This is a genomic window from Mesorhizobium japonicum MAFF 303099 (assembly GCF_000009625.1).
In the GTDB taxonomy this organism is placed as follows: domain Bacteria; phylum Pseudomonadota; class Alphaproteobacteria; order Rhizobiales; family Rhizobiaceae; genus Mesorhizobium; species Mesorhizobium japonicum.
Window position 1 is genome coordinate 5,818,264 of record NC_002678.2, and the last position, 57,671, is coordinate 5,875,934.

Here is a 57,671-nt window from a genome sequence, read left to right on the forward strand (position 1 = left end):
AAGCCGGGCCCAGTAACCGAGCAGACGGCCGAAACCTACGCGGCGACCTTCGACACCAACGTGCTGGGGACGCTGCTTAGTCTGAAACATGAGCTTCGGATCATGCTGACCCAGGGCGGCGGCAGCATTGTCAACATCTCCTCGACCTACGGCCATGAGGGCGCGAAGGGCGCTTCGATCTACGCGGCAAGCAAGCATGCCGTCGAAGGCTTAACCAAGTCCGCTGCCCTTGAAGCAGCGGCCTCGGGTGTTCGCGTGAACGCAGTCGCCCCCGGACCAACGAACACCGGCATGCTCGATCGCTTCACCGGTACTTCCGAAGTGAAGGCCTCCCTGGCCTTGACTGTGCCAATGGGACGCGTTGGCCAGCCAAGCGAACTTGCCCGCGCAATCGTCTTTCTGGCCTCTAAAGAGGCATCGTTCATCACTGGGCACGTTCTGACGGTGGACGGCGGAAAGACTGCGGGTTGATTGCGACTGCGAGCGTTCTCGCGGCGTTTCGCGAACCATTCCTACGAATCGACAGAGGAGATGCGATCATGAGCGAGCACTTAAGCAGCAAGGCCGTTGTAGACGCCTACTATCAGGCCGGCGTGCAGGGTCGCCTCACAGACTTCGGGCCTTATCTGCAACCCGATTTCACGACGACAGCGCCCAATTACCTCCCTTGGGGAGGAGTACATCGGGGAGTGACGTTCTTCCGCGACGAAGTGCTGCCGAACCTGCCCGATGTCCTCGACTTCGGACGGTTCAGCTACGACAGCTTTTTCGCCGAGGACGATCGCGTTGTGGCGCTGGTCAATTTCGGAGTCACTGGACGGGACGCGATGATCAAGATCTCCGAGCACTGGACCGTCAAGGATGGAAAGGCCGCGTCGATCTGGGTGGCTTATTTCGAGCCGCAGGCCCTGCTGGAAAAGCTTGGCATTGCGCATGGGCTTCGCAGCTAGAACCCGCTCGGCGGCGATACCGAACCTATCCGCTAATCATCGTCCCCAACGCCGGTAGGGCGAATTCGCCGCCACGCGCTACCCCATACAACAGCTTCCGATCAAGGAGATAAGACCATGACTAAGCTTTCAGGAAAGACCGCTCTCGTCACAGGTGCCTCGCGTGGGATGGGGCGGTCCGCCGCGTTGGCGCTGGCACGAATGGGCGCGCAGGTATTGATTCACTACAGCACCGGGTTGAAAGAGGCCGAAGCCGTCGTCGCCGAGATTCGCGAGGCCGGCGGACGTGCAGACTCGCTTGCCGCAGATCTGTCCGCGCCGGATGGGGCGCACAAGCTCGCGAAGCAGGTTCGATCTGTGATCGGCGACAGACTGGACATCCTTGTAGCCAACGCCGGAACCTCGAAGTCGGCGACCATTGAGCAAACTACGGTCGAGGATTTCGACAGGCTCTTCGCGGTCAACGTCCGCGCTCCGTTCTTCCTCGTCCAGCAGTTGCTGCCTATCATGGGCAAGGACAGCAGCATCGTGCTGATCTCTTCGCTGGCAGCCCATGCGGCGGTAGGAACGCTCCCAGCCTATGCGGCGACCAAAGGTGCGATCGACACATTGGTGAAGCACTTCGCTGCAGTGCTCGGCGAACGCGGCATTCGTGTCAATGCTGTGGCGCCGGGTGTCGTCGGGACCGACATGTCAAGCTTCACCAAGACGGACGCAGGGCGTGACTTCACACTCGGCATTCAGGCGCTGAAACGTCTTGCCCAGCCGGACGATATCGGCGGTGTCGTCGCCTTCCTCGCCACTGACGACGCGCGCTGGATTAGCGGCGACATCGTCCGGGTCGACGGCGGCTCGAAGCTCTGATGCCGGCATTGGGAGTAAACTTGGATCGGCGCAGAGATAAACCTGAAGGAGCACACCATGAAACTTTGCCATTCAACGTCCTCGCCCAATTCGCGCCGCGTCCGGATGTTCATTGCGGAGAAGGGCATCTCCACCCCGCTGCACCCGGTGAATTTGGGTGAAAAAGAACAATTCTCGGATTGGTTCAAGGCGGTCAACCCACGCCAGCAAGTGCCTGTGCTCGTGCTCGACGACGACACCAAGATTGCGGAAGTGCCGGCGATCTGGCGCTACCTCGAAGAGACCCACCCTGAGCGACCGTGGCTTGGGAGTGACGCCCGAAGCAAGGCGCTTGTCGCTATGTGGGAGCGTCGCGTCGAACTTGATGGCTTCGCGCCGACAATGGAGGGTGTTCGTAACGCAGTCGCGGGGCTCAAGGGCCGCGCGCTATCCGGCCCGCATGACTACGAACAGATCCCTGAGTTGGTCGAACGAAGCAAGCGACGCGTCGCAAACTTCTACACGGATTTCGACGCACGTCTCAAGGAAAGCCCCTTTGCATCTGGAGCTGAATTCTCGGCGGCTGATATTACCGCTCTTGTGACGGTCGATTTTGCGACCGCAGGGCTAAAGATGCCAATCCCCGACCAGGCCCACGCTTTGCAGCACTGGTACGAAAAGGTGGCAGATCGTCCCAGTGCTAAGGCGTAGATGCTGGGCCTGCCGATCTCCCGGCCCGCCGAGCACCGGGACGTGCCTCAGGACGAGGCGACCGATGCTGTGTCGAAAACTCCTGCGCTGCTTGCACAATTCGGCTTATTCTTGGCATGGGCCTATCGGTACAGCATCAATAGGTTCAAAAGAGGAACGGCAGCTTGCTGGCCAGTTTGTCCCAAAACCGAACCGTCTGCTCTCGGCCCCATTTCGGTCATTCAGCAGGAGGAAGTTCCCGGCGACCCGCTGCCACAGCGTCGATATATCGGAGCCCGCAATTGGTCGCGTTCATCGTACTTAGGTTCGCCAGACCATACGAGAGAATACGATGGAAATGGGTTGGCGAATCATCCGCTAACATATTGATTTCCTGTAGGAAACACCAACCCTCCGGACCCACCATTGTCGTTATTTATCAACGCTTTAGAGGTGCTTCCGACCCAGTGTTCCGATGTTCCGTCGGGCGACGCCGGAGTGGCTTATGCCGCCGCGTCCAGCGTATTGAAGGCGGCCCGGTGCGACGTGACGAAGTCCTGAACGGTCATCGGCGGCGCGCGCGTCACTTCGGCGATGATCTTGTCGGCGCCCGAGAAGATGCCGTTCTGGTAATCGAGGGCGATCGCACAGAAATGCTGGATCAAAAATTCCGGCAGGCCGAACTTTTCCAGGCGATCGCGATAGGCGGGGATGGTCAGCGGCTGATAGCCGATCTTGCGGCCGAGCACCTCGCTGAGGGCTGAGGCGATGCCCGGCTGATCAAGCTCGGTCGGCCCATGAAGCGTGTAGGTCTTGCCGACATGGGCGGCCGGATCGGCCAGCAGCGCTGCGATCAGGCGGGCCTGGTCCTCGGCAGCGATGGGAGCATGACGGCCAGCGCCATAGGGCAAGTCGATGACGCTCTGTTCGACGATCGTCTTGCGTGCAAACGGGTAGAGCAGCCATTGCGAGAAGAAGGTCAGCCGCAGATGGATGGTGGGAACGCCCAACCAGTCGAAGATCCGCTCGGCGATCCAGTGATCGCGCGCCGCATGACTCTTGGAGTCCTCGCGCGCAGAGATCTGCGACATGTTGGACGATCCGGGCCTACCGAGCGACAGGTCTTTTTCCGTAACGGTCGATGCGCCAACCATGCGGAACGATACGGGAAGATTTCTGATTTTGGTCCGCGAAAAACCCAATAAAATCAACAACCTTAATGCGTTCTCCGGATCTGCCATGACCATTGGTTTTGCAGCGAAAAAATGCCCTAGTTCGATCGATGACGGTACTTTTCGAGACGGCTGGGGCGCGCCGTCGAACGCTACAAGGTGCAAAAAAATCGCCGATTGGTCTCGATAGTTGGTGAAACCTCAAAATATTTCTTGCTACGACAGTACCGCCGGTCGCCCGGTGTCGCCGCGAATATGAAAATGACGTTGTCGGGCCGTTGGGCTCCCCCGGAGGCGACATCATCTGCGGACATTCGGGCTGTCCGGAAATTTTCAGGCCACGTCCCGCCGAGTTGGCTTGCGATCATCCGCCGCGAACACCGCGCTCGCCTCGCTGACGATAGAGACATGGTCCCTGGCGGCCTTGCCCGCAGCCACGCTGTCTCCGCGCATGATTGCGGTGACGATTAGGTCGTGTTCCTGCCAGGATTTGGCCAGCCGTCCGGGCAGCCTGAACTGGGCGCGGCGGAAGGGGGCCAGCCGGCTGCGCGTCGTCGCGGTCAGCTCCTGGATGTGCGTGCTGTGGGCGCCGCGATAGAGCCGGCTATGGAACTCGGTGTTGAAATACTCATAGTCCTCCTCGGCGCCCAGCTGCACCATTCGCCCCGAGGCTTGGTGCTCGATCTCGAGCCCACGACGCTCGCTGCTGGTCATCCGCTCGGCCGAGAAGCGCGCGCAGATCGATTCCAGTTCGGCCATGCTCTCGAACATCGAGGCGAGGTGTTCCTGCGTCACGACGGCAACGATAGCACCCCTGTTGGGCCGCCGCTCGACCAGGCCCATGGCGCTGAGCTGGCCGAGCGCCTCACGCACCGGCGTGCGTGAAACCTCGAAGCGGGCGGCAAGCGAGACCTCGTCGAGTTTTTCGCCCGGACGCAGCGCGCCGGTGACGATGCGGTCGCCGATCGCCCTCACCATCTGATCGACGGTCGTGCCCGACCGGATCAAGCTGCGCTTTCCCGACAAATCTGCTTCGCCTCCCGTGTCTCGGACCTCAGGTCTCAGTGGCCGACCGGGAACGATCCCGACTCAGGCCATACCCTCTATGCCTATATTTTAATCTGCCTGTCAAATTGGCTGCTTTCAAGGCAAAAAGTGTATGCAATTGCCTTTCGCTTGTGCATGGCGTGGTGAAACCATCATTGAATTTATTGGCTAAATTTATCAATTCGAACTGGCACAGCGATTGCATGCACTTTCTTGAGAAGGCGTTAACCGACCCGGAAAGGGCCTACAGGGGAGCATAAGAGATGACCGACCGATTCATGCTTAGCCGCCGCCAGTTGCTCAAGACCTCCGCCGCCGGGGCGGCATTCGGGCTTGCCTCCGCGGCCTTTCCCATCTCGCGGGCCTTTGCCGCCACCGCCACCGTCGGCTTCATCTATGTCGGCCCGAAGGACGACTACGGCTACAATCAGGCGCATGCAGAGGGGGCGGCGTCGCTGAAGGGCATCGAAGGCATCACCGTCGTCGAGGAGGAAAACGTTCCCGAGACGGTCGACGTCCAGAAGACCATGGAATCGATGATCAATCTCGACGGAGCCTCGCTTATCTTCCCGACCTCCTTCGGCTATTTCGATCCGCACATGCTGGCCATGTGCGCGAAATTCCCCGACGTGCAGTTCCGCCATTGCGGCGGCATGTGGGACAAGGCCAAGCATCCGATGAATGCCGGCTCCTATTTCGGCTATATCGGCATGGGCCAGTACCTAAACGGCGTCGTCGCCAGCCACACCTCGAAGAGCAAGAAGCTCGGTTTCGTCGCCGCCAAGCCCATTCCGCAGGTGCTGCTCAACATCAACTCCTTCCTGCTCGGCGCGCGTTCGGTCGATCCGGCCATCACCTGCCAGGTCATCTTCACCGGCGAATGGTCGCTGGCGGTGAAGGAAGCGGAAGCCACCAACGCGCTGGTCGACCAGGGCGCGGACGTCATCACCTGCCATGTCGACAGCCCGAAAGTGGTGGTCGAGACGGCTGCGGGCCGCGGCGCCTTCATCTGCGGCTACCACGCCAACCAGAGCCCGCTGGCGCCGGAAAAATACCTCACCGGGGCCGAGTGGAACTGGGCGAAGGTCTACAAGATGTTCGTCGATGACCTCGTCGCCGGCACGCCGCTGCCCAATTTCACCCGCGGCGGACTGGCTGACGGTTTCGTCAAGATGAGCCCGCTCGGTCCCGCCGTCGGCGAGGCAGCCCGCAAGCAATTCGACGCCACGCTGGCCGAAATGATGAAGGGCGGCTTCTCCGTCATCAAGGGCCCGCTAAAGAGCAACAAGGGCGCCGTCGTGGCGACGGAAGGCCAGGCCTTCGTTGAGACCGCCATTGAGCTCGAAAGCATGGACTATCTCGTCGAGGGCGTCGTCGGCTCGACCGCCTGATCTGAGGGGAGCGGGGCGATGACGGATACGGTGACAGGAGCCGGCGTGCCGGCACTATTCGGCGCCAAGGGCTATCCGGCGGCGCTGGAATGGATTGCGCGGCGAGCGGAGTCTTTCGTCATTCCTCTGGCGGCGCTGATCGTCGGCATGGCCTTGTTCAGCCTGTTCATTGCGCTGGTCGGCAAGTCGCCGATCCTGCTCTACGAGACGATGTGGCGAGGCGGTTTCGGCTCGTGGTTCTCCGTCCAGAACTCGCTGTCGCGGGGAGCCCCTTTACTGCTCGCGGCGCTCTGCGTGGCGCTGCCGGCGCGGCTTGGCCTCGTCGTCATCGGCGGCGAGGGCGCCATCGTTCTCGGCGGCGTCGCTGCCGCTGCCATCGGCGCGGCGCTGAGCGGCGCGCCTTCCCCAATCGTCATTCTTGCCATGGGCGTGGGGGGCCTGGCCGCCGGCGGTACCTGGATAGGTGCCGTCGGCGCGCTCCGCCACTACCGGGCCGTTAACGAAACCATCTCCAGTCTGCTGATGGCTTACATCGCCATCGCGCTGATGAACCAGCTGGTCGAAGGGCCGCTGCGCGACCCTGCCTCGCTCAACAAGCCATCGACCCAGCCGCTGGCCGATATCTACCGCATCGGCAACATTCCGGGCATGGAGGTGCATTGGGGGCTTGCCGTCGGCGTCGTCTCCTGTGTGCTCTCCTGGGTGCTGATCGAAAAGACCCGCTGGGGCTTTGCCGCCCGCATCGCCGGTGGCAATGTCAGGGCAGCGCAGGTGCAGGGGCTGGCTGTCGGACCGCTCATCGTCGGCTTCACGGCATTGGCCGGCGGCTTCGCCGGGCTTGCCGGCATGCTGGAAGTCGCCGCCGTGCAAGGCAGCGCCAATGCCTCGCTCGCCGCCGGTTATGGCTATACCGGCATCCTCGTCGCCTTCCTCGCCCGCCACAATCCGCTGGCCATCATCCCGGTCGCCATCCTGCTTGGCGGCATCGACGCCTCTGGCGGGCTGATCCAGCGCCGCCTGGACCTGCCCGACGCCACCGTGCTGGTGCTGCAAGGCATGCTGTTCATCGTCATCCTGTTCAGCGAAACCTTGTACGGCCGCTTCAAGGCCTTCAATCCCGATTTGTGGCAGAGGGCCTCGTGATGGATGCGACAGAGATCGGCCTCTGGGGCGTGCCACTCGCCATTCTCGGCGGTGCCATACGCGTGTCGACCCCCTTCATCTTCGTCTCGCTGGGCGAGGCCATCACCGAGCGCTCCGGCCGCATCAATCTGGGGCTCGAAGGCACGCTCGTCTTCGGCGCCATGACCGCATATGCGGTCGCGGTGATGACCAACTCGCCCTGGATCGGCCTGCTCGCCGCGGCCTTCGCCGGCCTTTGCTTCGGCTTGTTCCATGGCTGGATCTGCAAATTCCCGAAAGTCAACGACATCGCCATCGGCATCGCGCTGATGCTGTTCGGCTCGGGGCTCGCCTTCTTCTTCGGCAAGCCGTTCATCAAGCCGAAGGCGCCCAATCTGCCGGCCATTCCCTTCGGCGGCTGGTCCGACATTCCGCAGGTGCAGGCAGCACTCGACGTCAATGTGTTGTTCCTGATCGGGGCGGTGCTGTCGGTCATCCTGTGGTGGGCGTTCCGCAACACCCGCGCTGGGCTGATCGTGCGCGTGGTCGGCGACAGTTCGGACGCGGCCCGCGCCATGGGCCTCAACCCCGACACGGTGCGGCTGCTCGCCACCGGCGTCGGCGGCGCGCTGGCCGGCATCGGCGGCGCCTATCTGTCGCTCTACTATCCCGGCAGCTGGACTGAGCGCATCTCGTCGGGCCAGGGCCTGATGGCGGTGGCACTGGTCATCTTCGCGCGCTGGAATCCGCTCGGCTGCTTTGCCGCCGCCCTTCTGTTCGGCGGCGCCGGCGCGCTCGGACCGGCGCTGCAGTCGGTGGGTGTCACGCAAGGCTACTATTTGTTCTACGCCGCCCCCTACATTCTCACCCTCATCATCATGATCGCCACCTCGTCGCCGACCCGTTCGCTTGCCGGTGCGCCGGGCGAATTGTCGATCACCAAATAACTGGAGTTTTTGCCATGAACGCCAGAGCCGAAATCACCCAGCGCTATATCGACGCCGACCCGTATCCATGGCCCTACAATGGCGAGCTTCGCCCCGACAACACGGCGCTGATCATCATCGACATGCAGACCGATTTCTGCGGACCGGGCGGCTATGTCGACCATATGGGCTACGACCTGTCGCTGGTGCGCGCGCCGATCGAGCCAATCAAGTCGGTGCTCTCGGCCATGCGCGCGAAAGGCTACACCGTCATCCACACCCGCGAGGGCCACCGGCCCGACCTTGCCGACCTGCCCGCCAACAAGCGCTGGCGCTCGCGCCGCATCAATGCCGGCATTGGCGACCCAGGCCCCTGCGGGCGCATCCTGGTGCGCGGCGAGCCGGGCTGGGACATTATCCCCGATCTCTACCCGATCGAGGGTGAGCCGATCATCGACAAGCCCGGCAAGGGCTCGTTCTGCGCCACCGATCTGGAGCTGATCCTCAACCAGCGCGGCATCGAGAACATCGTGCTCACCGGCATCACCACGGATGTGTGCGTCCACACCACCATGCGCGAGGCCAACGACCGCGGCTATGAATGCATGATGCTGGAGGATTGCTGCGGGGCGACCGACTTCGGCAACCATCTCGCCGCGATCAAGATGATCAAGATGCAGGGCGGCGTCTTCGGCGCAGTGTCGAATTCGAAGGCGCTCGTCGCGCAACTGCCGTGAGGAGGCCGCGATGAGTGACAGGAAAGCGGTCGGCGTCGAAACCATCGGCATGACGATGCGCTTCGGCGGCTTCACGGCGCTGGACGCCGTGTCGGTGAAGGTGCCGGCAGGGTCGTTCCACGCGCTGCTCGGCGAGAACGGCGCCGGCAAGTCGACGCTGGTCAAATGCATGATGGGTTTTTATCGCCCGACATCAGGCAACATGCTGGTCGACGGCCGCGAGGTGGCGATCGCCAGCCCCAGGGACGCATCGGCGCTCGGCCTCGGTATGGTCTACCAACATTTCACGCTAGTGCCGTCGCTGACCGGTGCGGAGAACCTGGTCATCTCGCGCGAAAAAGTGCCCGGCGTGATCGACTGGCGCAAGGAGCGTGGCGAGCTTGCCGTGTTCATGGATCGCATGCCGTTCAAGCTGCCGCTCGACGTCAAGGTGGCGGAGCTCGCCGCTGGCGAGAAACAGAAGCTGGAGATCATCAAGCAGCTTTATCTCGGCCGCTCCTTCCTGGTGCTGGACGAGCCGACCTCCGTGCTCACTCCGGGCGAGGCACAGGAAGTGCTGGGGCTGGTGCGCGACATGACCAGAGCGGGCGACCTCACCGTGCTGATGATCTCGCACAAATTCCATGAGGTCACCGCCTTCGCCGACGATGTCAGCGTGCTGCGCAAGGGCAAGCTGACGGGGACCGGCCGCGTCGCCGATCTCGACCACAAGGCGATGGCGGCGATGATGATCGGCGACCAGCCGATTGCCGCACTCGACAGCCGTGCCGCGCCAAGGCCGGACGCCGAGATCGTGCTCAAGGTCAAATCGCTGAAGGCGCCGGACCGCACCGGGCTGAAGTCGATCAGCATCGCGGATCTCGGCGTGCGTTCGGGCGAGATCGTCGGCATTGCCGGCATTTCCGGCAACGGCCAGAAGGAATTTCTGGAGGTTCTGGCCGGCCAGCGCCCCCGCGATGTCGGCGAAGTCATCGTGCGCGGCACCGCCTATGCGGCAACGCGGGCCGAGGCGCGTGCGCTCAATGTTCGCCTCATTCCTGAGGAGCCGCTGAAAAACGCCTGCGCGCCGAAGATGACCGTGGCCGAGAACATTTCTTTCCGCACCTTCGACATCGACAGCAGCGGCAAACCGGTGAGCTGGATCAGTGCCAGCGCCATCAGGGCATTCAGCGCCAGGCTGGTCGAGCAGTTCAAGGTCAAGACCGCCTCGCTATCGTCACCCATCGCCTCGCTGTCGGGCGGCAATGTGCAGCGTGCCGTGCTTGCCCGCGAACTAACCGGCGAGGTCGACCTGCTGATCGTCTCCAACCCGTGCTTCGGCCTCGACTTCTCGGCCGTCGCGGAAATCCGCGCCCGCATCATGAAGGCGCGCAATGCGGGTGCCGCAGTGCTTCTGATGTCGGAGGATCTCGACGAACTGCTCGAGCTCTCGGATCGCATCTTCGTCATGTCTGACGGCGCGCTGGTCTACGAAACGCCGATCGCGCAGGCCAGCGTCCAGACTATCGGCGAGCACATGGCGGGACATCACTGATGGCGGAAATCGCAGCGCAGCCATTTCCGTTCGCGTTCAAGCCGCGGACCATGGCGCTGGTCGTCATCGACATGCAGCGCGACTTCGCCGAGCCGGGCGGTTTCGGCGCCAGCCTCGGCAATGATGTCAGCCGTGTCGCGGCGATCGTGCCGACGGTGAAGAGATTGATCGAGGGCTTTCGCGCTGCCGGCCTGCCGGTGATCCATACGATGGAGTGCCACAAACCCGATCTCTCCGACCTGCCGCCGGCCAAGCGCAATCGCGGCAATCCGTCGATCCGAATCGGCGACGCCGGGCCGATGGGCCGCGTGCTGATCGCCGGCGAACCGGGCACGGCGATCCTCGATGAACTCGTGCCGCTGCCCGGCGAGATCGTCATCGAGAAGCCCGGCAAGGGCGCCTTCTATGCCACCTCTTTCGGCGACGAGCTGAAAAGGCTTGGCGCCGAGCAGCTGGTCTTTGCCGGCGTCACCACCGAGGTCTGCGTGCAGACCACGATGCGCGAGGCCAACGATCGCGGCTATGAGTGCCTGCTCGCCGAGGACGCAACGGAAAGCTACTTTCCCGAGTTCAAGACGGCGGCGATCGCCATGATCAGGGCGCAGGGCGCCATCGTCGGCTGGACGGCGACGACCGACCAGGTGCTTGAGGGAATTGCCAATGCCTAATCTTGCCTTTGCCGGCCTGCTCGACGGCGGCTGGCGCGATCTGGCGTTCGAGCATTTCCGCGACGGCATCGGCGTGCACTGGTTGCTGAAGGGCGGGGCGGTCGAGCCGTCGGTCGCGGTCCTGAAATACCGGCCCGGCGCCAGCGTGCCGCGCCACCGCCATGTCGGGCTGGAGACCATCGTCGTGCTGGAAGGCACCCAGAGCGACGAGAACGGTGACTATCCTGCCGGCAGCGTGATCCTCAATCCGGTCGGGACCGAGCATTCGGTGTGGACGAAGGACGGCTGCGTCGTGCTGATCCAGTGGGACCTGCCGGTTATCATTCTGGGGGAGACGAAATGAGTGATGTCCACTTCGACATAGCGAGCCTGCACGCGGCCTATCGGGACGGCGTCGGCGTTGGCGATGTGATTGCGACGATTTATGCCCGCATCGAGGCAGCCGATGATCCGGGCATATTCATCCATCTCGTCAGCAAGGCGAACCTCCTTACCGCGGCCGAGGCGCTCGGCCCGTTCGACCCGGCGGCAAAACCACTGTGGGGTATTCCCTTCGCCGTCAAGGACAACATCGACGTCGCAGGCATGCCGACGACGGCGGCCTGCGCCGAATACACCTACTGGCCCGACGAGGACGCCACCGTGGTGGCGCGGCTGAAGGCCGCCGGGGCGCTGGTGGTCGGCAAGACCAATCTCGACCAGTTCGCCACCGGCCTTGTCGGCGTGCGCACGCCCTATCCGATCCCGCGCAACGCCATCGACGCGGAGCTGGTGCCGGGCGGCTCCTCCTCGGGGTCGGCGGTGGCCACGGCGCGTGGCATCGTTTCCTTCGCGCTCGGCACCGACACCGCCGGCTCCGGCCGCATTCCCGCCGGCCTCAACAACATCGTCGGGCTGAAGCCAACCGTCGGTGCATTGTCGACGGGCGGCGTCGTGCCGGCCTGCCGCACGCTCGACTGCGTGTCGGTGTTCGCGCTGACCGTCGACGACGCCTATGCAGTGTTCTCCGTCGCAGCAGCGCGCGATGCGGCCGATCCCTATTCGCGCGACATCGCCGTCCAGCCGCTCGCCGCGCGCCCGCCGGTGCTGAGCGTCGGTATCCCGGCAAAAGCCGACCTGAAGTTCTTCGGCGATGTGGCGATGCAGGCCGGCTTCGAGGCCTCGCTCGCTATGCTGTCGCGGCTCGGCTGCCGGCTGGTCGAAATCCCGTTCGGCGATTTCTACGCCACCGCCAACCTGCTCTATGAGGGCGCCTGGGTGGCCGAACGCTATGCCGCGATCCGCGATTTCATGGAAGCCAACGAAGCCGCCATGCATCCGGTGACGCGCAAGATCATCGGCGGCGCTAGGAAGCTGTCAGCGGCGGACGCCTTCCGCGGCCTCTATGCCTTGCAGGCCTACCGGGCCAAGCTCGCCGCGGTCATCGCCTCGGTTGACCTGTTCTGCGTGCCGACCGCGCCGACGCATTACACCGCCGCCGCCGTGCTCGCCGATCCGGTCGAGACCAACAGCCGGCTCGGCACCTACACCAATTTCGTCAACCTGCTCGACATGTGCGGCATCGCCGTTCCCACAGGCAAGCGCGACGACGGGCTGCCGATGAGCGTGACCTTGCTGGCACCGGCCGGCCGCGACGTGCTGACGGCGATGCTTGCCCGCGACTTACATGTGCAGAGCGGCCTTTCGCTCGGCGCCACGGGCTGGCCGCAGCCCAACCTGCAGCCGGTGGCCGCGCCGCCCTGCGACGGCATGATCGATCTGGTGGTGGTCGGCGCGCATTTGTCGGGCATGCCGCTCAACGGCCAGCTCAACCAGCTCGGAGCGCAATTCCTGCGTGCTACAAAGACGGCCGCCGCCTATAGACTCTATGCTCTGGCTGGCCAGTCCGTGCCCAAGCCTGGCTTGATCCGCGTTGCCGATGGCGGCACGCGGATCGACGTCGAGATCTGGCGGCTCGAGCCGGAGGCCTTCGGACGTTTCGTTGCCGCTATTCCCGCACCGCTCGGCATCGGCACGGTCGAACTCGACGACGGCACCCCGGCCAAAGGCTTTCTAGTCGAAACCGCTGGCTTGGACGGTGCCTCTGATATCTCCTCATTAGGCGGCTGGCGCCGCTTTGTCGCACGTAATAGGGACATGGCCGACCAAATTGATCAGCAGCGCAATTCTCCCGACACCGGTGGGCACGTTGCGCTATGACCAGCAGGGTGTGCGTGAGAGCGCCGTGTTTGAATATGATTCAGGCTGGCTGCGCAGGCAACTCATTCGCCGGATTTTGCAGTAAACATCCATACTGGAAATCAGAGGCGACCATTTCCGCGGCGAATGTGCCGAAAATCTGAAGAACAAAGTTCAGAGGTCGCCATGTTGGAAGAGTTCGCCACGGACGTTTCCGGCGGCTCCATCGTGGATTGCGCTCATTGGCTGCCCGAGGAGCGTCCGGTCGAGACGGCGGATACGGTGCTGAAGTTTTTGGCCAGCTGAAGCGTCGGCACCCTTCCGCAACAAGATGATGATAAAGGCTGGGTGTTTTAGAAGCTCCCATGGCTCAATGCGGCTTCCGGCCCCTAACGCGATCGGACCGGCTGCCACGCAGCTGCCATGGGAAACGCTCCGCCGGGCCGCTTGAGTAGGGCGGCGCATTCATGCGGGTCAATTTAGTGGCGTTGTTGACGTTCCCTGATTCCACTTCTCAAGCTTCCCCAGGAAGCCCCACGCTGCAAGGCCAAGAAATAACGGCATTGCGAAAGGGCTTAACCCCGTGGCTGGCGTGATATTCGACAGTGCAGTGCCTACCGCAGTCAGATCACCCGACACACCAGACGAAGTCGCCAATTTGGAAAGCAACTGCGTAATGATCGCCCCCCCAATACCAATCGCCGATTTCTTTCCGTCGAGCAGATTCCCGATCGTCTGACCGAGCGCACCGTTCACTGGGCCTAACGGCGCGTCCTTGGCCTGGCCGGGGAGCAAGATGGCCGAGACGAGATCAATTGCCCTTCGCAAGCGATCTTGCTGACTACCGCCCTGATTAACTGGCGGGACGTTGTTCGCCACGCGCTGAACGGCACCCCCCAACGCGCTGACAATGTCCGCGAGGTCGCTGTTCACGCCAGCCGTATTTACATTGGCAGGTGAAGGCACCTTGTCCGATCTATCGGTCAACGCGCGAATGGCGGCCTGCAAAGATTCGAGCTTCTCGCGAATATCACTTGCGGCCCCATCTGGGCTGGGCTGCAGCTGCCGGTCAATCGCCGCAATCGTAAGGGGATCCGCCAACCCGGTATCGTTCAGTCCGTTTAGTTGCTGAAAGCGCGACAGAGCTGTCCTGGTTAAAGGTCCGCTCTTCCCGTCTTCGACCAATTGCGGGTTTGCTCCGAGAGCGTTCAATGAATGCTGAAGCCAGACAACATCCTTCGCCATCTCATCGTCTGGTTCCAAGCTCGTCGAACCGTCGTTTGAATCGGTGCTGATTGTTAGGTCAAGGCTGAGGAGAGCCTTCAAGATCACTGCCGTCCCGAGCTGCGTATCCACAAAATTAGGGTCGAAAACATGGTCTCTGACATACTTGCCGCCTCGCGCCTCGGGCGGCCCGTACAAGGTTGAGCCACCGTAAAGGTACGGAGAATTCACACCTTTTCCGTGGTAGCCATAACCATTGAACCCCTCGAGCCTGAACAGAGTTCGCGCAATCCCCCAGTCGCTGGCGCCGACAAAGCCCTCCAGCCGCAAAGCGTCCAAGGCTCCGTCGACAAAAGCGTTCGGCCCGGTGAATGGCCCACGGCCCTTGGGAACAATCGTGGTACGCTGGCCAAGAGGCTGGCCATTGCCAAGATAAGTGCCGAAATTTAACGAAGACTCACGGTAATGACAGAGGCCGACAAACCACCATGGAACACCTGTCCGACTTTCGATCTGAGTATAAATCGGCTTGCCATCCAGAATGCGCTTGGCTTCCTTTTTGACGACGCTGGCTCGGTTGGATCGGATTTCCAACTTCTCCCAGTTGCGCTCATACCCCTCTTTATATTCATCAAAGAGTCCCATTGCCCATATCCTCTTCGAGTAGTGATTGACCAAATTCGACTGCGCTAAATCTCCGCCAAACTGGAAAGCCGTACACCTTTGTCAGGCGCTGACAGGGGCGGGCATCTCAACAATCTCCGACCTGCTTCGGGACGAGCCGCCCCGCCGGATTGTCGAAGATTGTCACGACATATCCGGTCGTCCCCTGACTTCACCCGCTGCCAGGTACTGGTTGTCACCGGTAGTGAAGCGACGGCCCCATGCCGAGCCCGTAGGAGACCAGATCCTTCAGCCTGAAGCCTGCCCCGCTCACAGGCTTCCACAAAGGATCGAGCGACAGGTAAGACCTGCCGTCGCCAAACAGCAATCCGAGGAACACCTCCGCCACAATACGACCGCCCACGGGTCCAAGCTGCGGCGTGGAACGAGTGCCGCCACCCGTTATCGGGATGGGCATGTCTGTCTTGTTTGCTGCCGCTTCGGCAAGGACATAGGTCCAAAGTGGACAATTGTCGGCAAAGGCATTGCCGTCGCCACCTTTGGCTGTGACGGCATCGATGATAGGCCCCACGACGTCGCCAGCACCCGGGGGAGGGTCCACAGCCTTGCCGATTATGATGTCCGCATCGGTTAGGGGCTCGATGCCCATGGCCCGGGCAACGCTCTGGCCGGATGGCAGGCCGAGGAGCCAGCCCCGCAAGAGGTTGCGCTCGCCCAGTGAGGCCGGCGGGTCGCCCGCCACGGCTTTCGGCAGATCGTGCAGGAAGCCGACGAGGGATGTGTCGATCCTGTAGGCAAACTGCAGCCGACGCTCGTTCGCCGGATCCCCGGTGTCGGGATCCGATCCACCGGCGCGTTCGTCAATGTCGATAAATCGACCCCAGTCCAGAGCGCGACCCGGCTTCATCGTCTGGAAGCCAGTAAGCGCGTCCTCATGCGGCTTGCCGGCGCGTGGGAAGATCGGCAGCAGCTTGTCGTCGTTCAGGCGATAGCCGGGCCTGACCATCGAATGGCCAAGTCTGTAGGCGGCGACCGAAAACTCAACTGGCATGAACGGCAGGTTGCGCCAGTGATAGTACCGCAATCGCTTTTGATCGAAGCGGCCGTCCGTCTTGAGTGCGTCAAGGATTGGTTGCGAAACGATCCGGGAGAGGAAGTCATTCACGACAACATACTGGTAGTGGAAGCGGACGAGCTGCTGGATGGCTTCAAAATCCAGGCCCGGATTATCATCGGCCATCCGGTTGTGCACGTTGAGCATCAGCCCTTGCAGCTGCGACACCAGACTGTTTTCGTCGTTGCGGGGGTCGCCGATGATTGCTCGTCCGGCGAAGCGCGGCAGATCGTGTCCGGGCTGGGCGCCCGTTCCTGTCATTGCATCGCCGTGGCGGAATCGCCCCTCTTTTGTGTACATGTAGGGCTGGTCGGCCGGACCCCGGCCATAGACATTGTCCAAGTTGAAGCTCGGCGTGCGGAAATCCACCAACCCATCGGGATCCAGCGATTTGCGCAACGTGCTGACGGGATCGAAGGTGATGTCATGGTCGACGAACTGGCCAAAATAGGTGTAGAGCGCGGGAATCCCGCTTTCCTCGGCGTCGGTTCCATCTTTAGGCTCGTCGATTCCAGCAGACATGGCCGAACCGAGCGCCTTGAGGTTGCGTCGGTTGTCATGGTCGTTTGCCCCGAACGTTGCGGGCGCCAGATTTCGGAACATGCGACCGAAGCGGCCTTCGAACAACGGCGATCGTGTCGCATCAATGCCACGGGGCGGGGTGCCATGCGTTCCCATTTTTGATCTCCCTGTCTTGTCAAATTTCTTGATTGCAGGATGGATGGCCGTGTGTCGAAGAAGCCGCTTAGCCCATCCCGGTGGGCCGCGAGGCACAGGACCGGCCCCATCCGGTCATGGCCCCGCGGCGCCGCTCCCGGGAGGAAACGAATTGGCGCCGATCTTCAATCGTCTCGATGGGCCCGGTTCGGGTCGTTCAGCGCCGGGGCAATCGAGATGACATCTCGGAAACAACCATTAGACCAGCTAGCGTGAAATCAGCGTGAGATGACGACCATCTTTAGCTCCGTGTCTTTGCCGAGCTTGGGTCGCCTCGCACGCAACGTTTTGTTGACCCGATCAAAATCGTAGGGCGAAAGTGGCAGACAACAGGGAAAGGGTTTCTCCAACAGCGAGGATTGTGGATTGACCGCCGCAAACGCGTTCGAACTGGCAGCGCGATTTTGTTCACAGCCGCAAGATTTAGCGCCTGAACAGGCTGCAATGGCCCGCGGGTTGCTCGGCGCGCTCGGCTACCTTGACACCAGCGACACAGATCCCGGCTTGATGGCGACAAATAACCGCCAAGGACTACTCTCAGCAGCGGCAAATTTTGGCAATCTGTTCCGCTTGCACGCCCGCCACGCACCGGGGCTGTACTTCTTTGGCGCGCAGGTAAACCGCAACTGGGGAGATTCGGTTTCAGCCATTTCTGCCAGCTTCAGTGGCGTCGGCCTCACACCGGGGCGCGCATTCGAGGCCTGCATCGGCGAGGGCATCGAATATCATAGCGAATGGCAACAGCCGCACGGGACGATGAACCGCACGACAGTAGATGGTGTAGGTCATTGGCAGGACGTTCGCCTGGCTGAACACCTGGACGATTTCCGGGTGCAATCCGGTTTCGGTGAAAGTGACCGGTGGGTGCCCGTGCGCCGGCTGGACGACGGTAGACAGGGCTATTTGCCCGAGACGCTTTTCATTCGCAGCGCAAACCGAAGCGCCTGGGTAACCAGTTGCGGATGCGCCGCAGGGATAACCCACGAGGCTGCCCTGACCTCGGCGCTGCTGGAAGCAATCGAGCGCGATGCGGCTGCCGGCTGGTGGCGCAGCAGGCGCGGCGGCCGGTTGATCGGACTGGAAGCGCTTGCTGGCGCGGGTGTGCTCGATCTGCTTGCGCGGATAAGGCAGGAGAAGCTCGGCAGGTGCACCCAGTTTCTCGACATATCGGGTGAGTTTCCCGCGCCTGTAATCGCGGCGCTATCCTTCGACGCGGATGGTCGCGGCCTGGCAGTCGGGCTGGCTTGCAGGCTGGACGCCGGCAACGCCCTGAGGGCGGCGCTGCTGGAAATGTGCCAGATGGAATTGGCTCTCGATCTGGCGGCAATGAAACGCGCAGAACAGGGAGTTGAGAGGCTCGACGAGGTCGACCGCCTGCAGGCGGAGCGCGCCGAGACCCCTGGCGCAATCGACACGGACCTCGTCTCACACCTGTCCAGTGGCGTGCTGATGCACAAAAATGATGAAAAGGACTTGAATTTCGTATCCTTGGTTGGCGAAATGCTCAAAAAGCAATACCGCATATACGCAGCAGATCTGACCACGCCGATGTTTGACATTCCCGTCGCCAAAGTCTTCGTCCCAGGGCTGCAGCCATTTCCGTCGCCGTTCCAGTCGCGTCGGCTTCGTTCCCTGATTGACCAGGCCGGCCCGAGCGGCCGCGCCGATCTTATGTAGACGGAGGCAGTTGCGGGACAACGATGATCGGGCACAACTCCCCAACGAGGACTGCGCCGCTGATCAGCGTCACGACGCTTGACAAGGTAGCGCTGAGCCGACTTGGGCGAGACGTCGCCGTGAGAAACCGCAAGTCGCGCGCCGTCCTTGCCTATCTTGCACTGAGCCCACATGGTTTTGAAACCCGCGAGCGCATCTGCGGCTTGCTCTGGAGTGAATCGGACGAGGCACGAGCGAGGGCCTCGCTCAGGCAAACGGTAGTCGATCTCAAGGCCTGTCTGGCTGAAATCGAAGGAGTTTTCTCCGGAGACCGGCTCAACGTGACGCTGAAGCCGTCGCTGGTCACGGTGGATGTGGGCGAGATCAGACACGAACTGAAAGCTGGCCGGATCCCCCCCATCCTTCTGGAGAGGCAGCGTGTCGCCGAAAGCTTTCTCAATGGCCTGGACGACATCGACCCTTCGTTTCGGAACTGGGTCCTCGTCCAGCGGCAATGCCTTCAGGACGAATTTATCTCATGTCTGGAAGCGATGGCCAAGGCCGCGGCAGACTGGCCAGCCCTAAAGCGGGCCGGACAAGCCCTGCTCAATCTCGATCCGACCAACGAGATCGGGTGCCGAGCTGTCATGGAAGCGTCGGCTCGGATGGGCGACCAAGCAACGGCCTTGAGGGCCTATAAGGGGCTTTGGGACCTGCTTGAAACAGAATTCGACAGCGAACCTTCAGCCGCCACGCAGGCACTGGTCAGTGACATCAAGCTCGGTACGATCGGGGCCACGGACAGGGGGGCGGTGACCGCAATCGCCGCCGAGGCGTTCGGGTCCCAGGCGCAACGGCTGCAAGAGCCCGCCGCCGGCGTGCTGCTGTTCGTGCGGGAGTTCGAATTGGTGAGCGGTTCCGTCCGCGCGCGGAACGCCGTGCAAATCTTCCGCAGTGAACTGGTTGCGTCCCTGGTGCGATTCCGCGACTGGGCGGTAATGGAATGGGAAGGGCATCCCCCCCGCTTCACCGAGAATGCCTATTGCATCGAGGCGACCGGATTTATCGACGGGCCGACATTGCGTCTCAGCATGACGCTTAAGCAGCTTGCATCGGGGCGCTACATCTGGAGCGAGCAGTTTGTCATCGAAAACAGCCAGTGGTACCAGACCCAGCAGAGGCTCATCCGCCGCATCGCCGTCGCGCTGGGCGTCAGCATGTCGTCCGAACGGCTGGTTCAGATCGCCAGCATCCCGGACCTGTCGCTGGAGCAGTTCGACCGCTGGCTGAGGGCGCAGGAACTGATCTTTCAGTGGCGCCCGGAGTCAGAGGAGCGGGCCGAGGCTCTGTTCAGATCAATCATCGCAGAGTCACCACGCTTCGCTGCCGCCTACGCCGGGTTGGCCGGCATCATCAATTCACGGCATCTGATCTTCCCCGGCATCGGCCGGCGACGCGAACGCCACGCCGAAGCGCTGACGTTTGCCAAGCAGGCGACCCAGATCGATCCAATCGATTCGCGAAGCCAACTGCATCTGGCGTGGTCCTACGCCATGAACGGCATCCCGCAGCAGGCAGCCATCAGCTTCCTTCTAGCCTGCGAACTCAATGGCAACGACCCCTGGACCTTGGTCTCCGCTTCTCTCGGGCTTGCTTATTGCGATGATCGCGAGAACGCGCGGCGTATCGCCACTCTGGCGTTGCAGACCGGACTCGGCGTTTCACGCCTGCAATGGAGCTATCAGGCGGGCGTGCGGTTCCTGCTTGGCGACTATGCCGGTTGCGTCGAAGCGGCCGAGCGCGCCGCCGATAGTGTGTCGTACATCGGCGGCTGGAAGGCTGCGGCGCTCGCCTTGCTCGGCAATGAGAAAGCAGCGCATGAAGAGGCCGACCGATTTTTAGCGCAGCTGAAGACGACGTGGTTTGGAAATGAGTCACCGGAGCCGGGCAACGTCGGCACATGGCTCATGGATAGCTTTCCGATCTACAGTCCAGAGGCCGTCGAGGCACTGCGCCGAGGGCTAGCCGGGGCCGGCATTGTCGTCAGCCATATGCCTTTGCCAGAGCCCGTTCTATCGGCAGCCCCGGATGGTGTAGTCCGCGATGCGTGAGTAGAAGAAACTGTCGCGGTTGAACGGCACCTTTTCGAGAATGGCATCGAAATAGAATTCCGGAATGCCATAGTCGGCCATGCCACCTTGTTCGGTCTGGAGCTTCTTTTGCGATTGCGTCACTTGATTGTTGGGCGGTAACCGCAGGAAGAAGACGTGGTCGTATCCCTGAACGATCTGGATTTCCTTATAGCGGTCCGGCACGACGACGAGTCCATCGAGTTGGGCCTTGAACTCGGCCAAGTCGCGCGGACGCGTGCTGGGATCCTGTGCCCATTGCACCACCTTGCGGCCGGTCGCCTCGAAGTTAAGGGTTTGGATCGGTTCGGGAAAGGCGTCCAAATTATCGACGGGGTCAGCCATGTTTAAGCTCCAGGAGTTGTAGGCGGGGTGATAAACCGGGGCCAGGCGTCGCCCAGATTGAGCGCGCTGGCGACGAAAAGGATCAGGTCGGCCATCGTTCGCGGGATGCCAGTGGGAAACAATCTGGCGACGAGGTCTTGCGTAATTGGGTCGTCTTCGATCATGGCGCGCGAGGCCGCGAATCTTGCCATGAAGACATCCCCTACAATCACCGATCCGATGGTACCGAAACACAGCCCGTCCTGTTCGATCGCGGCCTCCAACAACAACCAGAACAACAACGGCGGATTTTCTGCCAGCTCGGCCGACTCGGCCGCGGTGAAAGCGACGGTCGAATCTTGAAGCCAGGATCGAATAGCCTGGTGCCGTTTCTCGGCGTCGCCCAGCAGTGGCGCGGCCGTGAGAGCGGCCTGCGGCAGTTGTTCGATCAAGGCATCGAGCCTGAGCAGGCCGCCAATGGTCCCTCGCACCAAATCGCTGAACAAAAGTCCCGACGCATTCGGATCGGGGAGTGCAGCCCTGTCTGCTTCGCTCAACAGACCCGCTGCGGCGGGCTCGAGTGGCTTTGAATCGGGGCCGACGCAAAGGATCGGCATGGTGTAGGCACTCAGCAGCACTTCGTTGACCGTTGGTCCGATACGCCGACTGAACTGCGGCGTCGAGCCGGCGATCTGGAAGAAATGCGACCAATCGGCGATCCAGTGTTCGGAGACCGGGAATCTATGCGGGCGTGACGAGGAGCGGTTAAGCAACACGTTCTCCAGCCCTTCGCCGTCCGGATGCTGGTCATTGAAGACATAGGAAAGCCTGACCATGGAATGGCCCAGGCGGTATGCCGCGTGGGAAAACTCAATCGGGACGCCTTCCGGCATGTCGACCAGGGGCCTGAACCCGTTCGCGTTGTAGAGGTCCCATATCGGCTTGGCGATGAGGCGCGGCAGCAAGTCGTTTTGCAGCACATTCCGGTAAATCGCTGTCGTAACGCGGCGTGTCCGGTCGAAAAGATACGCACCTGCCGGCAGTTCGGCGTCCTTTTTGGGTATTCCGCTTTTGCCAAGTGCATTGGCCACGGCATTGTGCAGGTGCAGGAAAAGCGCCGTCATTTGCGCAATGTTGGCGTTGTCGTCGCTGCGCTGGTCTGCGGCCAGGACGTCCGTCCGACCAGCTTCGAACCCATCGCTCAGATCGGCCTGTTGGAAGCGTGGCAAGTCGCGCTTGGCAAAGGGACAGGCGCCCGCGGGCATCGCCATGGCGTTCAGTGACGGCGGTGCCATCGGGCCGGTGCGCATGAGCGACCTGACAACTTCACCAGGCTTGGCCACAACATACAAACCAGGGTTAGAGAACGGTCCTCCGCCGTAAAGCACGTCGAGCAGGAGCGCCTCCTCGCGTTCGTTGCGGCGCTCTGCCTCGTGGGCCGCCAACAAGGGACTGAGCGAGGAATTGCGGATAATGTCGTGTGCGGCGAACTGAGCAAGATAGGTGTACCCTGCCGGAATCCGCTCATTGGTTTTATTGCCACCTCCGGCGGATGCCACACTCATCCTGCGCAGCAGCTTGGCAAACAGGCACTGAGTGGCCCAAGGCGTCTCCAGGCCATGATAGAGCTTGGCTTCGTCCGCGCCGCCCTCGTAGCCAAAATTGCGGAACTGGACCTGGCGCGGATCGACAGCGGCGGCAGTGCTTTGAGCTCCGTCTTTCAGAGCCGGCCCAGTCGCACTGGTCCCGCGATGAGCGTTCATGCCGGTTCTCCCCGTCCCTTCGTCCCTATCCCATATGTTTCGTGAAACCAGCGTGAAATGCTGCTAATTTCGCGGCGCGCGAGGAAGCCTCGCTGCTGTCATCGTTCCGGGCTGTCACAGAGATGCGACGCCACAGCTGGTCTCCAATCCGATCCAGAAACCGATAGCGCGTTTCATTGCTTCGGTTGTGAAGGCCGACAGCCTGATCACCCAATGCGGTATGAGCGGCGAGGCCCTGTATCTCATTTTGCAGATCGCCTCTTGTCGGCTGTGAGGTGATTTGAACGGCTGTCATGAGAGCCCAGGCCGAGGCAACTACTCCGATCACAACCCTCGGTATTGTGCCCGGCGGCCTATTGGTCGGTATTCTGTTGGTTTCCTCCTCCCCCCGTTTCCGGGGCGGCTCTGCGACCGTTGTCATGTGAATTCCCCCAAATGATGATAACCGACTATAACAGAGTTACCGCTGCTAATTTAGCAGATTCTTGCTCTCAACTGCGCTTGGGTCATGCTTCCAAGCAATGGGAAGTAACAGCGGCAATGCAGCAGGCAGGCGTGCTGATGGATTCCCGTCGGGACCCGGCCAATCCGGGAACTTGGCTGCCCGTACCATCGGACATAGTGCGCGACGGTCCGCTGGGTCCGGTCGTGTCAGCAGATCGCAGCCACGCCTTCCGAGGCGCGCCTGCTTTTGGATTTGCTGGTCAGTTGGTCGCCCCACATGACAGCGAAGCTGCAACCGGCGGCCAGGCTCTCGCCATGGCCAAGCACCGGCAATCCGTTCCACTTGTCGACCGAACCGCGGTTGTGGGCATCTGCGACATGACTGACCGGCTCGAAACAAACGAAGTTGCTCACCGCCGCCCGAGATGCGATTTGACAATGGCAGAAGCAGGTTGGAGGCGAGATCGACTGGGTTCGTGCTGCCGTCGTCAGGCCATGGCCTGAACAGCGGCGGCCACGGTCGAACCGCGCCAGACCAGCGCCAAGCGACGGAACGATTTCGGCGGACAGGTGGCCATTTCGAATTTCAATGGTCCGGGTCGTCAAACTCAGATGGGATCGGCACTGGCAGTAGGGACCGGCTGTTGGTGGCGGCCCTTGCGAGCGACGGCGAGAAGGTCGTTCGAGGCGATGCCGATCAGCGCTTTCATCTGGTCGTGAGCATCGTCGACTCTACGCATGCGGATCGCTTCCAGCACATCGCCATGGGCGCTGAGCGTCTGCTGATAGTTGGCGGTGGCCGATGTGGTCAGTCGGAAAGAGAAGCTAAGCGCGGCTGCCAGCATATTGCCGAGATTGGCGAAAACCGGGTTGCGGCTGGCGCGCAGGATGGCGGTATGAAAGCGGACATCGGCATCGAGACAGGCCGCGAGGTCGTCCTCCGGCGCAATGCGCATGGCCTCATAGGCGGCTTCGATCACCGCGAGATCGCCCGAGGTCGCCATCTTGGCCGCAAGCTGGGCGGCAGCCGGCTCGATGACCAGCCGTGCCTCGATCAAGCCGCGGACGAAATCGAGATCAGGCTCGATATCGCGCATCCATTCGAGAACCTGCGCATCAAGCCTGTTCCATTCGCTCGACACGCGCACGCGCGTGCCAGCCCGCTTGCGTGCCTCGATCAGTCCCTTGGCCGAAAGTGTCAGCAGCGCATCGCGTAGCGCCGTGCGGCTGGCGCCGTAGATGACGCACAGTTCAGCCTCCGTCGGCAGGACCGCGTGCTGCGCGTAGATGCCGGCGAGAATGCGCTGTCCAAGATCGCGTGCGATGCGATCCTTCAGGGACAGTGTGGCGCCATCTCCGGCAGGAAGGTCCTGCTTGCCTTGATCGCTCACAGCGGTCGCCGCGTCCATCGTCATGTCCTGTTCAAGTGGTACTCGGCAATGACCACAGCAAGGATCAGCAGTGAGCCTTTTGCCAGCAATTGATAGAAGGTTGGCACGGACGTCAGTATCATTCCGTTGTTGAGCACGCCAATGATGGCGACACCGAGCAGCGCGCCGACAATCGTGCCCTTGCCGCCCTGCAGGGCACAGCCACCCAGCACGGCCGCCGTTATCGCCTCGAGTTCCAGGCCCTGGGACCCGGATACGGGCTGACCCGAACCGGTACGGGCGGCCAGCAGGATCCCGGCCAATCCGGCGGCAACACCACTCATGATGTAGATGCCGACGCGGTAGCGGTTGATGTTGATGCCCGAGAAGCGGGCGACAACGGGATTGCCGCCCAGTGCATAGATGTTGCGGCCGACGATCGAACGCGCGAGGAAGAGGTGGAATGCGATCGCGGTCAGCACCAAAATCCAGACCAGCAACGGCAGGCCGAGGATGCGTCCAATGCCGATGAACCGGAACGTATCGCTGAAGATGGCGATTGACTGGCCGTCGGACATGATGAAGGCGATGCCGCGAAAGATCGCCATGGTGCCGAGCGTGGCAATGACCGCGTTGACGCGCCCGTAGGTGATGATGAGGCCGTTGACGAGACCGGCAAGACCACCAAGCACCAGGCCGGCAACGATGCCGGCCGCCGGCGACCCGGTCGCCTGGATGGCCATTGCCGTCGAGACTGTGGTTAGACCGACAGTGGCGCCGACAGCGATATCGAGACCGCCGGCGACGATGACCACGGTCTGGCTCATCGCCAGCACGCCGAGAATGGTGACGCCAAGGCCGATGTTGAGCAGGTTTCGGCTCGAGAAGAACACGTCGCCGCGCAACGAGCCGAAGATGATGATGAGAATGGCGAGCGCGACCAGAAGGCTGATGTTGTGAACGCCAAGGCGCTCCACAAGGCGCGTGGAAGCGCCCCTGGCGTCGGTCTGCGCTTTCGATGCGCGAAGCTCGAGGCTGTTCATTGAATGTAGTCTCCAGGCGATGATGCGGATTGCGGCATGGCGTGTTTGAGGATCGTCGCTTCGTCGATGTCGGGGCGGGCAAGCTCGGCCGTGATGCGGCCTCCTGCCATGACAAGAACCCTGTCGGCGAGACCGATCAGTTCCGGCATTTCCGAGGAAATCAGGATGATACCAATGCCGCTTGCCGCGAGTTCATCGATCAGCCGATAGATTTCCGCCTTGGCGCCGATGTCGATGCCGCGCGTCGGTTCGTCGAGGATGAGCAGCATCGGCTGCCGGGCAAGCCAGCGCGCCAGAACGACCTTCTGCTGATTGCCACCCGACAGTTTCGAAACCTGCTCGTCGAGGTTGGGTGCCTTGATCGACATCTTGGCAGCCAGCGGCGAGACAATCTCCATTGCCTTGCGCCGGTTGAAGAAGCCGAAGCTCGATGTCTTGTCGGGCACGCAAAGTGCTGCGTTGTCGAGAATGCTTCTGAACAGCAGCAACGCCTCGTGCTTGCGGTCTTCGGGAGCAAAACCGATGCCCGCGACGATCGCCGCATGCGGACTGTTGGGGAGAACGGGCACGCCGTTCATGGCTATGGTGCCGGCGATGCGCCGGTCATATCCGACAATCGCCTTTGCCAGTTCGGAGCGGCCCGCACCCATGAGGCCGGCGATGCCGAGCACCTCACCGCGACGAACCCTGAGGCTGACATCGTTGACGCGGTCGGTGGTCAATCCCGCCACATCAAGCAATTGTTCCCCGGACCGCCAGGTCTCGCGAGTGAAAAGATCGTCGATGTTGCGGCCGACCATGAGCTTGGCGATGGTCTGCTCGCTGGCGCCGGCCGCCGGCGAATCGTCGACCAGCCTGCCGTCGCGCAAAACGACAATGCGGTCGGCCAGATCGATGATCTCGTTCAGCCGGTGCGAGATGTAGATGATCGACGTGCCCTTCTCGCGCAGCCTGCGGACGACGGAAAACAGGCGACGCGCTTCATCATCGGTCAGCGACGAGGTCGGCTCATCGAAGGCGATCAGCCGGCCGCCGGCGCGGATGGCGCGCATGATCTCAATCATCTGGCGTTGCGCCGGGCCGAGCGTGCCGCAGAGTTGGCGTGGCCGCATGTCCTGCTGCATGCCGAAGGTCGCAAGGACCCGGTCGGTCTGCTCCTCCAGCTTGCGCCAGTCGAGCAGGACGCCTGCCAGGCGCGGCAATTCGCCGACGAAAATGTTCTCGGCCACCGTCAGGTTCGGAACGATCTCCGGCTCCTGATGGATGACGCGGATCCCGGCCCGGTGGCTGTCGCGCGGTTCGCCGAAAACGATCGGCGTGGAACCATGCCGCACGGTGCCGGTGTCCGGTCCGGACACGCCCTCGAGAATGCGCATCATCGTTGATTTGCCGGCGCCATTCTCGCCGACCAAAGCGAGCACCTCGCCTGGCCGGAAAGCAATCGAGACGTTGTCGAGCGCCTGGACGACGCCGAAGCGTTTCGATATGCCGTCGAGCGAGAAGAAGTCCGATTGCGTCAAAGCTCACTCCCAAGGATCGATCCGAGCAGTTGAAGAGCGTCATGCGCCCTGGAGGCGCATGACGCAGGTCCGGCTCAGTGGCAGAGCTTGGCCTTGTAGTCCGATGCAAAATTGCCGGCGGTGATGTATTCCGGGTCCGTGAAGGACTGAACGGGCAGCTTCGTTCCGTCCTTGATCGAGGCCAGCAGGATCTTCACCGCCAGCGCGCCATGGTTTGCCGAATTGAGCCACATCGTACCACGGAATGCCGAGGGCTTTCCTGATCCGAAGGCCTCGCAAGCGCGGCTGCCGTCAATGCCGATGCCCATGCCCTGGTCCGCGGCATAGCCGGCGTTTTCCAGCGCGCGCGCCGCACCCAACACGCCGTCATCGTTGCAGGAATAGAAGATCCAGTTGGTGACGCCGGGATTGGCCGTCAATGTGGTGGTCATGACGTCGATGGCGTTGACCATCGTGTTGTCATAGGGGACGCGAAGGATGTTTGCCGGCTTGAAATCGGGCACTGCCTTCAGGAACGCTTCCTCGGCACCCTTGTTGCGCTGCATGCAGGTGTCGGCCTTGCGGTCCTCGATCGAGGCGATACGCACCTCCTTGCCGGCCCAGCCATCGGCCTTGTAGAGCTTGGCCAGTTCTTCGCCCACCCGCGCACCGATATTATAGGCATTCATGCCGACATAGGGAACCTGGGTGCCGTCCTGGTAGTAGATATCGTCATCGACCGCCACCAGGGGGATTTTCGCCGCCTTGGCCTTCTCGGCGATGACCGGTCCCAGCGCCTTGTCGGGAACGACGATTGCGATGCCCTTGACGCCGTCACCGACCATCGTGTCGAAGGTGGTGATCGTCAGATTGGAGTCGAACTGGACGTCTTGCGACACGAAGGTGGCGCCGGCCGCCTCGGCCGCTTTCTTGGCGCCGCCGACTTCGGCGACGAACCATGGATGCTCGCCCATCTTGTTGATGTAGCCGATCTTGATGTCGTCGGCGCTTGCCGCGCCAGCCATCAGTCCGGCGGCCAATATCGCCACTGTTGCCAGAGCCTTTGTCGTCGTTTTCATGTGGATCCTCCCTGCTTGGTTGTCAGTCATGGTAGAGAACCGAGCGTCCACCATCGATGGTGATCGTCTCGGCATTGATGAACGGCGCTTCGTCCGAAGCGAGGAAAACCGCCGTCATTGCAACTTCGTCCGGCCGGCCAATGCGCTTGGGCGGATGAAGGTCGTAGGCCCGCCGCTTCTCCTCGGCCGGGTCCGGAAACGTGTTCCAATAGGCTTCCGCGATCGGCGTCTCGATGTAGCCGGGGGCGATCGCATTCACGCGGATGCCGCGCGCCGCATATTCGATGCCGAGCGAGCGGGTCAGGCCGACAAGCGCATGCTTGGCGACCGGATAGGGAAATGTGTGGGGAATGATCTTGAAGGCGTGGCAGCTGGCTATGTTGACGATCGATCCCGAACCGTTCGCCAGCATCGTCGGCAACACCGCCTTGGCACAGGACCACGCGGCCTGGAGGTCGAGCCTGAGGCAACGGTCCCATTCCGCGTCCGGCATAGACAAGGGCTCGTAAAAGACGTTGGCGCCTGCATTGTTGACGAGCACGTTGACGCCGCCATAGGCCGCGATCGTCTTCGCCACCATGTCGGCCACTGCCGCTGTGTCGGTGACATCGGTTTCGACGAAAAGGGCGTCGGCGCCGTTGGCACGCAATTCGTCGGCGGCCGCCTTGCCGGTTGCCGCATTGAGCTCGGCAATCACGGTCTTTGCTCCCTGCATCGCAAAGGCCCGGGCAGTGGCTGCACCAATGCCCTGGCCGGCGCCGGTGACGATTGCGATCTTCCCCTGAAGCCTGCCTGTCATGGCGCTCACCAATCGACCACGGTGCCGTCGGGCATGACGGCGTTGCGGGCATGCAGGACTTCCTGCTTGAAGGGGTGGCGCGCGATGACATCTTCATTCACGGTGACGCCAAGGCCCGGCAGATCGGGCACGTCCCAGCGGCCGGGCTTGCGATCGATCGGCCAGGTGACGACGTCGTCGTACCAGGCGACCGCGCCCGACATCTCCTCCTGGATGATGACGTTCGGTGTCGATATGCCGAAGTGAAGCGCTGCGACGCCGGCGATCGGGCCGAGCGGGTTGTGCGGCGCAAGGCCGATGCCGGCGGTTTCGGCCAGAGCCGCGATCTTCTTGGTCTCGAGCAGACCGCCAGTATGGCAGATATCGGGCTGGGCAATGTTAAAGGCGCGCGCCGCAACCGATTGCGTGAATTCGCGGCGCCCGATCAGCCGCTCGCCGGACGCGATGGGGATCGCCGATCGCGCGGTGATATGCGCCAGGCCGGCGACATCTTCCGGCGGTACCGGCTCTTCGGCGAACATGATGCGGGCCGGTTCGATCGCCTTGAGATAGTCCATTGCCGCGTTGACGGAGGCCGGGCGTCCGTGAAAGTCGACCATGATGTCGATATCGGGACCGACGGCCTCGCGCAGCGCGCCAACCATGTCGGCAACGGAATCGACCGCCTTCGCCGGCGAGACATAGTGGGTGTAGGGAATGCAGACGACCTTGACGGCGTCGTAGCCGGCCTGCGTGACGATGCGCCCGCGTTCGACGATCGTGTCCGCCGACCCGCTCTCATAGACCGCCTTCATGTCGCCGAGGCCGAGATGCGTATAGGTGCGCAGATAGTCGCGGACCTGGCCGCCGAGAAGCCGCCAGACGGGGACACCCAGCGACTTGCCCAGAATGTCCCAGAGCGCGATCTCGATGCCGCTGACGGCCGACATTCCCTCGACCCCGAGACGCCAGAAGCCGTGGCGGGTAAGGATCTGGTAGCACTGCTCCACATTGCGCGGGTCCTGCCCGATGAGCAATGCCTCAAGATCCTGAAGCGCGCCAACGACGGCACGCGTCTTCCATTCCAGCGTTGCCTCGCCCCAGCCAAACAGACCGGGCTCATCGGTTTCGACCCGAACAAAAACCCAGTTGCGCATTTCCGCGTTGCAGACGAGCGCCTTGATGGCCGTAATTTTCATAGGTGCTCCCAGATGTGTCGTCTTTTTTACCGTTATTATGTATGATTTATTATGAATAATATGAGCAAGTCAAGCGCGGCATAGGGCTGCCCCGGCTTCGCGTCGATCGGCGTTGACGGTTGGCCAGAGCGAGGACGGTCGAAATGCGGATTTGGCTGCGTTCCGGCGGCAAGATCATGCCGACTGGGCGCAGAAGAGATCAGTGAGGACGAGGCGACCCTCACGAGAGGCGACATCAACAAAGCGCCGCGTACCCCGATGGTGACCTTGCCTCAAATCTGAGCTTGGCTAGAGTTCGCGGCATGCTGAACGCCATTCACCACGTCGCGCTGATCTGCACCGACTACGACCGGTCGCGACGGTTCTACGTCGAACTCCTCGGCCTCGATCTGATCCGGGAGGTCTATCGGCAGGAGCGGCAGTCATGGAAGGCGGATCTGCGGATCGGATCCGTCCAGCTGGAATTGTTCTCCTTCCCCGCTCCGGCGATGCGGCCATCCCATCCAGAGGCGACGGGCCTGAGGCATCTGGCGTTTGCCGTGGCGGATCTTGATCCCGTAATTACGCGCCTGGAAGCCGCCGGCGTTGCGGTCGAGCCAATCCGGATCGACCCATATACAGACCAACGGTTTACCTTTTTCCGCGACCCGGATGGATTGCCGCTCGAACTCTACGAAACTCCATAAAGAACTCGAGAGGTTCAGCGCGAGCTATGCCGTGATGGCGGTTATCCTGAGCGCATCGGTGTCGTGTCCGAAATTCGGCTGAAACACGAAGGTGTCAATCCCGACGTGTTTCACCCTCGCAGCCACCGCCCAGAACCTCCGGAAACTCGCAAAGCTCATCCCGGTGCCGGAACCAAAGCCAGCCTGACCGCAGTCGTGCGCCCGCAAGCCTGCGTCACCCCTGATGCGGCTCCCGCTAAAGGTCAGGTTTGGCCGGGAACATCCGAAGCCGCACGTCTCACAGGCTCGACCGCTCCGCCTGCGGTGAGCAACGAGGTAAACATGTGCGCATAGTTCTCCGCCTGGACGCGCCAATCCCACCCTCGGATCGTCTCGATCATGCGGGCGGCCATCCGCGATCTGAGCGATGGCGTGTCCCGCAACAGGGCGAGCTTGTCCGCAAGCCCTTCCGCGGTTCCATCGAAGAACAGCCCGTTGTCGCCATCTTGAACCAGCTCGGGCATGTTTCCCACACGGGTCGTCACCAAGGGGATACCGCACGCCGCCGCCTCCAAGCAAGGATTGGGGGTGCCTTCGCTGCGACTGGCGCAGACATAAACGTCGAGATCCCGGTAGAAGTCGAGCATTTCGTCATGGTTGCGCCAGTGTTGCTCCCGAATCGCAGTCAGTAGCCGTGCGCCCGGCACGGCAGCGACCGCGGGCTCGATGACGTCGTGGAAGCCGCGATGTGCCGGACCATGGTTGCCGAGACTTCCTGCCCATCCGACGCGGAGCTCGCCAGAATAGGGTTGTGGCTCTGGTGGGCGGCAAAAGAATGTCGTGTCGACTCCATTAGGCGTGTAGTGGACCGGAATACGCAGTAGAGGAGCGTATTCATGCTCGAGCTTCCGGTTGTTGACAAAGACAGCGCGCGCCAGCCGATGCAGGGTAGCGAGCCCGGGCTCGCGGAATTCGCCTTCCAGCTCTCTGTGGCTGCAGATCCCGATGACCAGCCTGTCAGACCGCCGGGCGAGGACCGATTCCGGCAGGGGCAGCTTCGCGATCTGGAACCAATAGAAGATGAGCACGATATCCGCGGCGTTCACGTCGGACTCGGTCACATCATGCTGAAATCGTTGGACGATCTCGAACCTTCTTTCCAGCACGCGCCGAAGATTCTGGGTTTTTCTATCGATCGCCCAGCCGGGTCGGTCCGCGATCGCCAGGATGCGGGGGAGGTGTACGTCGCTCACGAGGCGTACCGCGCAAGCCAGTGCGCCAGCCATGGATTGGCCTCGTCCAGATCATCGTCTGTCGCAGTGGTGCGCACCTGGGTAATGTCCGGCAGTTGGATATCCTCTGGCCGCAAGCGGGGTCGCCATCCGTGCCAACCACGACCATCGACCTCCTCGCTCAGGAACCGGCGGCCACCATACTTGCGCGCGGCGTGCTCTGCGCTCAGGAACAGATAATGCTTCATGCGAAAACGCTCGGGGGAGAGCCTCACCGGTCCCTCGAAGCGTACGCGATGGCCCCCTGACCACGCAATCTCAATGGGGCCGTCCTGTTTCTTGTACGCACGAACGCAGTGCGGGGAGAACGGCCGGAAGGGGTAGTAGGTGCGCAGCGTGTGTTGATAATCGGGATTGTCGTGATCGGGGGCTTCCCTGGTGGGAATGAACGTGAACTCGGAAGACTCGATCGCATTGAAGCCGAGTGCGTCAGCTGCTGCAATGGCGGAGACCAACGATGAGTATGAAGTCGGCGGAAGGTGGATCTCGTCAGCGTCAAGATGCATGAGCCAGTCAGCTTCGAGCGACTGAAATAGTTCCTCTTTGCGACGAAGAAGCTGCTCCCAGCAATACCAGCCGTTGTGCGGGATGCTTTCGAATCCTATCAATCCGGCCCCGCGGTAGCGCTGGGCAATCTCAAGCGTTCTGTCCGTCGACTGATTGTCGCAAATGTAGACCTGTACGCCTTGATGAAAGAGGTTCTCGAGACATCCGGCGACGAACCGTTCTTCGTTCCGTGTTGTAAGCACCGCGACGACTCGCGGGGAGTTCCGCTCACGCGCAGCATGCGCAATGTGGGTGTTGAGTTCGACCAAGTTCCTCAATCCTTCGTTGTATGCTTCCGGATGCCATGCTGGCCGCTCAACTAATATGGCGCAATTACTGAACTTGGCCGAAATGACAAGTCTAATGAGCGAGGGCGGCCATGCCAACGCGCCGCATTTCGTACTTACTCCCCCCTGCAGGTCGAGGTGTTCGCCCGCGATCAACGCCATTCCATGGCAGGAAAAGGCGCCCAGTCGGGGCCGCCCCGCTGCGTTTCACCCGGTTCTTCGCTCTACGCTATCGGATCAACGACCTGTCGAGGCCCTGAGGCGCTCTCCGCTCTGAGCGCATGGATGGCAGACGTTTTTGGATCGTACTTCTCGGGCCAAATCACACGGAAGCGCGTGCGGCTCTTCACCGAGTTTGTGTCCCGCAGGCTCGCCGCCTGCGCGCCGGTTCTCGCGGGGTTGTCCCTGTCGCGCAACTGACTCCCAGTAGGTCGCCGGCAACGCTCGCCGTGATCCGGCCGGAAGCCGAGCTGCGATCGCTTGAAGCGGCGTCGCGGTCAATCCCTCGCGCTGCTGACGGTAGTCTTCGGCTATAGCCTCTCAACTACTTCGCGGGAAGGCGTGGATTTTCCGGCGCGGCGCCAAGCTCCGACCGTGCCAGGCGCCTTGGCCTGCTCCATTCGCCCCGCGCTTTTTCCGACAGGACCAATCCATGGCCCGGCCGATCGGGCGCATAGGCGTAGCCGTCCCGGATTTCGATAGGCTGTTCGACCAGATGATCGAAGTTCTGAAATGAATATTCCAGCCATTCGACCTCGGGAAGCGCAACCGCCATGTGCACGCCAGCCTCCAGGAACGTGTTGCCGATGCTGATTGGTATCCCGAGTTCGGCGGCCAGCCAGCCGATGCGCATGACATCCGTCACCTGGCCGTGGACATTCAGGATATCGGCCGCATGGGCTTCCAGGAGCAGCCGTTTGCCCTGGAGATCCAGATACTCGCCGCTGTTGATCTGGGTCCATGTGACGGCATGCCTGAGTGTTCTCAGCCCGTCATGGTCGTGACGCAGGATCGGATCCTCGACCCACAGAAGATCGTGGCCGGCCTCGCGGATCGCCACCAATTTCGTCAGCGCCTCCTTCGAGGTCCAGGCCTCGTTCGGATCGATCATGACTTTGGACCCGGCCGGGACACAGGTCTTCAACAATTCCAGGCGCCGCAGATCGCGGTCGAAATCCCGGTGGCCGACCTTGATCTTGAAAGCCGAGTAGCCAATCGACGCTGCGTGGGAGAACAACGAGACGAAGGCATCGTCGTCGAGGTGAAAATCGAGGCCGCTGGCATAGGCTTTCACCCGGTTGCGGCGACTGCCGAGCAAGACATGTAGGGGCAGGCCAGCTTCTTTCGCTGCAAGATCCCAAAGCGCCACTTGAACCGCTTCGTGAAAGGGCAGGGAGTAAGCCCGTTGATTGCCGCCACGCGGGCGGTTCACGCGGTGAACCAGGGCGATCGCTCTGTTTCCCTTCAAGCTAGGCCAAACCTCATGTTCGAAAACGCTCTCGATCTCCTGTTGATCAGGCAGTGGATTGAAGAGCGTCTGGATGAATCCCAGCCCCACTTCGCCACTTTCGGAAACGAGTTCCAGCGCAGCGACGTTGACATCGTCCGCCCGAACCTGACTGTCCCCGATTACCCGGTCGCGGGCGAACTGAAATCGGGTTATACGAAAATGCGAAAGGCTCATCACAGGGGCTTTCTGATCGGTTACGATATCCAACTGATCTATCAGATGGTATCTAACTACCGGACCAATGGAGGGGCCGCAAGTGGCGGGCAAAGCAAAAACTGACTCCTCTCCCCTCGTGGCGGCCGCCCGCATGAGCGATATCGCCTATGAACGGATCCTGGAGGGCTTGTTCGACCGACGCGTTCCGGCCGGGGCATTCATCTCGCAAAACGAGTTGTCCGCGATCGTCGACGTGCCTGTCGCCCCGCTTCGCGACGCCCTGCGTGTTCTTGAAGCGGAAGGGATCCTGACCATCCACCCGCGCTCCGGCATCCAGTTCGTCAGGCCCGGACTGGAGCTTACGCGTGCCACCTACCAGTTCCGTTCCATCGTTGAGCGCGCCGCGGTCCGTGTCTTTGCGGAACAGGGCGATGAAGCCGTCATGAATGCCTTGGAAATCCGGCATTCCAGGCTGCTTCGACGCGTCGAGCGCGATGGTCTCGGAAAGGAACAACTGGAGGAGATGGACGCGCTGGAGGGAGAGTTGCACGGCGCGGTCATCGCCGCGCTGCGCAATCCCCTGATCGACAGCACCTACCGGCGCATGCACAATTATCTGCGTCTGCTGCGGCTCGACAGGAAGATCACGACGCCGATCATGGTCCGGACACTCAAGGAGCATCTCGACATCCTCGAGGCTTGCGGCACAAGGAATGCCGACGCCGCCGAGGCAAAACTGCAGGCGCATTTCCAGGCGGCGATGCAGCGAAGCCTGGGTCTCGTCTGACAGGTCAATGGTAATCCGTCGTTTTGCCCAGTTGCGCGCCGGTGCGGTTGCATGGCGTGGGAAAGGATGCTACCCAAACTTCAACTGATCGATCAGATTGATGATCTGATATCTTGGAGGAGATCGCATGCAGTTGAACAAGAGGCAGTTTCTCATGGGTTCGGCGGCCCTGGCGATGGCAGGGCATATTCGCGGTGCCCGCGCGGCGAGTGCCATCAGTTACTGGCACCATTTCACCAGCCAGTCGGAAATGGCCAGCCTGCTGAAGATCATCGGATTGTTTCAGGCGGCGAATGCCGATGTGGTGGTGACGCAGGAGAACATCCCGAACTCCGAATATATGGCGAAGGTCTCTTCGGCCGTGCTGGCCGGTGGCCGTCCGGATACCGCCATGGTGATCGCCGAGCGTTTCGCTGATCTTACCGCGATGGAGGGGTTGATCGATCTTACCGATCGGGTGAACGGGTGGAAGGGCAAGGCCAATTTCCCCGAGAATCGCTGGACCGGGCTTTCCAGCAACGGCGCGATCTATGCGGTTCCCGCCTTCGCCTTCGTCGATTGGATGTACTACCGCGCAGACTATTTCGAGGAGGCCGGGCTGGCCGGGCCGCCCCGGAATTTCGACGAATTCCTGAGCGCCTGCCGCAAGCTGACCGATCCGTCGAAGGGTAGATATGCCTTCGGCATGCGCGCCGGCGCCGGCGGTTTCAAATATGTTATCGATGTCATGGAGGCGTTCGGCTCGCCGATCGTCAAGGATGGGCAGCCAGCCATCGACAGGGCCGCGGCGATCGAGGCCATAACATTCTATTCCGATCTCTTCCTGAAGGAAAAGGTCGTGCCGCCGAGCGCGCCCAACGACAGTTACCGCCAGATCATGGAGGGCTTCCGCACCGGGCAGACGGCAATGGTGTGGCACCACACCGGTTCGCTGAATGAAATCTCGGCCGCCATGAAGCAGGGCAAACAGTTCTCGACCGCACCCATGCCGGCCGGTCCGAAGGCGCATGTCGCTCGCGTTGCCTACGCCGGCAATGGCATCATGAAGGAAGACAATATAGAGGCCGCCTGGCGCTGGGTGAGTTTCTGGGGCCAGACCGATGCTGCCCTGACCTTGCTCGAAGGCACGGGCTATTTCCCGGCCTCCGCCGCTGCCCTGCAAGATCCGCGGATCACCGGCAATCCAATCTATCACGCGGCGGTCGAAACGCTGGAGTTCGGACGTCTGCCGAACAATTTCGTGGGCGCGGCGGGCTGGTCCGAAAATGTCGTCAACCCCGCTTTCCAAGCGGTGCTCACTGGCCAGTCGACACCGGAGCAGGCCGTGGACCGTATGATCCAGGGCCTCGAGGCCGCCCTTCGCTGATACATCCCTGCCCGGCCTCCTCCGGCCTGCGGCCATGCTTTGAACGCAACGGGACGATGCTTTCGCATCGCGGATCCATGACACCAAGCTCGAGCGGATATCGGCCCTTGCGGGCTCTCGGCGAACTGTCCGAGACCCGCTATTGGATGTATTTGCTGCTCCTTCCCAGCCTCGTCATGATCCTCCTGGTGATCGCCTATCCGACGCTTTACGGCATGGCCATCAGTTTTCGCGAGATGCGTCTGACGCGTCCCGGGCTGGGTGGCTGGGTCGGCTTCAAACATTATGCGGCAATGTGGTCCGACCCTGTCTTCTGGATCGCCCTGAAGAACACGGTCGTGTGGGTCACCGCGGCCGTCGTGCTGGAACTGGCGCTCGGCCTTCTCGCCGCGACAGCCCTCAACAGGGATTTGCCGGGCACGAAGATCTTTGCCGTGCTGATCCTGCTTCCCTATTTCCTGCCCAACGTCGTGGCGGGTCATATGTGGGCCCTGCTGCTCGATCCGAGGCTTGGGGTCATCAACGATCTTCTCGTCCGCGCGGGCGTCCTGCAGACCTACAAGGCATGGTTCGCGGATCCCAATACCGCGCTTGCGGCGACCGTCCTTGTCGAGGCGTGGCACGGATTTCCATTCTTCGCGCTGCTGTTGCTCGCCGGCCTGAAGAGTATTCCCGAAGATCTCTACAAGGCAGCGGCGGTCGACGGCGCGGGCGTCTCGGCGCAGCTCAGGCTGATCACCTTGCCGATGCTCAAGACCGTGATAGCGGCTGCGGTGATCCTGCGCGTCATCGGTCTGGTCAATTCGCCCGATCTGCTCCTCATTCTCACCGGCGGCGGACCAGGAGATGCCACGCAGGTCCTGTCGCTATACGCCTTCCAGACCGCCTACAAGGAATTCAATTTCGGCTACGCATCCGCCCTGTCGGTGGTGATGTTCGTGATCCTGATGATCTTCGCGACGGCATATATCCGCCTGTCCAGGATCACCAAGGGAGACGGCGATGATTGAAAGCAAGCGCCGCCGGCGGGTGATAGCCAACATCGCCACCTACTTCGTCCTCGCGACCCTGTCGATGTTCTGCATCGGTCCGATGATCTGGATGTTTCTGACATCGCTCAAATATGAGGCCGACATCGTCACCCAGACCATGCAGTACATACCGAGACGCGTCACCTTCGATAATTATGTGGCGATCTGGACGCAGTCCGGCTTTCCGCGGCTGATCGCCAACAGCTTGGTCGTCACCTTCCTGACGGTGACGATCTGCGTCGCCACGGGTACGCTTGCCGCCTATGCATTTTCACGCTTCGCATTTCGCGGCCGAACGCAGCTCATGCTCGGTTATCTCATCGTGCGCATGTTCCCCGCGGTGATGATGATCATTCCCCTTTATGTCGTCATGCGCGGCGTCGGTCTCGTCGACAGCCGTTTCGGACTTGCGCTTGCCTATACGAGTTTCCTTTTGCCGCTATTCGTGTGGATGCTCAAAGGTTTCTTTGATTCCGCACCCAAGGAACTCGAGAGCGCGGCACGCATCGACGGCTCGACAAGGCTTGGCGCCATGGTCCGTATCGTCATGCCGCTCGCGCGCAACGGCCTGGTGGCAAGTTCGGTGTTCATTGCCATCGCAGCCTGGAACGAGTTCCTGTTCGCCCTGATGCTGACGACAGGGCAGGGATCCCGCACGTGGCCCGTGGGCCTGCAGTTGATGGTCGGCGAATTCCAGCTTCCATGGGGTGTCCTGGCGGCAGGCGGCATTCTTAGCATCCTGCCTGTCATCGTCCTCTTCGCCATCGTCCAGCGAACCATGGTTCAGGGTCTCACTGCGGGCGCCATCAAAGGTTAGGAGTATTCGCATGGCGACACTTTCCATCAAGGATGTGCGCAAGTCCTATGGCTCCGTGCAGGTCCTTCACGGGGTCGATATCGAGCTCGAGGACGGAGGCTTTCTGGTTCTGCTCGGGCCGTCGGGATGCGGCAAGTCGACCCTGCTCAACATAATTGCGGGCCTCGACGACACGTCGGGCGGCGACATCCTGATCGGCGGACGCTCGGTCGTGGATCTCGCGCCCAAGGACCGCAATATCGCGATGGTGTTCCAGTCCTACGCACTTTACCCCACCATGTCCGTGGAGCGAAATATCGGCTTCGGATTGGAAATGCGTGGCGTGGACGCCGACCAGCGTAAGCGTGCCGTCGACGATGCCGCGCGGCTGCTGCAGATTTCGCATCTGCTTGACCGACGCCCCGCCAATCTTTCGGGAGGACAGCGGCAGCGCGTCGCGATGGGGCGCGCGATCGTGCGCGACCCGGAGCTGTTCCTCTTTGACGAGCCGCTTTCCAATCTCGATGCAAAGCTTCGTGTGGAAATGCGCACGGAGATCAAGCGCCTGCACGAGCGTCTCGGCACCAGCATCGTCTATGTGACGCACGATCAGATCGAGGCGATGACGCTGGCCACCAAGGTGGCGGTGATGAAGGGCGGCCACATCCAACAGTTTGCCGATCCTCGCACCATCTATGAACGGCCCGCCAACGTGTTCGTCGCAAGTTTCATCGGATCGCCCGCAATGAACTTCCTGCCCGGGCGCCTGGTCTCGGACGCAACTGGCGTGCGTTTCGCAGCGAGCGGCGTGTCGGTCGCATTGCAGGCCGGCAAGCGGACGGTTGATTCCGAGCGCCCGGTGATCCTGGGTATAAGGCCTGAAGAACTGAAGGTGGCCGGGCGCGATGAAGCGTCGGTCACCGGGGTGATCGACGTCGTGGAGCCTACAGGGCCTGAAACCATGGTGACGGTACAGGTTGGCGACCAGTCGATCATCGCCCGCCTGCCGCCGAGGTTTGCAGGCCGGCGAAACGAGCCGATATTCCTCGCCGTCGATCCGGCCAGCGTCAACCTGTTCGACCCCGGCAGCGAGCACCGCATCGATATCTAGGGGATGGACGCCAAGGCGCTTCTGGCGCAACGCGGTTTCGGTCATCGGCCAATGCATAGCCGAAGCCGGCATCGATGCCGGCGAGATCGTCGCCATCGGCTGCAGCGGCTATGGGCGGCGGTTGCCGAGGCTTACGCGGGAGGGTATCGCCTGTATGGCGAGATCAACCAGGCGATGATTCCTATGTGGGGGCGCATCGCCGCACGGCAGGCACGCACGTGAGCGAAACTTCCCCTTTCGGCGATTACGACTACGTCATCGTCGGTGCCGGCTCCGCCGGCTGCGTGCTCGCCAACCGGCTCTCGGCCGATCCGCGCAACCGGGTGCTGCTCCTCGAAGCCGGCGGCAGCGACCGCTATCACTGGGTCGATATCCCGATCGGCTACCTCTTCTGCATGGGCAATCCGCGCACCGACTGGATGATGAAGACCGAGCCGGAAGCCGGTCTCAACGGACGCAGCCTCAACTATCCGCGTGGCAAGGTGCTTGGCGGCTGTTCGTCGGTCAACGGCATGATCTACATGCGCGGCCAGGCAGCCGACTATGACGGCTGGCGACAGGCCGGCAATGTCGGCTGGAGCTGGGACGATGTGCTGCCGTATTTCCGCAAGTCGGAAGACTATCACGGTGGCAAGAGCGCCATGCACGGCAGCGGCGGCGAGTGGCGGGTCGAACGCCAGCGCCTGTCCTGGCCGATCCTCGACGCGTTCCGGGACGCCGCCGAGGAACTCGGCATTCCCCGCACAGGGGATTTCAACACCGGCACCAATGAAGGCTCGGGCTATTTCGAGGTCAACCAGCGGCTGGGCGTGCGCTGGAACACATCGAAGGCGTTTTTGCGCGGCATTGCGGCGCGTCAGAATCTCCGCGTGGTGACGGGGGCAGAGACGGAACGGCTCGAATTCGACGGCCGGCGCGTCACCGGACTCCTCTTTCGCCAGGGCGACCGCCTGCACAGGGTCAGCGCCGGACAGACGATCCTTGCGGCCGGTGCCATCAACTCGCCGAAGATCCTCGAACTGTCGGGGGTGGGGCGACCCGACCTGCTTTCGAGCATTGGCGTGGATGTTCGACACGCCTTGCCCGGCGTTGGCGAAAACCTGCAGGACCATCTGCAGATACGCACGGTTTTCAAGGTCGCCAATGCCGCGACGCTCAACGAGCGCTATCACAATCTGATCAGCCGCGCGGCGATGGGTGTGGAATACGCGCTCAAACGCAGCGGGCCGCTGTCAATGGCGCCGAGCCAGCTCGGCATCTTCGCCAGAAGCGATGCTCGGCTGGCAACACCTGATCTGGAATACCACGTGCAACCGCTGAGCACCGACCGTCTGGGCGAGCCGCTGCATCGCTTTCCCGCGGTCACCGTGTCGGTCTGCAATCTGCGCCCGGAAAGTCGGGGCACCGTGCATATGGCATCGTCCGATCCGCGCGAGGCGACGAAGATCCGGCCGAACTATCTCTCCACCGCGGGAGACCGCAGCGTCGCGGTCGCATCGCTGCGCCATGTCCGCAGCCTGATGAAGGCGCGGGCCGTGGCGCGCTTTGCGCCCGAAGAGATGCTGCCCGGCACGCAGTATGACAGCGACGAAGACCTCATCCGCAAGGCCGGCGATATCGGCACGACGATCTTCCACCCCGTCGGCACCTGCAAGATGGGTTCGGACTCGATGGCGGTGGTCGACGACCGGCTACGCGTTCACGGGCTTGCCGGACTGCGCGTGGTCGATGCCTCGATCATGCCGACAATCGTCTCGGGCAACACCAACTCTCCGGTCGTCATGATCGCCGAGAAGGCAGCGGAGATGATCCTGCTTGATCCGCGCCGATAATGTCGTGGCGATATGGGGCGTCGTCGGATGCCGAAGCCCCCGCCATCGTTTCGCGCGCGAGCTGGACGATCACGATATCGGTGATGCACGGCCGTTCCGGCGGGAAGTGACGGCCCTGGCGGCGAAATAGGCCGGCTCGGGAATCATGGTCCAATCCATCAGGGTTGCCGCGGTCCTGGCCCGTGCCGTAGACAGGCGGCCGTGAAGGGCGTTTGCCGATGGCGGAGCAGAAGAACATGTCGGATCTGATGAAGACCATCTCCTCGGCCAGGTCGCATGGCGGCGTGCAGGGCGTCTACTCTCACGCGTCGGATGCCTGCGCCTGTGACATGGTTTTCGCCGTCTTCGTGCCGCCGCAGGCCCGTGAGAAACCTTGCCCGGTCGTCTGGTACCTCTCCGGCCTCACCTGCACACATGCCAATGTCATGGACAAGGGTGAGTACAGGCGCATGGCCGCGGAGCTTGGCCTGATCGTCGTCTGTCCCGACACCAGCCCGCGCGGCGGCGATATTCCCGACGAGAAGGACAATTGGCAGTTCGGCAGCGGCGCCGGCTTCTACCTCGACGCCACGCAAGCGCCTTACGCCACGAACTACCGCATGTATTCCTATGTCACCGAGGAATTGCCGGCGTTGATCGCCAAGGTATTTCCGGCCGATATGACGCGCCAGGCGATCTTCGGTCACTCGATGGGCGGGCATGGTGCGCTGACGATCGCGCTCAAAAATCCCGAGCGCTTCAAAAGCTGCTCGGCCTTCGCGCCGATCGTGCAGCCGAGCACCGCTGGCTGGTCACGGCCGGCCCTCGAAAAGTACCTTGGCGCGGACGAGGCATCGTGGCGGAGCTACGATGCCACCTTGCTGATCGAGGATGGCCACCGTTTCCCCGAGCTTTTCGTCGACCAGGGAACGTCGGACGGCTTTCTCAGGGACGGGCTGAGGCCCTGGCTGCTGGAAGCAGCCTGCACCAGGGCCGGCATTGCGCTGACCCTGCGCATGCAGGATGGCTACGACCACTCGTATTTCTTCATCTCGACATTCATGGACGACCATCTGAGATGGCACGCCGAAAGATTGTCCGGCCCGGTTCGTGGCACCGGGTCACGCTGAAGCAACGGCATATCCCCCAGCGGGCTAATCCCGCAACAGGTCGAACATCAGCTTGAAGAAGCGGTCGGCATCGACTTCGTGAGCGATGCGCGCATTGTCCATCTCGCCGCGCTCGCCCCAGAAATCGGCAACCGTCGCGCCGAAAGCATAGGTGCCGGACAGATCGACGCCGACGGCGATTTCAAGTGCAGCGTCCAGCATTTCGCCGACCGCATCCCGTTGCGCCGCATCGGCCAGCCGGACGATGTCGCGGCCGCCGTGGCGTTCCTCGCCTCGGACGAGGCAAGGCACGTCACCGGCGTCGACTGGCTGATCGACGGCGGCCAGACATTGCAGAGCTGGGCCAACGCGCCGGCGGGGGTTGCGTTTCCGCAGTATCGCTAGTTAGGAGCAGCTTTTCCAACCTCACGAGCCGTCAGGTCGGTCGAACGCTTTGCATCAAAGGCCGAAGCGATCCTTCAACCGCCCCGACAGGATCGCCGCCTTCACTCCGAGCGGCCAGAAGCGGTGAAACCGGATTGGCTTGAGCGGCGATATTGGCATGGGAAACGGCGAGGTCTCGCGGCCTTGCAACCGCTGCGCCAGGGCAGCACCCATCGCCGAGGCCATGGCGACGCCACGGCCATTGTAGCCTAGGCAGATCAGCACGCCGTCCTCCGGCTCGTGAATGTGCAGAAGATGGTCCTTGGTGATCGCGACCCGGCCGTTCCAGCCATGTGTCCAGCGTACTCCGGCGAGTGCCGGCCACAGCCGCAACGCATAGTCGGTGAGGTAGCGGATGGCGGAAGCATCACCGATCGGCTTCATCGGTCCGCGGCCGCCCATGAGAAGGCGGTTCTGCGCGTCGATGCGATAGTAGACGGTGATGTTGCCGGCTTCGTAGAGGACAGGCCTGTCGGGGAGAATTTGAGCCGCGGCCGCCGGCGCAAGCGGCTCGGTCGCGGCGATCGCGCTGAACACCGGAACCAGGGATTGCTCCAGGCCCGGCCACAGGGCTCCGGTATAGCCATTGGTCGCGACAAGCACCTTCTCGGCGCTGACCGAGCCGTTGGCGGTTTTGAGGACCCATCGTCCAGCCTCTCTCTTCAGCGAAAGCACTTCGCTGCCACCGAAAATCCGCGCGCTGGCGTTCCGCGCGGCGGCTGCCAGGCCAATCGTGTATTTCAGGGGATGGAGGTCGCCGCCGCGGGCGTCGAACATGCCGGCTATGTATCTGCCGGTACCGGTTCGTGTCGCCATCGCCTGTGCATCCACCATGCTGACCGGCATGCCCCGCCGCTGGCATTGCGCGGCCGTGGTCCGCACCGCGGCTTGCGGCTTCGGCCGGATGGCCGCGCGTATGGTGCCGTTCTGCCGGGCATCGCAGGCGATCGACAGGCGCTTGATGAGGCCGAAGGTGAAATCCGGCGCGCCGTAGGAAAAATCGATCATCCGCGGCCCAAGCTCTGGGCCGAACATCGCCTCGATCGTGTCGGGATCGTATTTGAGGCCGGGATTGACCTGGCCGCCATTCCTGCCCGACGCACCCCAGCCCGGCTGTTGGGCCTCGAGCACGGCGACGTCGTCGCCGGCCTCCGCCAGATGCAAGGCGGTGGAAAGCCCCGTGAAGCCGCCGCCGACAATGGCGACCCTTGCCCGCTGCGCGCCGGCAAGGGCGCAGTAATCGCCGATGCCGCCGGCCGTTTCGCGATAGAGGCTTTTCGGAGGGTTGCTCTCAAGCATACTGGGCATCGTCAAAGTGACCGGGGAGAAACACACAGGCCCGAGAGGCTGGACGGGAGCCGTTGGGCGAAAGGGGATGCGCCACCTGCGAAAACTCCATATTGGGAACGGCAGACCGTCCAATATCGTGCCCGGTGCGCTTCAGGCAATTCAGCATGGCTTTCGGGAAATCACAACAGCTGCGACAGCGCGGCCATGAAGTGGTCGTTCTCCGCTGGCGAGCCGATGCTGACACGCACATAGCTGTCAAAACCTTCCTGCTTCCAGGGTTTGACGATGACGCCTTCGCGCAGCAGGCCCTCGGCGAAGGCGGAGGCATTTTGCCGGCAGTTGAAAAACAGGAAATTGCCGCGGGAAGGGGCGACGTCGAAGCCCATGTTCCTGAGGAGACTCTCGACCTGCGTTCTTTCCGCCTTGGCCAGCGCGACGACCTTCGCGAGGTGTTCCTCATCCGCGAGTGCCGCCAGTGCGGCCGCCTGCGCCATGCCATTGGCGTTGAACGGTGTGCGCACCCTGTCGAGCAGGGCGCGCAATTCCGGGTCGCCGACAATGCCGAAGCCGATCCGCAACCCGGCAAGCCCGAACGCTTTGGAAAATGTCCGCAGCACAATCCAGGGCTGGTCGCGTTCGCAGAGGTCAGGCAGCGACGAGGCATAGTCGTCGCCTTCCGCATATTCGGCATAGGCTTCGTCGACGACGATCAGCGTCTCGTCGCTGACCGCATCCAGAACCTTCGACAGGTCGCCGGCGGACAGCCAGCTGCCGACCGGGTTCATCGGGTTGGAGAACAGCAGCATGCGGGGCCGCTCGCGCACCGCGTCGATCAGGGCGTCGGCATTGATGGTGAGGTCGTCGTTGACGGTCACTCGTTTGACGCTCGCGCCCATCAGCGTCGCGTAGTCCTCGTGCAGCGGGAATGATGGATAGAGCGTGACGACGGAATCGCCGGGCCTTAACACGGCACGGCTGATGACGGAGAGAAGGTCCTCCGAGCCATTGCCGAGGATGATTTGGTCCTCACCGAATCCATATTTGGCGGCGATCGCCTGGCGCAGTTCGCGCCCGGCCGGATCCGGATAGAGCCGGAACATCTCGGCGCCGGCCTGCAGCATCGTGGCCAGCGTCGGGCTCGGGCCGAGCGGGTTTTCATTCGAGCCCAGCTTGGCGATCCTGGCCGGAGCATATCGTTGCATGACCTCGGTGATGGTCAGCCCGGAATTGTAAGGCGACGGGCGCGTGACTTCGGTTCGGACCATGTCTGAAGCTTTCGACACGAGCGGGCTCCTCTGCGGTCGGCCGACGGACTCCCGTCGACGGGTTCTCAATCACTGGGTTTCGCTGCATCGTTCCCGGGGTGAGTCAGGTCATTGACAGGCGCACTGGTGCAGCGAATTTTGTTAGGAGTAGCGTAGCCGAAACCGTTTGTATATGCTTGTATATGTAACTTGATCTGGTAGTCTCTCTATGCGAACGGAAGCGCGACACCGGCAAGGAGGATCACATGCGCAATGCTTCTCTGTTCGATCTCGCCGGCAGGAAAGCGCTTGTCACCGGCGCCAGCCGCGGAATCGGCCGCAGCATCGCCGAGGCGTTGAGCGCTGCCGGCGCCGACGTCGCGGTCACCGCGCGCAGCCTGGCGTCCCTCGACGGGACCACGGCGGCGATCCGTGCGGCCGGCGGGGTTGCGCATGCCGTCGCTCTCGACGTCACCGATGTCAACCGCTGCCGGACCGCCACCGCCGAGGCTGCGGGCCTGCTCGGCGGTCTCGACATCCTCGTCAACAATGCCGGAATGGAAGAGGTCAGGCCTTCGCTCGACGTCGACGAGGCGCTGTGGGACCGGATCGTCGACACCAATCTCAAGGGGGCGTTCTTCTGCGCCCAGGCGGCCGCGCGGCAGATGCGGGATGCCGGGCATGGCGGCGCCATCATCAATCTCTGCTCGCTGACGTCAGAAGTCGGCATTCCTACCGCGGTGCCCTATGGCTCTTCGAAGTCGGGCCTGCTCGGCATGACCAGGGCGCTGGCGGCGGAGTGGGCGGGTCTCGGCATTAGGGTCAACGCCATCGCCCCGGGTTACTTCCGGACGGCGATGACCGATGTGTTCTACAGCAACGAGGCATGGCAGCAGTCTATGCTCGCCAAGATCCCGCAGCACCGTTTCGGCGATCTCGGCGACCTGCACGGCGTTGCCGTCTTCCTTGCCTCGGATGCGGCGGCCTACATAACCGGCCAGTCCATTCCGGTGGATGGCGGCTTCCTGGCATCGATTTGAGGCAGCGCTAAAGGTTCGAAATCAACGTCTTGCGCAACGTAACCGGCCGGCGCGTTGCGTTCCAACAAAGAGGAACATCCATGTCCGACGTCAGCTTCCACGATCTGTCATCGCTCGACGCCACCCAGCGGTCCAGCCTGCTGAAGCGCGCCGAGGCCGATCTGTCGGTCTTCGTCGAAAAGGTCCGCCCGATCATCCAGGCCGTCAAGGACGAGGGTGACGCCGCGCTGATCCGCTTCGCCAGGGAGCTCGACAAGGCCAATGTCGCCGAAGGCGGACTACAGGTGTCGGAAGCCGAGTTCGACGCGGCCTTCGACAAGGTCGAGAAGGATGTCGTGGAAAGCATCGGCTTCGGCATAGACAATATCAGGCGTTTCCATGAGGAGCAGAAGCCGGAAACGATGTGGCTCAAGGAAGTCCGGCCGGGCGCCTATGCCGGCGACCGCTATACGCCGATCGCGTCCGTCGCGCTCTACGTGCCGCGCGGCAAGGGCGCCTTTCCGTCGGTGACGATGATGACCTCGGTTCCGGCAGTCATTGCCGGCGTGCCGCAGATCGCCATCGTGACGCCGCCGACATCGGACGGTTCGGTGGATGCGGCGACCCTTGTCGCCGCCCGCCTCGCTGGCGTGCACACCGTTTACAAATGCGGTGGCGCCCAGGCCGTCGCCGCCGTCGCCTACGGCACTGAAACGGTGAAGCCCGCGCTCAAGATCGTCGGCCCCGGCAGCCCATGGGTGGTTGCGGCAAAAAGCGAGCTGTCGTCGATCATCAACACGGGTCTTCCGGCCGGCCCGTCGGAAGCCATCATCTTTGCCGATGACAGCGTCGACGGCGGCCTTGCCGCGCTCGATCTACTGATCGAGGCCGAGCACGGACCGGATTCTTCGGCCTATCTGGTGACGCACAGCCGCAAGGTCGCCGAGGCCGCACTTGCCGCACTCCCGCAACACTGGTCGCGGATGACCGAACAGCGTGTGGAGTTCTCGCGCGCGGTGCTGACCGGCAAGCGTGGCGGCATCGTGCTGACCGCGTCGCTGGAAGACAGCTATCGCTTCATCAACGACTATGCGCCCGAACATCTGGAAATCCTGTCGAAGGAGCCGTTCGCGCACCTCGGGCATATCACCGAGGCAGCCGAAATCCTCATGGGCCCGCACACGCCGGTGACCCTTGCCAACTTCGTCCTTGGGCCTAATGCCGTGCTGCCGACCAGCCGCTGGGCGCGCACCTATGGGCCGCTCTCGGTGACCGATTTCGTCAAGCGCTCATCTGTCGGCTACGTCACCTCCGCCGCTTATCCGGAATTGGCGAAGCATGCCCGCAGGCTTGCCCGCTACGAGGGCTTCAGCTCACACGAAAACGCGGTCTCGGAAATCCGCGACCGCTACCTCGCCGGCTGAACGGAGACGATCGCGATGAAGGCCGCACGGCTTTATGGACCCGGCGATCTGCGGGTGGAGGACGTTGCCCCGCCAGGCATTCCGGATCCCGGCTGGGTGAAGCTCAGGGTCGATGCCGCCGGCATTTGCGGTTCGGACCTGCACAATTTCCGCACCGGCCAATGGATAAGCCGCTCGCCTTCGACGGCCGGCCATGAGCTGACCGGCACGGTGACCGCGCTCGGCGAGGGCGTCGACACCGTCGCCGTCGGCGACAGGGTGGTTGCCGATTCCCGCTTCTGGTGCGAGGAATGCGTGCAATGCCGTGCCGGCAGGCGCCATCTCTGCGCTTCGCTGGGCTTCGTCGGCGAAGTCTGCGACGGCGGCTTCGCCGAACAGGTCGTTCTACCCGCGCGGCTGCTGCATGTTGTCGATGCAGCACTGGACGAGCGGGTCGCCGCGATGGCCGAGCCGCTCGCTGTGGCGCTGCACGCGGTGCGGCGTCTGCCGAAGACGGCAGGCTCCGTGCTTGTCGTCGGCTGCGGGCCGATCGGCGGTCTCGCCGCACTGCTGCTTTCGCGGAGCTTTGCCGGCACGGTGCTTGTCGCCGACCGCAACCAAGCCCGCTGCGCCCGCGTGGCGCGGGTGACCGGCGCAACAATCGTCGACCTTGACCGTGATGCGATTGCCGCAGCGACTGGCTACGCCCCCTTGCTGGCGGCCGTCGAGGCGACCGGCAGCATCGCCGCATTCAACCAGTTGCTCGGCGTTCTCGATTCCGGCAGCGCTGTGGCGATGGTCGGCATCTTCCATGGCCGTCTCGACATCGACCCCAACCTTCTGGTCGAACGCGAGATCGCGCTGCTGGGGTGCCATGCCTTCGCCGACGAGTTGCCCGACGCCGTGCGGATGCTGGGTGAATTGAGCGAACCTTTGCTCGCCCTGATCGATCGCGAGATCGGTCTCGACGATATTCCGGCCGCCTATGAGCGGCTGTTGGCGGGGCAAAGCGACGGCTTGAAAACAATCATTCGCATGCGGCAACCTGTTGAGCCGGCGTGACTTCCGATAAATTGCCGGAAAGGATTTTGAAATGATCGATTTGCCCGATACGGCGAGCCCTCTTTACGAGAAGGTGAAGGACTACATCCTGGCCAACATCGGAACGGGCCGGTGGGGCAAGGATCGCAAGCTGCCGTCCGAGAATGAGCTGGTGGCTTCGCTTGGTGTCTCGCGCATGACGGTCCACCGGGCCTTGCGGGAACTGACCGCGGCGGGGTTCCTGATCCGGCTGCAAGGCGTCGGCACCTTCATCGCGCCACCCCGGCCGCAATCGACGCTGATCGAGATCAACAACATCGCGGCCGAGATCGTCGAGCGCGGCAACAGGCATCGTTCCGAAGTCCTCGTGCTTGAAACCATCATGCCGACCAAGGAACTTGCGCTGTCCTTCGAGTTCCCAAAGCGCGTCGCGATCTATCACTCGGTCGTCGTCAATTTCGAGAACGATTTGCCGGTGCAGCTCGAAGAGCGCTTCGTCAATCCGAGCCTGATCCCCGACTACGACAAGCAGGATTTTTCGAAGACGGCGACCTACGATTACCTTATGCAGAAGACCCCGGTGACCGAGGTCGAGCATATTATCTCGGCGATCCCGGCCGACGCCGAGACTGCGCGGCATCTCAATATCGATGTCGGTAGCTGCTGTCTGTTTCTGCACCGTCGCACATGGACGGGTGCGATCGTCGCCACCATCAGCAAGCTAACTTATGCCGGCAGCCGCTACTCGCTCGGCAGCCGCTATTCCCCCTCCAAGACCAACTGACGCCGAAAGCCAATGCAGGTCACGGAATCTTCGACGCAGATGTATGTACATGTACTGATAAGAGCAGTTTCGCGCCTTGCAGACGGATTGGCTGGAAGGGGCGACCGATGATGCAGAGCCGCACGGCAAGGATCCGCGCCCTCGCGCAGCACGACGTCGGCGAAGCGCAACGCGCGCTGGCGGCCTTGCTGGGCGATCTGTTCGCAATGGCCCCCGGCAATGTCCGCATCAATGTCGACAAATACAGCCTCAATTCGTTGAACGGCTTCTTCGACAGCGAGGGCCAGGCCTATTTCTTCAAGTTCCATCAGGAGGAACGCGAGGAGGGCATGACCGGCGAATACTACCGGGCCGAGATCCTGTCGCGTGCCGGCCTGCCGGTGGATCAGCCTGTCCATATGTCCGCTCAGCCTGGCGAGCAGATCCTTGTCTATCGCCGCCGCACGGATCCGAGATTCTCGGATGTGCTGTTTGCGCTGGATACTGAGGACGATGCCGGCAAGCGGCGCGAGGCGGTCCGTGCCGAGCGCAACCTGTCCGCCAGGCTGCTCGAGGTCTATCTCGAGACGCTGCACCCTGTGACTGTCGCAGAGGTCTCGGCGGAGCCGATCCACCGGCTGTTCTATGAGCGGCTGATCGACGCCGATACGCGCTTATCGCCGGGCGGCCGCCTGGCGGATTTCTATGTCGGCAAACCGTTTGTCTTTCCCGGCATGGAACTCGACTGGGATCGGTTCTCCCGGCTGAAATTCGTCATCAACGGCCAGCTGTATAAAAGCAGCATCGGCGAGCTTTTCGATGCCGCGGCGGCGCGCTTGCGGCCGGACCGGCTGGCCGATGCCGGCGGCGTGGTCGCGCATGGCGACGCCCACAATGCCAATGTCTGGTACACGGAAGAAGCGGGGAGGGCGGAGCTGTCCTTCTTCGATCCTGCGTTTGCCGGCTCGCATATCCCGACGCTGCTGGCCGAGGTGAAGGCGACGTTCCACAACATCTTCGCCCATCCGTTCTGGCTCTACGATCCGGCCATCGCGACGGAGACTTTCCGCGCGCAGGCGCGGCTGGAAGGAAACCTGCTCCATGTCGACACCGACTGGGATTTGAGCCCGGTTCGCCGCGACCTGTTGGAGGTCAAGGCCACCGCTTTGTGGCGGCCTTTGCTGCTCGAGCTCAAGCGGCGCGGCATGCTGCCGGCGGATTGGCGGGCGGTGCTGCGCTCGGGGCTTTTCCTGTCGCCGACCCTGGTCATGAACCTGCGCGCCGGCGCGCGCAGCCACACGCCGGCCTCTTCCCTCATAGCCTTTTCAGTCGCGATCATGGTTGGCAGCGAGCCCGATGGCGGGGCCGATCGGGTGACCGATTTCCTCGACTTGATCGATCCTGAGAGCGCGAGCGGATGAGACATGCCAACTTGTATATGCATGTATGTATTTTAGCCTTGACATCCGCTCCCGCTGACGCTGAAATATCGCTGCACTTCACCGTGAAGTGGTGGGCAAGACGCCGAGGCACAGTGCCGCAAGAGCAGAAACCCACAGTCTCACCAGACCGGATGCTTGGGTAAAAAAGCGGTCTGATCATCAAGGGGAACTTGAGATGATGCGTAACCTAGCAGGACAATTTCGCGCGCTCATGATGGCCGCCGCCATCGGGCTCGCCGCCGCGCCAGCAGCCCATGCGGCCGATGCAGCCATTCCCACGACGCCCGAGGCAGGACCGTTCAAGATCGGCATCGAGCCGTGGCTTGGCTACGGCCAGTGGCATGTCGCCGACGCCAAAGGCCTGTTCAAGGCAAATGGCCTGTCGGACGTCCAGATCGTCAATTTCGCCGAGGACAAGGACATCAACGCCGCTTTGGCCAGCGGCCAGCTCGACGCCGCCAACATCGCCACCCATACGGCGATGGGCATGGTGGCCGCCGGCCTCCCGGTGAAGATCGTGCTGCTGCTCGATGTCTCGATGACGGCCGACGCCATCATCGCCGGCAAGGACGTCACCTCCATCGCCGACCTCAAGGGCAAGCAGGTTGCTTTCGAGGAAGGCACGACCAGCGACATCCTGCTCAAATACGCGCTCGCCAGGAATGGCATGTCGATTGCCGACGTTCAGCCGGTTCCTATGCCTGCCTCCGATGCCGGCGGCGCCTTGATCGCCGGCCGCGTGCCGGTCGCGGTCACCTACGAGCCCTACCTCACCGTCGCCATGGCGCAGAACAAGGACGTCAAGCTGCTGTTTTCCGCTGGCGAGGATCCCGGCCTTATCAGCGACGTGCTGGTGGTGCGCGACGAGGTCATCAAGTCGCGGCCCGGCCAGGTGCTGGCCATGATCAAGAGCTGGGACGCCGCACTCAAGGACTATAACGCCGATACGCCCGGTGGCCGCGCCATCATCGCCAAGGCGGTCGGGTCCGACGTCAAGGACCTCAACACCGCTTTCGACGGCGTGCGCTATTACTCGCTGGCCGAAAACAAGACGGCGCTCACCGGCGATTTCACCACCAAGACGTTCGCAGATGTCGAAGCAGCCGCCAAGAACGCCAAGCTGCTGCAGGCCGATGTGACGCCGGAACAGATGATCGACCCGTCCTTCGTCAAGGCAGCGCAATGATAGAGGCCGGATCGCGGTGGTAGCACAGATGTCCGCCGAGCCCCCCGCGAAAACCGGCCCGGCGCGCTCGGCGCCAAAGGCGGCCACGAAACGGGCGAGGCGCCGCCGATCCTCCGGGATCGGCGCGCCCATCGCCAGGTCGCGTTTCCTGATGATCGCGGTGGCCGTCTTTGTCGGGCTTGGCCTCGCCTGGTGGGCGGCGACCGGGCTGGAATGGGTAAAACCCATCTTCCTGCCGTCGCCCGGCAGCGTCGCGACCCAGATAGCCAAGCTCGCTGCTGACGGCACGCTGTGGCTGGACCTCACGGCCTCGGCGTATCGCATTTCCATCGGCTTCCTCATCGCTTCGGCACTGTCGATCCCGATCGGCGTGCTGATCGGCAGCTTCCGCTCCTGGGAGGCTGGTATCGAGCCGCTGGTGGATTTCATCCGCTACATGCCGGTCGTCGCTTTCGTGCCGCTCTCCATTCTGTGGGCCGGCACCGGCGACACGCAGAAATTCCTGATCATCTTCATCGGCACTTTCTTCCAGCAGGTGCTGATGGTCATGGACAATGTGAAACGGGTTCCCGCCGATTTCATCGGCCTTGGCCGCACGCTCGGCCTGCCGGACCGCAAGATCCTGACGCGCATCGTCGTGCCCAGCGCCCTGCCGGGCATCTGGGATACGCTGCGCATCAGCCTCGGCTGGGCATGGACCTGGCTGGTGCTGGCAGAACTTGTCGCGGCGACCTCCGGGCTTGGCTATCGCATCACCGTGTCGCAGCGCTATTTCCAGACAAACACCATCATCGGTTACATCCTGCTGCTCGGCGTGCTCGGTCTCATCACCGACCAGGTCATGAAGGCGCTGGAGAAGGTGCTGTTCCGGCAGGATGGCCATTCGCAATGAGGAACCGCCGATGACTGTTCCCAAATTGCACATCGCTGGCCTAGACAAGAGCTTCGGCACGGGCGAGCGGCGCACGGAAGTGCTGCGCGACATCAATCTCGATCTTGCCGACAATGAGTTCGTCTCGCTCGTCGGCACGTCGGGCTGCGGCAAGAGCACGCTGCTGTCGATCGTTGCCGGATTGCAGGACTTCGACGCCGGTGAACTCAGCATCGATGGCGCGCCGATCCTGCAGCCGGGTCTCGACCGCGGCGTCGTCTTCCAGTCCTACACGCTGCTGCCCTGGCTGACGGCGCGGCAGAACATCGAGTTCGCCCTCAAGGCCGCCGGCTACGATCGCACCGCCTGCCGCGAGATCGCGCTCGAGCATCTCGACCTCGTCAAGCTGTCGCAAAGCGCCGACCGCTTTCCGTCCGAACTGTCGGGCGGCATGAAGCAGCGTGTCGCCATTGCGCGCGCGCTTTCCTATCGACCCAAGATGCTGCTGATGGACGAACCGTTCGGCGCGCTCGATGCCTTGACCCGGCATCAGATGCAGGAATTGCTGACCCAGATCTGGGAGGAACACAGGCTGACCGTGCTGTTCGTCACGCATGATGTGGAGGAGGCAGTCTATCTGTCGGACCGCATCGTCGTCATGGGCATCGGCCCGGGACGCATCATGCAGACCTTCAATGTCGACATCGAACGCCCGCGCCGGGAAGAGGTGATGGAAACCCCGGCCTTCATGGATCTGCAGCGCGGCGTGCACAAGGCGATCCGCGAAGCATCAAGACGTCCCGAAATGGTGTAGTCCCAGCGAGGCCTCCTCTGCATTGCGCGGAATGACGAAGCAGCCGTCCCGGAATATCCGGGCCCGGCTGTCCCTGCTCACATCAGGAGGCCTCGCAAGCAGGTTTCGTCAGGAGGGGCGATCGGATCGGTTCGCACACTCACGTCGCTTTGCCGAGCGCCGCGTCCATTCCCATCTCTTCCTCGGAAATGTCGTCGAACGAAGCGTAGTTCATGTTGTAGAGGCGGGCGTAGAGGCCCTTCCTCTGCATCAGCTGTTCGTGGTTGCCGCTCTCGACGATCTCACCGTTCTGCAGCACGATGATGCGGTCGGCGCCGCGGATGGTGGCAAGCCGATGGGCAATGACCAGCCCGGTGCGGCCTTCCAACAGTTTGATCAGCGCCTTCTGGATCAGCATCTCGGTGTAGGAATCGATGCTGGCCGTGGCCTCGTCGAGCACGAGGATCTTGGCGTCGGCCACCAGCGCCCGCGCGAAACTGATGAGCTGGCGCTGGCCGAGCGAGAGGTTGCCGCCGCGTTGCTCTAGCTGGGTATCGTAGCCATCGGGCAGTTGTTCGATGAAGTCGTGCGCGCCGACGGCCTGCGCCGCGCGCACCACTTCGTCGCGGCTGGCGCCGGTTTTGTGGTAGCGGATGTTCTCCAGCACCGTGCCGGAGAACAGGAACGGTTCCTGCAGCACCATGGCCACCTGGTCGCCGAGCGAATCCTGCGTCAGGTCACGCACATCATGGCCGCCGACCAGGACCTGACCCGACCAGACGTCGTAGAAGCGGTGCACCAGCGCCATCGAGCTCGACTTGCCCGATCCGGTCGGACCGACAAGCGCGACGGTCTCGCCCGGATTGACGCGGAAAGAGATGTTCTTCAGCACCGGCTGGTTCGGCCGATAGCCGAAGGTGACGTTCCTGAACTCGACCGAGCCGTCCGTTTCGCGCGACAAGGCCACCGCATTGTCCTTGTCGCTGACATCCACCGGCACGTCGAGCACTTCGGAGATGCGCTGGCCGGAGGCCATGGCGCGCTGCATGACGCTATACTGCATGGTGAGCGAGCGGATTGGGTCGAAGAAGCGCTGGATGTAGAACAGGAACGCCACCATGACGCCGACATCGAGGCTGTGCGAGAGCACCATCGAACCGCCGACGACGATGACCGTCGCCATGGCCATGCCGGTAAGCGTGTCGACGATCGGCACCATCACCTGGGCATATCTAGCTGACCGCAGATGGGCATTGAGGTTGGCCAGCACCTTCTCGTCATAGAGGTCGAAATTGACGTGCTGGCGCTCCAGGCTCTGCACGGTGCGCACGCCATGGATGCCTTCGGCGAGCGCCCCGTTGGCGATGGAATTGGTTTCGTGCGCCGCCATGAAGGCGACCTTGGCGCGCGGCAGCCAGAACAGCCGCACGATGAACAGCATTGGCATGGTCGACAATGTCAACAGTCCGAGCCGGAAATCGAGCCAGAGCAGGACGGTGACGATACCGAACAGCAGCACGATGTCGCCCACCGACATCACCGATGTCTCGAGGAATTCCTGCATCGAATTGACGTCGCCCTGCAGGCGCGACATCAGCCGGCCGACCTCGGTCTTGTCCATGAAGCTGAGCGACACAAGCTGCAGATGGCTGAACATGGCGCGGCGCAGATCGGACAACACGTTCTCGGCCACCTTGCCGACGACGCTTTCCTGCACATAACTGGCGGCATAGTTGATCAGGATGATCACGGTGAAAGTGATAATCGCGGAGATCATCACCGAGCGGTCGAGCCGGCCCGGAGCCATGCCGTGGTCGATGGCGTAGCGGATGACCAGCGGGATCGCCAACTGCGTCAGCGTGAACACCAGCACTGCCGCCACAGAGATGAAGATCCGGCCTTGATAGGGCCTCACGAAGCTCCAGATGCGCCTGATGATGCGCGGATCATAGGCCTTGCCGAAAACCTCTTCCTCGTCGCGATGCGAGCCGACGACGGCCTTGGTCGGCCGCCCGCTCTTGTCGTCCTTCTCGTCATCGTCCCGCGTCGACATCATGCGGCTCCCTCGAGCCGGTCGTCATCCGGCCGCAGCTGCAAGTCGTAAAGCGCGCGATAGCGACCGCCCAGCGCCAGCAATTCCTCATGCGTGCCGCGCTCGACGATGCGGCCGCCCTCGACGAACAGGATCTGGTCGGCATGCATCAGCGAACTCAGCCGATGCGAGATGATCAGCGTCACGCGATCCTTGGCGAAACGCTTCATTGCCGCGCGGATACGCTGCTCGGTGCCGGCATCGATTGCCGCGGTGGAATCGTCGAAGACCAGAACCGATGGCCGCAACATCAGGCTGCGGGCGATGGTCAGGCGTTGGCGCTGGCCGCCGGAAAGCGATGCGCCGCGCTCGCCGACGACCGTGGTGTAGCCGGCCGGAAGTCCGATGATATAGTTGTGTAACTGCGCATATTCGGCGGCCTGTCCGATGCGGGTTTCACGCGCCCAGGGGTTGCCATAGGCGATGTTGTTCTCGATCGAGGTGGTGAACAGGAACGCGTCCTGCTGCACCACGCCGACCACCTTGCGCAGCGATTGCAGCGTGACCTTGCTTATGTCCTGGCCGTCGATGGTGATCGCGCCCGAGGTCACGTCGTAGAAGCGCGGGATCAGATGCGCGATGGTCGACTTGCCGCTGCCGGGCGGTCCGACGATCCCTATCGTCTCGCCGGACCTGGCCTCGAAAGAGATGCCGGACAGCGTCGGACGATCGCCCGCGCCTTCATAGCGGAAGCCGACATTGTCGAAGCGCAGCACGCCCTCGGTGATGACGAGCTCCCTGGCGTCGGGCGCATCCTCGATGTCGAGTTCGGTGTCGAGCAGTTCGAACAGCCGCGTGCCGCAGGTCGAGGCGCGCGCGAACGAGTTGACCATCAGGCCGAGCTGGCGCACCGGCATCTGCAGGATGGTCATGAAGGTGAGGAACTGCGCGAGCGTACCGACGCTGATCTGGCCCGCGATCACCTTCTGGCCGCCGAACCACAGCACCAGCCCCATGGCGGCCAGGAAGGAAAAGTTCATGGCACTGGTGTTGGAGACGCGGATGTCGACGCGCTGATTGGCCAACTCCAGCGCGTCCTGCTTGGCGCGGTCGAATTTCTTGAGCTCATGGCGCTGCGCCGCAAAGGCGCGCACGACGCGGATGCCGCCGAGATTTTCATCCATCACTCTGCTCAACACCGACAGCCGCTCCTGCAGCGTCAGCCAGGTGCTGCGCAATCTGAGCTGTGTCACGGAGGAGCGCCAGGCGACGAAAGGCACGAAGCTGAGGCTGAGCAGCCCGAGCACGAAATCGGTGCTGATCAGGAGATAGGCGCCGACGCCGATCAGCACGCCGAGCAGCACCACGCGCAGGATGCCGGTGGAAAAGAACATGCGCACGCCGTCGAGATCGAGCAGACCGAGCGTGATCAGGTCCCCGGTATGGACCTTGTCG

General features: G+C 62.5%; 51 protein-coding genes and 3 pseudogenes (2 of these 54 only partly in view). 32 read left to right on the plus strand and 22 right to left on the minus strand.

Annotated elements, in window-relative coordinates; genetic code table 11:
• The 4 genes from MAFF_RS28810 to MAFF_RS28825 form a co-directional block, all read left to right on the plus strand.
• On the plus strand, positions 1-471 hold the 3' portion of the coding sequence (locus tag MAFF_RS28810) for an SDR family NAD(P)-dependent oxidoreductase (RefSeq protein ID WP_010914539.1). Its footprint begins 276 nt before the window's first position; only the last 471 of its 747 coding nucleotides appear in the window; its start codon lies off the left edge, out of view; its stop codon occupies positions 469-471.
• 68 nt (positions 472-539) lie between these two features.
• Positions 540-950, plus strand: coding sequence for a nuclear transport factor 2 family protein (locus tag MAFF_RS39460; RefSeq protein ID WP_010914540.1), 411 nt, complete (start codon positions 540-542; stop codon positions 948-950).
• A gap of 117 nt (positions 951-1,067) precedes the next feature.
• Positions 1,068-1,814 carry an SDR family NAD(P)-dependent oxidoreductase gene (locus MAFF_RS28820; RefSeq protein WP_010914541.1) on the plus strand — a complete coding sequence of 249 codons (747 nt, stop codon included), beginning with the start codon at positions 1,068-1,070 and terminating at the stop codon, positions 1,812-1,814.
• Between the two features lie 57 nt (positions 1,815-1,871).
• Complete coding sequence (locus tag MAFF_RS28825; RefSeq protein WP_010914542.1) at positions 1,872-2,504, plus strand: glutathione S-transferase; 633 nt, start codon at positions 1,872-1,874, stop codon at positions 2,502-2,504.
• 482 nt (positions 2,505-2,986) lie between these two features.
• Here MAFF_RS28825 and MAFF_RS28830 read toward each other — a convergent pair whose 3' ends face one another.
• Both MAFF_RS28830 and MAFF_RS28835 read right to left on the minus strand, forming a co-directional pair.
• On the minus strand, positions 2,987-3,820 hold the full coding sequence (locus MAFF_RS28830) for an NmrA family transcriptional regulator (RefSeq protein WP_244420642.1): 834 nt from the start codon (positions 3,818-3,820) through the stop codon (positions 2,987-2,989).
• 168 nt (positions 3,821-3,988) lie between these two features.
• Complete coding sequence (locus tag MAFF_RS28835; protein WP_044549546.1) at positions 3,989-4,663, minus strand: GntR family transcriptional regulator; 675 nt, start codon at positions 4,661-4,663, stop codon at positions 3,989-3,991.
• 302 nt (positions 4,664-4,965) lie between these two features.
• Here MAFF_RS28835 and MAFF_RS28840 point away from each other — a divergent pair, with 302 nt between their 5' ends.
• Genes MAFF_RS28840 through atzF form a run of 8 tightly spaced genes read left to right on the plus strand, consistent with a single transcriptional unit; the run spans position 4,966 to position 13,279 of the window.
• On the plus strand, positions 4,966-6,093 hold the full coding sequence (locus MAFF_RS28840) for a BMP family ABC transporter substrate-binding protein (RefSeq protein ID WP_044549548.1): 1,128 nt from the start codon (positions 4,966-4,968) through the stop codon (positions 6,091-6,093).
• Positions 6,094-6,111: 18 nt separating this feature from the next.
• The gene (locus tag MAFF_RS28845) at positions 6,112-7,236 is read left to right on the plus strand and encodes an ABC transporter permease (protein WP_010914546.1); all 1,125 of its coding nucleotides are present in this window, start codon (positions 6,112-6,114) and stop codon (positions 7,234-7,236) included.
• Positions 7,236-8,162, plus strand: a complete 927-nt coding sequence (locus MAFF_RS28850) for an ABC transporter permease (protein ID WP_010914547.1) — start codon at positions 7,236-7,238, stop codon at positions 8,160-8,162. The genes MAFF_RS28845 and MAFF_RS28850 overlap by 1 nt, the downstream gene beginning before the upstream one ends.
• Before the next feature lie 14 nt (positions 8,163-8,176).
• A complete protein-coding gene (locus MAFF_RS28855; RefSeq protein ID WP_010914548.1) occupies positions 8,177-8,878 on the plus strand; it encodes a biuret amidohydrolase in 702 nt (233 codons plus the stop codon).
• A 10-nt stretch (positions 8,879-8,888) separates the two neighbouring features.
• Positions 8,889-10,412: an ABC transporter ATP-binding protein gene (locus MAFF_RS28860; RefSeq protein WP_010914549.1), complete on the plus strand. Its 1,524-nt coding sequence runs from the start codon at positions 8,889-8,891 to the stop codon at positions 10,410-10,412.
• Positions 10,412-11,080, plus strand: a complete 669-nt coding sequence (locus tag MAFF_RS28865; RefSeq protein WP_010914550.1) for a cysteine hydrolase family protein — start codon at positions 10,412-10,414, stop codon at positions 11,078-11,080. Before MAFF_RS28860 ends, MAFF_RS28865 begins: the two co-directional genes overlap by 1 nt.
• Entirely contained in the window at positions 11,073-11,423 is a 351-nt protein-coding gene (locus MAFF_RS28870) for a cupin domain-containing protein (protein WP_044549552.1), read from the plus strand. Before MAFF_RS28865 ends, MAFF_RS28870 begins: the two co-directional genes overlap by 8 nt.
• Positions 11,420-13,279: an allophanate hydrolase gene (gene atzF / locus MAFF_RS28875; protein WP_010914552.1), complete on the plus strand. Its 1,860-nt coding sequence runs from the start codon at positions 11,420-11,422 to the stop codon at positions 13,277-13,279. Before MAFF_RS28870 ends, atzF begins: the two co-directional genes overlap by 4 nt.
• A 43-nt stretch (positions 13,280-13,322) precedes the next feature.
• Here atzF and MAFF_RS40925 read toward each other — a convergent pair.
• From MAFF_RS40925 to MAFF_RS28885, 3 genes and pseudogenes are all read right to left on the minus strand, one after another.
• Positions 13,323-13,436: pseudogene (locus MAFF_RS40925) on the minus strand (TetR/AcrR family transcriptional regulator); the annotation flags it as partial.
• A gap of 296 nt (positions 13,437-13,732) precedes the next feature.
• Positions 13,733-15,127 (minus strand): peptidoglycan-binding protein, encoded by a 1,395-nt coding sequence (locus MAFF_RS28880; protein WP_010914554.1) that lies wholly within the window; start codon positions 15,125-15,127, stop codon positions 13,733-13,735.
• A gap of 214 nt (positions 15,128-15,341) precedes the next feature.
• Positions 15,342-16,898 (minus strand): peroxidase family protein, encoded by a 1,557-nt coding sequence (locus MAFF_RS28885; protein ID WP_044549555.1) that lies wholly within the window; start codon positions 16,896-16,898, stop codon positions 15,342-15,344.
• Positions 16,899-17,303: 405 nt separating this feature from the next.
• Between MAFF_RS28885 and MAFF_RS28890 the strand changes: the two genes are divergently transcribed.
• Both MAFF_RS28890 and MAFF_RS28895 read left to right on the plus strand, forming a co-directional pair.
• Positions 17,304-18,614, plus strand: coding sequence for a YcaO-like family protein (locus tag MAFF_RS28890; protein WP_244420643.1), 1,311 nt, complete (start codon positions 17,304-17,306; stop codon positions 18,612-18,614).
• A 23-nt stretch (positions 18,615-18,637) separates the two neighbouring features.
• Entirely contained in the window at positions 18,638-20,704 is a 2,067-nt protein-coding gene (locus tag MAFF_RS28895; protein ID WP_010914557.1) for an AfsR/SARP family transcriptional regulator, read from the plus strand.
• On the opposite strand, the gene MAFF_RS28900 is transcribed toward MAFF_RS28895, so the two are convergent.
• From MAFF_RS28900 to dgoD, 9 genes are all read right to left on the minus strand, one after another.
• Positions 20,666-21,067 (minus strand): hypothetical protein, encoded by a 402-nt coding sequence (locus MAFF_RS28900; RefSeq protein WP_010914558.1) that lies wholly within the window; start codon positions 21,065-21,067, stop codon positions 20,666-20,668. The genes MAFF_RS28895 and MAFF_RS28900 overlap by 39 nt on opposite strands.
• 2 nt (positions 21,068-21,069) lie before the next feature.
• Complete coding sequence (locus tag MAFF_RS28905; protein WP_010914559.1) at positions 21,070-22,809, minus strand: peroxidase family protein; 1,740 nt, start codon at positions 22,807-22,809, stop codon at positions 21,070-21,072.
• Between the two features lie 651 nt (positions 22,810-23,460).
• Positions 23,461-23,667 (minus strand): hypothetical protein, encoded by a 207-nt coding sequence (locus MAFF_RS28910; protein ID WP_010914560.1) that lies wholly within the window; start codon positions 23,665-23,667, stop codon positions 23,461-23,463.
• A 194-nt stretch (positions 23,668-23,861) separates the two neighbouring features.
• Positions 23,862-24,662: a FadR/GntR family transcriptional regulator gene (locus MAFF_RS28915; RefSeq protein WP_244420644.1), complete on the minus strand. Its 801-nt coding sequence runs from the start codon at positions 24,660-24,662 to the stop codon at positions 23,862-23,864.
• 2 nt (positions 24,663-24,664) lie between these two features.
• Positions 24,665-25,666: an ABC transporter permease gene (locus MAFF_RS28920; RefSeq protein WP_010914562.1), complete on the minus strand. Its 1,002-nt coding sequence runs from the start codon at positions 25,664-25,666 to the stop codon at positions 24,665-24,667.
• Positions 25,663-27,186, minus strand: coding sequence for a sugar ABC transporter ATP-binding protein (locus MAFF_RS28925; protein WP_010914563.1), 1,524 nt, complete (start codon positions 27,184-27,186; stop codon positions 25,663-25,665). The genes MAFF_RS28920 and MAFF_RS28925 overlap by 4 nt, the downstream gene beginning before the upstream one ends.
• A gap of 74 nt (positions 27,187-27,260) precedes the next feature.
• Positions 27,261-28,244, minus strand: a complete 984-nt coding sequence (locus MAFF_RS28930) for a substrate-binding domain-containing protein (protein ID WP_010914564.1) — start codon at positions 28,242-28,244, stop codon at positions 27,261-27,263.
• Positions 28,245-28,266: 22 nt separating this feature from the next.
• Positions 28,267-29,043, minus strand: a complete 777-nt coding sequence (locus MAFF_RS28935) for an SDR family oxidoreductase (RefSeq protein WP_010914565.1) — start codon at positions 29,041-29,043, stop codon at positions 28,267-28,269.
• Positions 29,044-29,048: 5 nt separating this feature from the next.
• Positions 29,049-30,221 carry a galactonate dehydratase gene (dgoD, locus tag MAFF_RS28940; RefSeq protein WP_010914566.1) on the minus strand — a complete coding sequence of 391 codons (1,173 nt, stop codon included), beginning with the start codon at positions 30,219-30,221 and terminating at the stop codon, positions 29,049-29,051.
• 302 nt (positions 30,222-30,523) lie between these two features.
• Between dgoD and MAFF_RS28945 the strand changes: the two genes are divergently transcribed.
• The gene (locus MAFF_RS28945) at positions 30,524-30,907 is read left to right on the plus strand and encodes an SMU1112c/YaeR family gloxylase I-like metalloprotein (RefSeq protein WP_010914567.1); all 384 of its coding nucleotides are present in this window, start codon (positions 30,524-30,526) and stop codon (positions 30,905-30,907) included.
• 242 nt (positions 30,908-31,149) lie between these two features.
• Here the strand turns inward: MAFF_RS28945 and MAFF_RS28950 are convergent, their stop codons facing one another.
• The gene (locus tag MAFF_RS28950) at positions 31,150-32,172 is read right to left on the minus strand and encodes a glycosyltransferase family 4 protein (RefSeq protein ID WP_010914568.1); all 1,023 of its coding nucleotides are present in this window, start codon (positions 32,170-32,172) and stop codon (positions 31,150-31,152) included.
• A complete protein-coding gene (locus tag MAFF_RS28955) occupies positions 32,136-32,993 on the minus strand; it encodes a glycosyltransferase (RefSeq protein ID WP_244420645.1) in 858 nt (285 codons plus the stop codon). Before MAFF_RS28955 ends, MAFF_RS28950 begins: the two co-directional genes overlap by 37 nt.
• A gap of 348 nt (positions 32,994-33,341) precedes the next feature.
• Here MAFF_RS28955 and MAFF_RS41520 point away from each other — a divergent pair.
• Positions 33,342-33,431: pseudogene (locus MAFF_RS41520) on the plus strand (LysR family transcriptional regulator); the annotation flags it as partial.
• A 124-nt stretch (positions 33,432-33,555) separates the two neighbouring features.
• Here the strand turns inward: MAFF_RS41520 and MAFF_RS28960 are convergent.
• On the minus strand, positions 33,556-34,695 hold the full coding sequence (locus MAFF_RS28960; protein ID WP_010914570.1) for a mandelate racemase/muconate lactonizing enzyme family protein: 1,140 nt from the start codon (positions 34,693-34,695) through the stop codon (positions 33,556-33,558).
• A 133-nt stretch (positions 34,696-34,828) separates the two neighbouring features.
• Here MAFF_RS28960 and MAFF_RS28965 point away from each other — a divergent pair, with 133 nt between their 5' ends.
• From MAFF_RS28965 to fghA, 7 genes are all read left to right on the plus strand, one after another.
• On the plus strand, positions 34,829-35,464 hold the full coding sequence (locus MAFF_RS28965; RefSeq protein WP_244420647.1) for a GntR family transcriptional regulator: 636 nt from the start codon (positions 34,829-34,831) through the stop codon (positions 35,462-35,464).
• Positions 35,465-35,591: 127 nt separating this feature from the next.
• Positions 35,592-36,830, plus strand: a complete 1,239-nt coding sequence (locus tag MAFF_RS28970) for an ABC transporter substrate-binding protein (protein ID WP_010914572.1) — start codon at positions 35,592-35,594, stop codon at positions 36,828-36,830.
• Between the two features lie 107 nt (positions 36,831-36,937).
• Positions 36,938-37,840 carry a carbohydrate ABC transporter permease gene (locus tag MAFF_RS28975; RefSeq protein WP_244420648.1) on the plus strand — a complete coding sequence of 301 codons (903 nt, stop codon included), beginning with the start codon at positions 36,938-36,940 and terminating at the stop codon, positions 37,838-37,840.
• Entirely contained in the window at positions 37,833-38,678 is an 846-nt protein-coding gene (locus MAFF_RS28980; protein ID WP_010914574.1) for a carbohydrate ABC transporter permease, read from the plus strand. The genes MAFF_RS28975 and MAFF_RS28980 overlap by 8 nt, the downstream gene beginning before the upstream one ends.
• A 10-nt stretch (positions 38,679-38,688) precedes the next feature.
• Complete coding sequence (locus tag MAFF_RS28985; protein WP_010914575.1) at positions 38,689-39,768, plus strand: ABC transporter ATP-binding protein; 1,080 nt, start codon at positions 38,689-38,691, stop codon at positions 39,766-39,768.
• Positions 39,769-39,986: 218 nt separating this feature from the next.
• On the plus strand, positions 39,987-41,600 hold the full coding sequence (locus MAFF_RS28990; RefSeq protein WP_010914577.1) for a GMC family oxidoreductase: 1,614 nt from the start codon (positions 39,987-39,989) through the stop codon (positions 41,598-41,600).
• Between the two features lie 236 nt (positions 41,601-41,836).
• Complete coding sequence (gene fghA / locus MAFF_RS28995) at positions 41,837-42,709, plus strand: S-formylglutathione hydrolase (protein WP_010914578.1); 873 nt, start codon at positions 41,837-41,839, stop codon at positions 42,707-42,709.
• A gap of 24 nt (positions 42,710-42,733) precedes the next feature.
• Here the strand turns inward: fghA and MAFF_RS39470 are convergent, their stop codons facing one another.
• The gene (locus MAFF_RS39470; protein WP_010914579.1) at positions 42,734-42,910 is read right to left on the minus strand and encodes a nucleoside hydrolase; all 177 of its coding nucleotides are present in this window, start codon (positions 42,908-42,910) and stop codon (positions 42,734-42,736) included.
• On the opposite strand from MAFF_RS39470, the pseudogene MAFF_RS38430 reads away from it, so the two are divergent.
• Positions 42,899-43,093: pseudogene (locus tag MAFF_RS38430) on the plus strand (SDR family oxidoreductase); the annotation flags it as partial. The gene MAFF_RS39470 and the pseudogene MAFF_RS38430 overlap by 12 nt on opposite strands.
• A 54-nt stretch (positions 43,094-43,147) precedes the next feature.
• On the opposite strand, the gene MAFF_RS29000 reads toward MAFF_RS38430, so the two are convergent.
• Together MAFF_RS29000 and MAFF_RS29005 are read right to left on the minus strand one after the other, a co-directional pair.
• A complete protein-coding gene (locus MAFF_RS29000) occupies positions 43,148-44,431 on the minus strand; it encodes an NAD(P)/FAD-dependent oxidoreductase (RefSeq protein WP_010914581.1) in 1,284 nt (427 codons plus the stop codon).
• 170 nt (positions 44,432-44,601) lie between these two features.
• Positions 44,602-45,705 (minus strand): histidinol-phosphate transaminase, encoded by a 1,104-nt coding sequence (locus tag MAFF_RS29005; protein WP_010914582.1) that lies wholly within the window; start codon positions 45,703-45,705, stop codon positions 44,602-44,604.
• 227 nt (positions 45,706-45,932) lie between these two features.
• Here MAFF_RS29005 and MAFF_RS29010 point away from each other — a divergent pair, with 227 nt between their 5' ends.
• The 8 genes from MAFF_RS29010 (at position 45,933) to MAFF_RS29045 (ending at position 54,205) form a co-directional block, all read left to right on the plus strand.
• Complete coding sequence (locus MAFF_RS29010) at positions 45,933-46,706, plus strand: SDR family NAD(P)-dependent oxidoreductase (protein WP_010914583.1); 774 nt, start codon at positions 45,933-45,935, stop codon at positions 46,704-46,706.
• A gap of 80 nt (positions 46,707-46,786) precedes the next feature.
• Positions 46,787-48,109 carry a histidinol dehydrogenase gene (gene hisD / locus MAFF_RS29015; protein ID WP_010914584.1) on the plus strand — a complete coding sequence of 441 codons (1,323 nt, stop codon included), beginning with the start codon at positions 46,787-46,789 and terminating at the stop codon, positions 48,107-48,109.
• A 15-nt stretch (positions 48,110-48,124) separates the two neighbouring features.
• Positions 48,125-49,150, plus strand: a complete 1,026-nt coding sequence (locus tag MAFF_RS29020) for a zinc-dependent alcohol dehydrogenase (protein WP_010914585.1) — start codon at positions 48,125-48,127, stop codon at positions 49,148-49,150.
• A gap of 31 nt (positions 49,151-49,181) precedes the next feature.
• Positions 49,182-49,913 (plus strand): histidine utilization repressor, encoded by a 732-nt coding sequence (gene hutC, locus MAFF_RS29025; RefSeq protein WP_010914586.1) that lies wholly within the window; start codon positions 49,182-49,184, stop codon positions 49,911-49,913.
• 107 nt (positions 49,914-50,020) lie between these two features.
• Positions 50,021-51,313 carry a PepSY domain-containing protein gene (locus MAFF_RS29030; protein WP_010914587.1) on the plus strand — a complete coding sequence of 431 codons (1,293 nt, stop codon included), beginning with the start codon at positions 50,021-50,023 and terminating at the stop codon, positions 51,311-51,313.
• Positions 51,314-51,512: 199 nt separating this feature from the next.
• Positions 51,513-52,520, plus strand: a complete 1,008-nt coding sequence (locus MAFF_RS29035; protein WP_010914588.1) for an ABC transporter substrate-binding protein — start codon at positions 51,513-51,515, stop codon at positions 52,518-52,520.
• A 28-nt stretch (positions 52,521-52,548) separates the two neighbouring features.
• Positions 52,549-53,412 (plus strand): ABC transporter permease, encoded by an 864-nt coding sequence (locus MAFF_RS29040; protein ID WP_044549565.1) that lies wholly within the window; start codon positions 52,549-52,551, stop codon positions 53,410-53,412.
• A gap of 10 nt (positions 53,413-53,422) precedes the next feature.
• The gene (locus MAFF_RS29045) at positions 53,423-54,205 is read left to right on the plus strand and encodes an ABC transporter ATP-binding protein (RefSeq protein WP_010914590.1); all 783 of its coding nucleotides are present in this window, start codon (positions 53,423-53,425) and stop codon (positions 54,203-54,205) included.
• A gap of 139 nt (positions 54,206-54,344) precedes the next feature.
• On the opposite strand, the gene MAFF_RS29050 is transcribed toward MAFF_RS29045, so the two are convergent.
• Positions 54,345-56,237, minus strand: a complete 1,893-nt coding sequence (locus MAFF_RS29050) for an ABC transporter ATP-binding protein (RefSeq protein WP_080512116.1) — start codon at positions 56,235-56,237, stop codon at positions 54,345-54,347.
• A protein-coding gene (locus tag MAFF_RS29055) for an ABC transporter ATP-binding protein (protein WP_010914592.1) crosses the window boundary here: on the minus strand, positions 56,237-57,671 show its 3' portion. 449 nt of this gene lie beyond the right edge of the window; only the last 1,435 of its 1,884 coding nucleotides appear in the window; the start codon falls outside the window, past its right edge — the gene reads right to left on this strand; it ends in the stop codon at positions 56,237-56,239. The genes MAFF_RS29050 and MAFF_RS29055 overlap by 1 nt, the downstream gene beginning before the upstream one ends.

Bases quoted from the DNA above. Each gene is read 5' to 3' on its own strand.
- MAFF_RS29045 (WP_010914590.1), top strand. From the start codon at position 53,423: ATGACTGTTCCCAAATTGCACATCGCTGGCCTAGACAAGAGCTTCGGC.
- MAFF_RS29010 (WP_010914583.1), top strand. From the start codon at position 45,933: ATGCGCAATGCTTCTCTGTTCGATCTCGCCGGCAGGAAAGCGCTTGTC.
- MAFF_RS28880 (WP_010914554.1), bottom strand. From the start codon at position 15,127: ATGGGACTCTTTGATGAATATAAAGAGGGGTATGAGCGCAACTGGGAG.
- MAFF_RS28970 (WP_010914572.1), top strand. From the start codon at position 35,592: ATGCAGTTGAACAAGAGGCAGTTTCTCATGGGTTCGGCGGCCCTGGCG.
- MAFF_RS28985 (WP_010914575.1), top strand. From the start codon at position 38,689: ATGGCGACACTTTCCATCAAGGATGTGCGCAAGTCCTATGGCTCCGTG.
- atzF (WP_010914552.1), top strand. From the start codon at position 11,420: ATGAGTGATGTCCACTTCGACATAGCGAGCCTGCACGCGGCCTATCGG.
- MAFF_RS28935 (WP_010914565.1), bottom strand. From the start codon at position 29,043: ATGACAGGCAGGCTTCAGGGGAAGATCGCAATCGTCACCGGCGCCGGC.
- MAFF_RS28915 (WP_244420644.1), bottom strand. From the start codon at position 24,662: ATGGACGCGGCGACCGCTGTGAGCGATCAAGGCAAGCAGGACCTTCCT.
- MAFF_RS28920 (WP_010914562.1), bottom strand. From the start codon at position 25,666: ATGAACAGCCTCGAGCTTCGCGCATCGAAAGCGCAGACCGACGCCAGG.
- MAFF_RS28895 (WP_010914557.1), top strand. From the start codon at position 18,638: ATGATCGGGCACAACTCCCCAACGAGGACTGCGCCGCTGATCAGCGTC.
- MAFF_RS28855 (WP_010914548.1), top strand. From the start codon at position 8,177: ATGAACGCCAGAGCCGAAATCACCCAGCGCTATATCGACGCCGACCCG.
- MAFF_RS28950 (WP_010914568.1), bottom strand. From the start codon at position 32,172: ATGGCTGGCGCACTGGCTTGCGCGGTACGCCTCGTGAGCGACGTACAC.
- MAFF_RS28860 (WP_010914549.1), top strand. From the start codon at position 8,889: ATGAGTGACAGGAAAGCGGTCGGCGTCGAAACCATCGGCATGACGATG.
- fghA (WP_010914578.1), top strand. From the start codon at position 41,837: ATGTCGGATCTGATGAAGACCATCTCCTCGGCCAGGTCGCATGGCGGC.
- MAFF_RS28845 (WP_010914546.1), top strand. From the start codon at position 6,112: ATGACGGATACGGTGACAGGAGCCGGCGTGCCGGCACTATTCGGCGCC.
- MAFF_RS28945 (WP_010914567.1), top strand. From the start codon at position 30,524: ATGCTGAACGCCATTCACCACGTCGCGCTGATCTGCACCGACTACGAC.
- MAFF_RS29000 (WP_010914581.1), bottom strand. From the start codon at position 44,431: ATGCTTGAGAGCAACCCTCCGAAAAGCCTCTATCGCGAAACGGCCGGC.
- MAFF_RS28870 (WP_044549552.1), top strand. From the start codon at position 11,073: ATGCCTAATCTTGCCTTTGCCGGCCTGCTCGACGGCGGCTGGCGCGAT.
- MAFF_RS39460 (WP_010914540.1), top strand. From the start codon at position 540: ATGAGCGAGCACTTAAGCAGCAAGGCCGTTGTAGACGCCTACTATCAG.
- MAFF_RS28905 (WP_010914559.1), bottom strand. From the start codon at position 22,809: ATGAACGCTCATCGCGGGACCAGTGCGACTGGGCCGGCTCTGAAAGAC.
- MAFF_RS28840 (WP_044549548.1), top strand. From the start codon at position 4,966: ATGACCGACCGATTCATGCTTAGCCGCCGCCAGTTGCTCAAGACCTCC.
- MAFF_RS28850 (WP_010914547.1), top strand. From the start codon at position 7,236: ATGGATGCGACAGAGATCGGCCTCTGGGGCGTGCCACTCGCCATTCTC.
- dgoD (WP_010914566.1), bottom strand. From the start codon at position 30,221: ATGAAAATTACGGCCATCAAGGCGCTCGTCTGCAACGCGGAAATGCGC.
- MAFF_RS28965 (WP_244420647.1), top strand. From the start codon at position 34,829: ATGAGCGATATCGCCTATGAACGGATCCTGGAGGGCTTGTTCGACCGA.
- MAFF_RS28960 (WP_010914570.1), bottom strand. From the start codon at position 34,695: ATGAGCCTTTCGCATTTTCGTATAACCCGATTTCAGTTCGCCCGCGAC.
- hisD (WP_010914584.1), top strand. From the start codon at position 46,787: ATGTCCGACGTCAGCTTCCACGATCTGTCATCGCTCGACGCCACCCAG.
- MAFF_RS29035 (WP_010914588.1), top strand. From the start codon at position 51,513: ATGCGTAACCTAGCAGGACAATTTCGCGCGCTCATGATGGCCGCCGCC.
- MAFF_RS28900 (WP_010914558.1), bottom strand. From the start codon at position 21,067: ATGGCTGACCCCGTCGATAATTTGGACGCCTTTCCCGAACCGATCCAA.
- MAFF_RS29050 (WP_080512116.1), bottom strand. From the start codon at position 56,237: ATGTCGACGCGGGACGATGACGAGAAGGACGACAAGAGCGGGCGGCCG.
- MAFF_RS39470 (WP_010914579.1), bottom strand. From the start codon at position 42,910: ATGCTGGACGCTGCACTTGAAATCGCCGTCGGCGTCGATCTGTCCGGC.
- MAFF_RS29020 (WP_010914585.1), top strand. From the start codon at position 48,125: ATGAAGGCCGCACGGCTTTATGGACCCGGCGATCTGCGGGTGGAGGAC.
- MAFF_RS28820 (WP_010914541.1), top strand. From the start codon at position 1,068: ATGACTAAGCTTTCAGGAAAGACCGCTCTCGTCACAGGTGCCTCGCGT.
- MAFF_RS29040 (WP_044549565.1), top strand. From the start codon at position 52,549: ATGTCCGCCGAGCCCCCCGCGAAAACCGGCCCGGCGCGCTCGGCGCCA.
- MAFF_RS28865 (WP_010914550.1), top strand. From the start codon at position 10,412: ATGGCGGAAATCGCAGCGCAGCCATTTCCGTTCGCGTTCAAGCCGCGG.
- hutC (WP_010914586.1), top strand. From the start codon at position 49,182: ATGATCGATTTGCCCGATACGGCGAGCCCTCTTTACGAGAAGGTGAAG.
- MAFF_RS28930 (WP_010914564.1), bottom strand. From the start codon at position 28,244: ATGAAAACGACGACAAAGGCTCTGGCAACAGTGGCGATATTGGCCGCC.
- MAFF_RS28825 (WP_010914542.1), top strand. From the start codon at position 1,872: ATGAAACTTTGCCATTCAACGTCCTCGCCCAATTCGCGCCGCGTCCGG.
- MAFF_RS29030 (WP_010914587.1), top strand. From the start codon at position 50,021: ATGATGCAGAGCCGCACGGCAAGGATCCGCGCCCTCGCGCAGCACGAC.
- MAFF_RS28885 (WP_044549555.1), bottom strand. From the start codon at position 16,898: ATGGGAACGCATGGCACCCCGCCCCGTGGCATTGATGCGACACGATCG.
- MAFF_RS28980 (WP_010914574.1), top strand. From the start codon at position 37,833: ATGATTGAAAGCAAGCGCCGCCGGCGGGTGATAGCCAACATCGCCACC.